The 55,877-nt window shown below is 70.7% G+C and carries 51 protein-coding genes, 9 tRNA genes and 1 other RNA gene (2 of these 61 cut by a window edge); 26 read left to right on the forward strand and 35 right to left on the reverse strand.

The genetic code is table 11. The features are described 5' to 3' along the window. On the reverse strand, positions 1-1,084 hold the 5' portion of the coding sequence (locus QOL88_RS18770) for a dihydrofolate reductase family protein (protein ID WP_097217561.1). Its footprint begins 47 nt before the window's first position; only the first 1,084 of its 1,131 coding nucleotides appear in the window; it begins with the start codon at positions 1,082-1,084; its stop codon lies beyond the left edge, outside the window. A 77-nt stretch (positions 1,085-1,161) separates the two neighbouring features. Between QOL88_RS18770 and QOL88_RS18775 the strand changes: the two genes are divergently transcribed. From QOL88_RS18775 to QOL88_RS18785, 3 genes are all read left to right on the forward strand, one after another. Further along, positions 1,162-1,677 carry a MarR family winged helix-turn-helix transcriptional regulator gene (locus QOL88_RS18775; protein ID WP_097217562.1) on the forward strand — a complete coding sequence of 172 codons (516 nt, stop codon included), beginning with the start codon at positions 1,162-1,164 and terminating at the stop codon, positions 1,675-1,677. Between the two features lie 133 nt (positions 1,678-1,810). Beyond that, complete coding sequence (locus tag QOL88_RS18780; protein ID WP_097217564.1) at positions 1,811-2,452, forward strand: GTP cyclohydrolase II; 642 nt, start codon at positions 1,811-1,813, stop codon at positions 2,450-2,452. Between the two features lie 118 nt (positions 2,453-2,570). Next, on the forward strand, positions 2,571-3,068 hold the full coding sequence (locus QOL88_RS18785; protein ID WP_097217566.1) for a MarR family winged helix-turn-helix transcriptional regulator: 498 nt from the start codon (positions 2,571-2,573) through the stop codon (positions 3,066-3,068). A 484-nt stretch (positions 3,069-3,552) separates the two neighbouring features. Here QOL88_RS18785 and QOL88_RS18790 read toward each other — a convergent pair whose 3' ends face one another. The 5 genes from QOL88_RS18790 to QOL88_RS18810 form a co-directional block, all read right to left on the reverse strand. Further along, positions 3,553-4,623, reverse strand: a complete 1,071-nt coding sequence (locus tag QOL88_RS18790; protein WP_097217568.1) for an ATP-binding SpoIIE family protein phosphatase — start codon at positions 4,621-4,623, stop codon at positions 3,553-3,555. Continuing rightward, on the reverse strand, positions 4,623-5,066 hold the full coding sequence (locus tag QOL88_RS18795) for an anti-sigma regulatory factor (RefSeq protein WP_097217570.1): 444 nt from the start codon (positions 5,064-5,066) through the stop codon (positions 4,623-4,625). Before QOL88_RS18795 ends, QOL88_RS18790 begins: the two co-directional genes overlap by 1 nt. Then, positions 5,066-5,479 (reverse strand): STAS domain-containing protein, encoded by a 414-nt coding sequence (locus tag QOL88_RS18800; RefSeq protein ID WP_097217572.1) that lies wholly within the window; start codon positions 5,477-5,479, stop codon positions 5,066-5,068. The genes QOL88_RS18795 and QOL88_RS18800 overlap by 1 nt, the downstream gene beginning before the upstream one ends. After that, positions 5,476-6,387: an STAS domain-containing protein gene (locus QOL88_RS18805; RefSeq protein ID WP_373559293.1), complete on the reverse strand. Its 912-nt coding sequence runs from the start codon at positions 6,385-6,387 to the stop codon at positions 5,476-5,478. Before QOL88_RS18805 ends, QOL88_RS18800 begins: the two co-directional genes overlap by 4 nt. A gap of 145 nt (positions 6,388-6,532) precedes the next feature. After that, positions 6,533-7,705 carry a PP2C family protein-serine/threonine phosphatase gene (locus QOL88_RS18810; RefSeq protein ID WP_373559294.1) on the reverse strand — a complete coding sequence of 391 codons (1,173 nt, stop codon included), beginning with the start codon at positions 7,703-7,705 and terminating at the stop codon, positions 6,533-6,535. A 136-nt stretch (positions 7,706-7,841) separates the two neighbouring features. Between QOL88_RS18810 and QOL88_RS18815 the strand changes: the two genes are divergently transcribed. Both QOL88_RS18815 and QOL88_RS18820 read left to right on the forward strand, forming a co-directional pair. Continuing rightward, positions 7,842-8,336 (forward strand): MarR family transcriptional regulator, encoded by a 495-nt coding sequence (locus tag QOL88_RS18815; protein ID WP_179878901.1) that lies wholly within the window; start codon positions 7,842-7,844, stop codon positions 8,334-8,336. A gap of 345 nt (positions 8,337-8,681) precedes the next feature. After that, complete coding sequence (locus QOL88_RS18820) at positions 8,682-9,530, forward strand: RNA polymerase sigma factor SigF (RefSeq protein WP_179879125.1); 849 nt, start codon at positions 8,682-8,684, stop codon at positions 9,528-9,530. Positions 9,531-9,590: 60 nt separating this feature from the next. On the opposite strand, the gene QOL88_RS18825 is transcribed toward QOL88_RS18820, so the two are convergent. The 4 genes from QOL88_RS18825 to QOL88_RS18840 form a co-directional block, all read right to left on the reverse strand. After that, a tRNA-Lys gene (locus tag QOL88_RS18825) sits at positions 9,591-9,663 on the reverse strand. Between the two features lie 214 nt (positions 9,664-9,877). Continuing rightward, a complete protein-coding gene (locus QOL88_RS18830; protein WP_097217580.1) occupies positions 9,878-11,959 on the reverse strand; it encodes a DEAD/DEAH box helicase in 2,082 nt (693 codons plus the stop codon). 447 nt (positions 11,960-12,406) lie between these two features. Beyond that, entirely contained in the window at positions 12,407-12,937 is a 531-nt protein-coding gene (locus tag QOL88_RS18835; RefSeq protein WP_097217581.1) for a hypothetical protein, read from the reverse strand. A gap of 87 nt (positions 12,938-13,024) precedes the next feature. Next, entirely contained in the window at positions 13,025-13,375 is a 351-nt protein-coding gene (locus tag QOL88_RS18840) for a metallopeptidase family protein (RefSeq protein WP_031108284.1), read from the reverse strand. A gap of 83 nt (positions 13,376-13,458) precedes the next feature. Here QOL88_RS18840 and QOL88_RS18845 point away from each other — a divergent pair, with 83 nt between their 5' ends. From QOL88_RS18845 to QOL88_RS18860, 4 genes are all read left to right on the forward strand, one after another. Beyond that, entirely contained in the window at positions 13,459-15,033 is a 1,575-nt protein-coding gene (locus tag QOL88_RS18845; RefSeq protein ID WP_179878902.1) for a metallophosphoesterase family protein, read from the forward strand. 80 nt (positions 15,034-15,113) lie between these two features. Further along, a tRNA-Glu gene (locus tag QOL88_RS18850) sits at positions 15,114-15,186 on the forward strand. 35 nt (positions 15,187-15,221) lie between these two features. Further along, positions 15,222-15,296 (forward strand) — tRNA-Asp (locus QOL88_RS18855). 24 nt (positions 15,297-15,320) lie between these two features. Beyond that, positions 15,321-15,394 (forward strand) — tRNA-Phe (locus QOL88_RS18860). A gap of 153 nt (positions 15,395-15,547) precedes the next feature. On the opposite strand, the gene QOL88_RS18865 is transcribed toward QOL88_RS18860, so the two are convergent. Further along, on the reverse strand, positions 15,548-16,720 hold the full coding sequence (locus QOL88_RS18865; protein WP_097217583.1) for an RNA-guided endonuclease InsQ/TnpB family protein: 1,173 nt from the start codon (positions 16,718-16,720) through the stop codon (positions 15,548-15,550). A gap of 161 nt (positions 16,721-16,881) precedes the next feature. Here QOL88_RS18865 and hrpA point away from each other — a divergent pair, with 161 nt between their 5' ends. From hrpA to QOL88_RS18880, 3 genes are all read left to right on the forward strand, one after another. Next, complete coding sequence (gene hrpA / locus QOL88_RS18870) at positions 16,882-20,850, forward strand: ATP-dependent RNA helicase HrpA (RefSeq protein WP_097217585.1); 3,969 nt, start codon at positions 16,882-16,884, stop codon at positions 20,848-20,850. A 93-nt stretch (positions 20,851-20,943) separates the two neighbouring features. After that, positions 20,944-21,018: transfer RNA gene (locus QOL88_RS18875), tRNA-Asp, on the forward strand. A gap of 379 nt (positions 21,019-21,397) precedes the next feature. Continuing rightward, positions 21,398-21,589: a DUF6274 family protein gene (locus tag QOL88_RS18880; protein WP_097217586.1), complete on the forward strand. Its 192-nt coding sequence runs from the start codon at positions 21,398-21,400 to the stop codon at positions 21,587-21,589. Positions 21,590-22,052: 463 nt separating this feature from the next. Here the strand turns inward: QOL88_RS18880 and bldC are convergent, their stop codons facing one another. Together bldC and QOL88_RS18890 are read right to left on the reverse strand one after the other, a co-directional pair. Continuing rightward, on the reverse strand, positions 22,053-22,259 hold the full coding sequence (bldC, locus tag QOL88_RS18885) for a developmental transcriptional regulator BldC (RefSeq protein WP_003949541.1): 207 nt from the start codon (positions 22,257-22,259) through the stop codon (positions 22,053-22,055). A 599-nt stretch (positions 22,260-22,858) separates the two neighbouring features. Continuing rightward, positions 22,859-23,704, reverse strand: coding sequence for a DUF8083 family protein (locus QOL88_RS18890; protein WP_097217588.1), 846 nt, complete (start codon positions 23,702-23,704; stop codon positions 22,859-22,861). 223 nt (positions 23,705-23,927) lie between these two features. Between QOL88_RS18890 and QOL88_RS18895 the strand changes: the two genes are divergently transcribed. Then, on the forward strand, positions 23,928-25,034 hold the full coding sequence (locus QOL88_RS18895; RefSeq protein ID WP_097217590.1) for a Leu/Phe/Val dehydrogenase: 1,107 nt from the start codon (positions 23,928-23,930) through the stop codon (positions 25,032-25,034). 320 nt (positions 25,035-25,354) lie between these two features. Next, entirely contained in the window at positions 25,355-25,603 is a 249-nt protein-coding gene (locus QOL88_RS18900) for a DUF3073 domain-containing protein (protein ID WP_097217592.1), read from the forward strand. An 83-nt stretch (positions 25,604-25,686) separates the two neighbouring features. Here the strand turns inward: QOL88_RS18900 and purM are convergent, their stop codons facing one another. From purM to purS, 9 genes are all read right to left on the reverse strand, one after another. After that, positions 25,687-26,766, reverse strand: a complete 1,080-nt coding sequence (purM, locus tag QOL88_RS18905; RefSeq protein WP_097217594.1) for a phosphoribosylformylglycinamidine cyclo-ligase — start codon at positions 26,764-26,766, stop codon at positions 25,687-25,689. A gap of 45 nt (positions 26,767-26,811) precedes the next feature. After that, entirely contained in the window at positions 26,812-28,341 is a 1,530-nt protein-coding gene (gene purF, locus QOL88_RS18910) for an amidophosphoribosyltransferase (RefSeq protein ID WP_097217596.1), read from the reverse strand. 63 nt (positions 28,342-28,404) lie between these two features. After that, positions 28,405-29,178 carry an META domain-containing protein gene (locus QOL88_RS18915; protein ID WP_097217598.1) on the reverse strand — a complete coding sequence of 258 codons (774 nt, stop codon included), beginning with the start codon at positions 29,176-29,178 and terminating at the stop codon, positions 28,405-28,407. Positions 29,179-29,272: 94 nt separating this feature from the next. Continuing rightward, positions 29,273-30,070, reverse strand: coding sequence for a maleylpyruvate isomerase family mycothiol-dependent enzyme (locus QOL88_RS18920; protein WP_097217599.1), 798 nt, complete (start codon positions 30,068-30,070; stop codon positions 29,273-29,275). A 10-nt stretch (positions 30,071-30,080) separates the two neighbouring features. Beyond that, entirely contained in the window at positions 30,081-30,914 is an 834-nt protein-coding gene (locus QOL88_RS18925; RefSeq protein ID WP_097217602.1) for a M23 family metallopeptidase, read from the reverse strand. Positions 30,915-30,941: 27 nt separating this feature from the next. After that, positions 30,942-31,442: an ArsR/SmtB family transcription factor gene (locus tag QOL88_RS18930; RefSeq protein WP_097217603.1), complete on the reverse strand. Its 501-nt coding sequence runs from the start codon at positions 31,440-31,442 to the stop codon at positions 30,942-30,944. Between the two features lie 115 nt (positions 31,443-31,557). Next, a complete protein-coding gene (purL, locus tag QOL88_RS18935; RefSeq protein ID WP_097217605.1) occupies positions 31,558-33,816 on the reverse strand; it encodes a phosphoribosylformylglycinamidine synthase subunit PurL in 2,259 nt (752 codons plus the stop codon). Continuing rightward, entirely contained in the window at positions 33,813-34,493 is a 681-nt protein-coding gene (purQ, locus tag QOL88_RS18940; RefSeq protein ID WP_097217607.1) for a phosphoribosylformylglycinamidine synthase subunit PurQ, read from the reverse strand. The genes purL and purQ overlap by 4 nt, the downstream gene beginning before the upstream one ends. Further along, positions 34,490-34,753 (reverse strand): phosphoribosylformylglycinamidine synthase subunit PurS, encoded by a 264-nt coding sequence (gene purS / locus QOL88_RS18945; RefSeq protein ID WP_097217609.1) that lies wholly within the window; start codon positions 34,751-34,753, stop codon positions 34,490-34,492. Before purS ends, purQ begins: the two co-directional genes overlap by 4 nt. A 323-nt stretch (positions 34,754-35,076) precedes the next feature. Between purS and QOL88_RS18950 the strand changes: the two genes are divergently transcribed. From QOL88_RS18950 to QOL88_RS18985, 8 genes are all read left to right on the forward strand, one after another. Further along, entirely contained in the window at positions 35,077-35,394 is a 318-nt protein-coding gene (locus QOL88_RS18950) for a histone-like nucleoid-structuring protein Lsr2 (RefSeq protein ID WP_097223075.1), read from the forward strand. 134 nt (positions 35,395-35,528) lie between these two features. After that, positions 35,529-35,600 (forward strand) — tRNA-Gly (locus tag QOL88_RS18955). 81 nt (positions 35,601-35,681) lie between these two features. Then, a tRNA-Gly gene (locus tag QOL88_RS18960) sits at positions 35,682-35,754 on the forward strand. Positions 35,755-35,883: 129 nt separating this feature from the next. Continuing rightward, on the forward strand, positions 35,884-36,855 hold the full coding sequence (locus tag QOL88_RS18965; protein WP_097217611.1) for an ABC transporter ATP-binding protein: 972 nt from the start codon (positions 35,884-35,886) through the stop codon (positions 36,853-36,855). Continuing rightward, the gene (locus QOL88_RS18970) at positions 36,852-37,649 is read left to right on the forward strand and encodes an ABC transporter permease (RefSeq protein WP_097217613.1); all 798 of its coding nucleotides are present in this window, start codon (positions 36,852-36,854) and stop codon (positions 37,647-37,649) included. Before QOL88_RS18965 ends, QOL88_RS18970 begins: the two co-directional genes overlap by 4 nt. 22 nt (positions 37,650-37,671) lie before the next feature. Next, positions 37,672-38,955 carry a sensor histidine kinase gene (locus tag QOL88_RS18975; protein ID WP_097217615.1) on the forward strand — a complete coding sequence of 428 codons (1,284 nt, stop codon included), beginning with the start codon at positions 37,672-37,674 and terminating at the stop codon, positions 38,953-38,955. Continuing rightward, positions 38,952-39,572 carry a response regulator transcription factor gene (locus QOL88_RS18980; RefSeq protein ID WP_097217617.1) on the forward strand — a complete coding sequence of 207 codons (621 nt, stop codon included), beginning with the start codon at positions 38,952-38,954 and terminating at the stop codon, positions 39,570-39,572. The genes QOL88_RS18975 and QOL88_RS18980 overlap by 4 nt, the downstream gene beginning before the upstream one ends. Positions 39,573-39,594: 22 nt before the next feature. Then, positions 39,595-39,670, forward strand: a tRNA-Gly gene (locus QOL88_RS18985). Positions 39,671-39,711: 41 nt separating this feature from the next. Here the strand turns inward: QOL88_RS18985 and QOL88_RS18990 are convergent. The 6 genes from QOL88_RS18990 to ffs form a co-directional block, all read right to left on the reverse strand. Next, the gene (locus QOL88_RS18990) at positions 39,712-40,611 is read right to left on the reverse strand and encodes a phosphoribosylaminoimidazolesuccinocarboxamide synthase (RefSeq protein ID WP_097217619.1); all 900 of its coding nucleotides are present in this window, start codon (positions 40,609-40,611) and stop codon (positions 39,712-39,714) included. Positions 40,612-40,733: 122 nt separating this feature from the next. Further along, positions 40,734-42,209: a N,N-dimethylformamidase beta subunit family domain-containing protein gene (locus QOL88_RS18995; RefSeq protein ID WP_097217621.1), complete on the reverse strand. Its 1,476-nt coding sequence runs from the start codon at positions 42,207-42,209 to the stop codon at positions 40,734-40,736. A gap of 252 nt (positions 42,210-42,461) precedes the next feature. Next, the gene (locus QOL88_RS19000; RefSeq protein WP_179879126.1) at positions 42,462-44,297 is read right to left on the reverse strand and encodes an amino acid adenylation domain-containing protein; all 1,836 of its coding nucleotides are present in this window, start codon (positions 44,295-44,297) and stop codon (positions 42,462-42,464) included. Positions 44,298-44,653: 356 nt separating this feature from the next. After that, entirely contained in the window at positions 44,654-45,904 is a 1,251-nt protein-coding gene (purD, locus tag QOL88_RS19005; protein WP_097217625.1) for a phosphoribosylamine--glycine ligase, read from the reverse strand. A 253-nt stretch (positions 45,905-46,157) separates the two neighbouring features. Then, positions 46,158-48,626, reverse strand: a complete 2,469-nt coding sequence (locus QOL88_RS19010; protein WP_097217626.1) for a DNA polymerase III subunit gamma and tau — start codon at positions 48,624-48,626, stop codon at positions 46,158-46,160. A 72-nt stretch (positions 48,627-48,698) separates the two neighbouring features. Beyond that, an RNA gene (gene ffs, locus QOL88_RS19015) (signal recognition particle sRNA small type) lies at positions 48,699-48,793 on the reverse strand. Positions 48,794-48,865: 72 nt separating this feature from the next. On the opposite strand from ffs, the gene QOL88_RS19020 reads away from it, so the two are divergent. Further along, positions 48,866-48,953 (forward strand) — tRNA-Ser (locus QOL88_RS19020). A gap of 660 nt (positions 48,954-49,613) precedes the next feature. Here the strand turns inward: QOL88_RS19020 and QOL88_RS19025 are convergent. The 4 genes from QOL88_RS19025 to QOL88_RS19040 all read right to left on the reverse strand — a co-directional run bounded on the left by QOL88_RS19025 (position 49,614) and on the right by QOL88_RS19040 (position 50,961). Continuing rightward, entirely contained in the window at positions 49,614-50,003 is a 390-nt protein-coding gene (locus QOL88_RS19025; RefSeq protein ID WP_097217630.1) for an amphi-Trp domain-containing protein, read from the reverse strand. A 110-nt stretch (positions 50,004-50,113) separates the two neighbouring features. Further along, complete coding sequence (locus tag QOL88_RS19030; protein WP_097217632.1) at positions 50,114-50,386, reverse strand: hypothetical protein; 273 nt, start codon at positions 50,384-50,386, stop codon at positions 50,114-50,116. Positions 50,387-50,458: 72 nt separating this feature from the next. After that, on the reverse strand, positions 50,459-50,683 hold the full coding sequence (locus tag QOL88_RS19035) for a hypothetical protein (RefSeq protein WP_097217634.1): 225 nt from the start codon (positions 50,681-50,683) through the stop codon (positions 50,459-50,461). A gap of 44 nt (positions 50,684-50,727) precedes the next feature. Next, entirely contained in the window at positions 50,728-50,961 is a 234-nt protein-coding gene (locus QOL88_RS19040; RefSeq protein WP_097217636.1) for a DUF8825 domain-containing protein, read from the reverse strand. A 146-nt stretch (positions 50,962-51,107) separates the two neighbouring features. On the opposite strand from QOL88_RS19040, the gene QOL88_RS19045 reads away from it, so the two are divergent. Together QOL88_RS19045 and QOL88_RS19050 are read left to right on the forward strand one after the other, a co-directional pair. Continuing rightward, a complete protein-coding gene (locus QOL88_RS19045) occupies positions 51,108-51,329 on the forward strand; it encodes a hypothetical protein (RefSeq protein WP_097217638.1) in 222 nt (73 codons plus the stop codon). A gap of 92 nt (positions 51,330-51,421) precedes the next feature. Further along, positions 51,422-51,580 carry a hypothetical protein gene (locus QOL88_RS19050; RefSeq protein WP_257027819.1) on the forward strand — a complete coding sequence of 53 codons (159 nt, stop codon included), beginning with the start codon at positions 51,422-51,424 and terminating at the stop codon, positions 51,578-51,580. A gap of 28 nt (positions 51,581-51,608) precedes the next feature. On the opposite strand, the gene QOL88_RS19055 is transcribed toward QOL88_RS19050, so the two are convergent. From QOL88_RS19055 to QOL88_RS19065, 3 genes are read right to left on the reverse strand one after another with little or no spacing between them, the layout of a single operon-like run. Then, entirely contained in the window at positions 51,609-52,094 is a 486-nt protein-coding gene (locus QOL88_RS19055) for an MSMEG_6728 family protein (protein WP_097217642.1), read from the reverse strand. A gap of 37 nt (positions 52,095-52,131) precedes the next feature. After that, positions 52,132-52,584, reverse strand: a complete 453-nt coding sequence (locus QOL88_RS19060) for a DUF4383 domain-containing protein (RefSeq protein ID WP_097217644.1) — start codon at positions 52,582-52,584, stop codon at positions 52,132-52,134. A 13-nt stretch (positions 52,585-52,597) separates the two neighbouring features. After that, positions 52,598-55,078 (reverse strand): SpoIIE family protein phosphatase, encoded by a 2,481-nt coding sequence (locus tag QOL88_RS19065; protein WP_097217645.1) that lies wholly within the window; start codon positions 55,076-55,078, stop codon positions 52,598-52,600. A gap of 149 nt (positions 55,079-55,227) precedes the next feature. Between QOL88_RS19065 and QOL88_RS19070 the strand changes: the two genes are divergently transcribed. Beyond that, on the forward strand, positions 55,228-55,877 hold the 5' portion of the coding sequence (locus tag QOL88_RS19070; protein WP_097217647.1) for a DUF72 domain-containing protein. 319 nt of this gene lie beyond the right edge of the window; only the first 650 of its 969 coding nucleotides appear in the window; its start codon is at positions 55,228-55,230; its stop codon lies off the right edge, out of view.

Genomic DNA, 55,877 nt, shown 5'->3' on the forward strand with positions numbered 1-55,877 from the left:
CCGGGAGGACGACGACCTCCACCCCCTCGGCCGCGAGGAGGCCGCTGCCGTCGGCGTCGGTCACGAAGGTGTCCGGCTCGCGCCAGGCCGTGACGACCCGCCGTACGCCCGCGTCGAGGATCAGCCGGGCGCAGGGAGCGGGGCGTGAGGCGCGGCGGGCGCACGGCTCCAGGCTGCTGTACACCGTCGCGCCGGGCAGGCGCGGGTCGGCCGGGTCGAGCTTGGCGAGGGCCGCCTCCTCGGCGTGCACGACCGGGTCGCCGGCCTCGCGGGAGTGACCGCGGGCCAGTTCCGTGCCGTCGGCGGCGACCACGAGCGCGCCCACGCTGAACGCCGTGTCCGACGGCGGGCAGCGCTCGGCCAGTTGGCAGGCTAGGGCCAGCCAGTGATGGTCGGCGGCGGTGGGGAGCCGGCCGGTGCCCGGGGCGGTCGGCTCGTAGCGCATCAGGACGACGTCCTCGATCTGCCGCGACTCCAGCAGCCGGAGCCGGCCGCCCTGGTAGCCGCCGGGGCCGAAGAGACGGGGGGCCCGGGGGTCGCCCACGAAGAGCGGGGCGAGGACCAGCTGGAGTTCGTCGGCGAGGCCCTGGGTGAGGAGCTGGGTGTGGATCAGGCCGCCGCCCTCGACCATGAGCCGCCCTACGCCCCGGACGTCGTGCAGGTGCGTGAGCAGCCGCCGCCAGTCGAGGTCGTCGCCGAGCGGGACGACGTCCGCCGCCAGGCCCAGGGCGCGGGCACGCTCGGCGCCCTGGTCGGTGGTGTAGAGGACCTTCTCCCCGCCGGTGTGCCAGAAGCGGGCGTCCGGGTCGAGGTCGCCGGAGCCGCTGACGGTGACCTTGAGGGGGTACTCGGGCTTGCCCGCGGCCGTGCGGGCGGCCCGGCGCTTCTCCGAGTTCACTAGCAGCCGCGGGTTGTCGGCGCGGATGGTGCCGGCGCCGATCAGGATCGCGTCGACGCAGGCCCGGACCTCGTCGACCCGGTCGAAGTCGGCCGGGCTGGACAGGAGCAGCCGGTCGGGTCCGGTGTCGTCCAGGTAGCCGTCGAGGGAGACGGCGGCGGACAGCAGGACGTACGGGTGAGGCATCGGTGCTCCGCGGCTGGTCGGGACGGCGGGACGGGACAGGGCTTGGTTCAAGTTTGAAACAAACCTACACTGGCGGCATGACGACTCGCTGGCTCAGCCCCGATGAGCAGCGCGCCTGGCGCGCTTACATCGCCGCCTCGCTGCTCCTGGAGGACGCGATCGACCGGCAGCTCCAGCAGGACGCCGGCATGCCGCACCTGTACTACTCCATCCTGTCGGTCCTGTCGGAGTCCCCGGAACGGCGGCTGCGCATGACCGATCTCGCCGAGCGGCTGAAGATCACGCGCAGCCGGCTGACGTACGCGGTCACGCGGCTGGAGAAGGACGGGATGCTGCGGCGCGAGGCCTGCCCCCACGACAAGCGGGGCAGCATCGCGGCGCTGACGGACGAGGGGTTCGCCGTGCTGGAGCGGGCGGCGCCCGGGCATGTCGAGACCGTGCGGGGCTTCCTGTTCGACCGGCTCAGCGAGGAGCAGGTGGGGCAGCTGGAGGACATCTCCGCGGCGATCGCACAGGGGCTCCAGGAGGACGGGACCCGGCCGGCGGCGGACGACGTGCCATGGCGGCGCAGGTCGTCGCCGGCCTGTTCGTGACGCGCGTCACACAGAGTCGGATCCTCATTGCTTCAAATTTAAAGCACGAGTAGGGTCATGATCGTGGATCTGCTTCAAATCTGAAGCAATACGGCTGTGCAGCCGAACAGGAAACGGAACCCGGAGGCCCCGCATGCCCGACACCCCTGCCGTCATCGCCACCCCGCGCTCCCGCGTCCGGGTCCCGCTGCGCTTCCACGACGGCTACGAGGCCGACGCCGAGCTCGTCACCTTCCACGGGCTGGCCGACGGCCAGGAGCACGTCGCCGTGGTCCTCGGCGAGCCCGGCCCGGTCCCGCTGGTGCGGCTGCACTCCGAGTGCCTGACCGGGGACGTGTTCGGCTCGGCCCGCTGCGACTGCGGCCCGCAGCTGCGCGAGGCGGTCGAGAGCATCGCCGAGCGCGGCGGCGTGCTCCTCTACCTCCGCCAAGAGGGCCGGGGCATCGGCCTCTACAACAAGCTCGACGCGTACGCCCTCCAGGACGAGGGGCTCGACACGTACGAGGCGAACGCGGCGCTCGGGCTGCCCGAGGACGCCCGCGACTACACGGCCGCGGCCCAGATGCTCAGGGCCCTGGGCATCGGCGAACTGAACCTGCTCTCCAACAACCCCGATAAAGCGGACCAGTTGCGGTCCCTGGGCGTCGACGTCCGCGACCGGATCCCCACGGGCGTCTTCACCACCGCCCACAACGTCCGCTACCTGCGCGCGAAGGTCCTCCAGACGCAGCACACGCTGCCGCTCGCCGCGCTGACGGAGCTCAGCGCCGGCTGAGCCGCCCCCGGTCCGACCGGGCTCCGAACCGGGCTGCTTGCCCCTCGGTTCATCGGGTACAGCCTTTGAGAGAGGGCGACCTCATCAGTACCCGGAGCTTTATGGAAGTGACCGTTTCGTGACCGATCTCGGCGGCCCCGGCAACCACCGGGCGAGGGGCCCGGGCGACGGCCCGGAGACCGTCGCATCGCAGATCACCGATGCCGTGGAGAGTCTGACGGCGCTGTGGTCGATCGCCGCGCAGGACGCGTCCCTGCGCCTGTCCCTGCACCAGTTGCGGGCGTTGCGCACCGTACAGGCGGCGCCCGGCCTGAACCTGACGGCGCTGGCGGACGGTCTGGACATCGGCCTCCCCACGGCCAGCCGCCTCTGCGACCGCCTCACGGCGGCCGGCCTGCTGGAACGGACCCCGCACCCGGACACCCGCCGGGAGGTCCAACTGTGGCTCACGACACACGGACAGCACGTCCTGGGTGACGTCGCCGGCCGCCGCGCCCAGGCCCTGACCGCGGCACTGGCCGCGATGGAACCGGCCGAACGGGCGGCACTGAGCAGGGGGATGCGGGGTTTTCTGGCGGCCCGGAACACGACGCCGGACGCCGGCGGGGCGCAGTGAGTTCCGGCGCGGGCGCTGCGGTGGCGTGAAGACGAACTCCTCGCGCGACGCCGGACGCCAGTGGGGCGCAGCGAGTTCCGGCGTGAGGGCTGCGCCGGCGTGAAGACGAACTCCTCGCGCGACGCCGACCGCCAGTGGGGCGCAGCGAGTTCCGGCGCGCGGGGCTGCGCCGGCGTAACGACGAACTCCTCGCGCGACGCCGGACGCCGGTAGGGCGCAGTGAATTCCGGCGTGAGGGCTGCGCCGGCGTGAAGACGAACTCTCGCGGCGCCGCCCGGCCGCGGGGGCGGTGACCGCTCGCCGTCATACCGACCGCACCGTGGTCGAGTCCGGGCGGCGAGACCGCGGCCCCGCCATGAGACGGCGCGGGCCTTCAACCCGCGCGCCCTACGCGACCCGCCGTGACCCCGCCGCTCGGGCGGACCGTGAACCCGGCCGACGCAGCCGCACCGCGCGACGCCGCCGCTCATCACCGCCCTCCCCCTCAAGCCCCCGAGCCGTGGCGGCTCACCCCGCCGGCGGTCAGGACCGCCACGCACGTGTCGTCCCGTACCGGCCGGGCCGCGCTGCCCGCGTCCCGGAGCACGACCGCGGCCGCCACCGCCGGGTCGCAGCCCGGCAGCACGCCGTCGTCGGGCGGTGTCCATCGGCTGGGCAGGCCGTCGCTGTGCAGGACCAGCAGGCTGTCCGCGTGCCAGGGAACGCGCTGCACGGGCACGGAAGCCGGGGCCTGCGCGCCCACGATGCCGGGGTGGGACAGCAGCGCCTTCCACGTGCCGTCGGTCCGCAGCCGGGCACCGACGTTGCCGATCCCCGCGAAACTCAACTGCCCCGCCGCGATGTCCAGTTGGGCCACGGAGACGGCCGCGCCCCGGGTGGGCCGCAGAGCCCGGCCCAGACTCCGCAGGATCTCGGCGGGCGGCAGCTCGGACAGGCCGCGCAGCTCCTTCACCGCCAGGCCCGAGGCCTCGGCGGCCTTCGCACCGTGCCCCAGCCCGTCGGCGAGCAGCAGGGTCAGACGGCCGCCGCCGCCCACCCGGCCCCAGGCGTCCCCGGAGTACTCGGCCCGGCCGAGGGGGACGTTGACACCCCCGGCGCGCGGACCCGGCGGGGGCGGCCCCTGGTTGCGGACGGCGGGCTCATGACCGATCCGGGCCATCACGACGGTGCCCCGGCCGGGCGCGCTGTGCAGATCGAAGTCGTTCGCTATGCGCCGGCACGTGCCGAGCCCGGCGCCGAGCGAGGCGGCGACGGTCGTCGTGTAGCCGTCGCGCATCGCCGCAGCGACGTCCGGGATGCCGGGGCCGTGGTCGAGCGAGACGAGTTGCACGGCCGCCCGGCGGTCGTCGTCGTGCCCCCGCTCGACGAGGTTGATCAGGATGCGCCCGCCGTCCGCGTGCCGCAGCAGGTTGGTGGCCAGCTCCGTCGCCACGAGCGCGGCGGTGTCGGTGCGGCTCGCGGGCAGGCCGGCGCAGGCACTGGCCTCCTCGGCCGCCACCCGCACATCCCGCACCCGGGTCGAGTCGTCCACCGGCACGTCCCAGACCCTGCTCATCACGGCACCGTCCGGGAAGACGGTACGACGGTGGCCCAGGCGGTGACGGTGACGGTGGTCCCCTCACCGGGCCTGCTGTCCACCTCGAACTCCTGCACCAGCCGCTTGGCACCGCTCAGGCCCAGCCCGAGCCCGCCGCCGCTGGTGTAGCCGTCGGTCAGCGCCAGGTCCAGGTCCCGGATGCCGGGCCCGGTGTCGACGAAGTCCAGCCGCAGCCCGTGCGACGACCCGGCGTCCAGCGGGGTGAGCCGCACATGGCCGCCCCCGCCGTGGACGAGGGTGTTGCGGGCCAGCTCGCTCGCCGCGGTGACGAGCTTGGTCTGCTGCACCAGCCCGAACCCCAGCTCGGCGGCTGCCTGCCGGACCTGCTGGCGCACCCAGGCCAGATCGGCGTCCGAGCCGATCGGCAGGCTGGCCGGACCGGCATGGCGGGAAGCCTGCATCACGGACTCCCCTCGCCCCGGCGCGTGGTCACGCCCAGCAGCTCCATGGCACGTTCGACGTCCAGGGCGGTCCGCAGGCCGGGCAGGGTGAGCCCCAGCTCGACCAGGGTGATCGCCACCGCCGGGCGCATCCCGGCCAGTACCGTACGGGCCGCCAGCAGCTTGGCCCCGGCGGCGATCTCGGCGAGGACCCTGCCGAGGAAGGAGTCGACGATCTCCACGCCGGAGATGTCGATCACGACCCCGCTCACCCGGCTGTCCGAGATCCGGGTCGTGATGTCCTGCTGGAGCTGCTCCGCCATCTCGTCGTGCAACTCCCCCTGGAGGGTGACCAGCAGGACATCGCCCAGCTGGAGGACCGGCACGGTGAAGCCGTGCCCGCCCGCGGGCCCGTGTCCCGCGAAGGCGGTCACCGCGTGCCCGCGTCCGCCGCCGCGCCGGCCGCCCGCAGCGGTGCGATCTCGACCCCCTGCTCGCTCAGCGCGTAGGCGAGCGCGTCCTCCAGGCTCGAGCGGGTGAGCACCGTACCGAGGTCGATGCCCAGGTGGACGATGGTCTGCGCGATCGCCGGCCGGATGCCGGACACGATGCACTCGGCGCCCATCAGCCGCGCCGCCGCCACCGTCTTCATCAGGTGCTGGGCGACCAGCGAGTCGACCGTGGGCACGCCGGTGATGTCGAGGATCGCGTACCGGGCACGCTCGGCGACGATCGCGTCCAGCAGGCTCTCCATGACCACCTGGCTGCGCGCGCTGTCCAGGGTGCCGATCAGCGGCACGGCGACGGTGCTCTCCCACAGCTTGATCACCGGGGTCGCCACCTCGTGCAGCTGCTCGCGCTGCCGGGCGATCAGCTCCTCGCCCGCGCTGACGGTCGTCTCCATCACGACCAGGCGCAGCGTGCCCATGAGCACGGTCAGCGCCACCACGGCCTCCTGGGCCTCAGGGGCGTAGGGCTCGGGGAACTCGGCGCGCAGCAGCTCGGTCACCGGCTCGCGCAGCGCGGCCACCTCGGTGGCGACCCCGTCCGGGTCGATGCCCGTACGGGCGCGGGAGGCCGCCATCCGGCCCAACTGGTCGCGCACGGACGCGAACCCGGACGCCCGGATGTCGTCCATTCGCCCAGAGGCCGCCACCGCCGCCAGCGCCGCCGTCACGGCCCTGCCCGCCTCCACCGCCTCGTCCCGGGAGACGGTGAAGACCGTGCGGAACAGCGCGGCGTCCGCCCACCGTTGGGCGATCTGCTCCCGACGCCGCTCCAGAAAGGCGCTCACCTGGTATGCGGCCGGCTCCTGTTCCGCGTTCTCTTCCGACACCGACACTTGCATCGCTCCCTTGCACGGACCGGACCGAGGTCGCGCGACGACGCCTCAGCCATTACTTGCCGTATGACAAACATTAGTGCCGGCGTCCGGCACCATCAAACAACTGCTCACGGGCACCCCCGACCTGCGCCTTCCCCGTCCCTCACCGACCACGCCAGTCCAGACACACCACGAGGGCGTCGTCGTCCGGGGTCGACCGGCCGCGGTGGCCCGTCAGTTCGCGCAGGACCGCCCGGGGCACCTCGGCCGCCGGCAGCAGCCGGGTCGACTGGATCGCCCTGGCCAGAGCGGCATCCCCGTAGGCCTCGCCGCCCGGGGAAGCGACGTCGTAGACCCCGTCGCTGACGAAGACCAACCGGTCGCCCGGCTCCACGTCGAACTCCTGGACCACATAGTCGGTCTCCTCGAACATGCCGAGCGGCAGCTGGGCGTCGAAGGGCACCCGCTCCACCCCGCCCCGGCGCAGCCGCAGCATCCGCGGCGACCCGGCGTCCACCGCCCGCACCCGCCCGGTGGCCAGGTCGAAGTCGAGCATCAGCACCGAGAGGTAGCAGCGGCCCCGGTAGTGCGCGTACACCGCCTGGTCGGCCAGGGCCGCCTGGTCGTCGATGGACAGCCCGGCCCGGCGCGCGTTGCGCAGGGCGTTGATCGCCAGGTTCGTCAGCAGGGAGGCCTCTATGCCCTCGCCCATGCCGTTGGTGACGTAGAGGCTGAGCCGGTCGGCCGAGGCGGACCAGTCGAAGTTGTCACCGAAGATCCCGTACGCCGGTTCCAGCTGCGCGCCCAGCTCGTACTCGGGGCGGGCGCAGGAGCGGCCCGGCAGCAGCTGCCACTGCATCTCGGCGGCGAGCGTGAGCCGGTCCCGGCGGCGCGCCTGGAGATACAGGTCGGTGTCCCGCTCGGCCACGACCACCTCGTGCCCGAGCACCTCGGCGATCTCGGCCAGCTCGCCCAGGCAGCCCCCGGCGTGCTCGCCGCCGGGCAGGGTCACGGTCAGCACCCCGAGCCGGTCGCCCCGCACGGTGACGGGCAGGTGGGCCCGCACGAGACCGCCCGAGAGGGCCTCCACATACGGCTCCTGCGCGCCGAACGCTCGACCCGCCGGGCTGTTGTGCACGGACACCGGCTGGAGGGTGTGCGGCAGCACGGACACCGGCTGAAGCACCGTCAGTCCGTAGTCGGCCAGGAAGAGCTCGACGGAGTCCGCCGTGTACTGATCGGTCAGTACACGACGGACCGCGTCCAGCAGCTGATGGGGGGCCGCCGTGCGCAGGGCGCGCTCGGCGGCCACGAATCTGTTCGTGATCGTGGTCACAGTGGTCTGTTCACCATCCTCGGTGGGACGCCGACGCGCCCTCGAAACGGGTTCTTGTCCACGGGCCGGGAAGCGGGACCCGGGCGGTTCAACTCACGCCTAGTACGCTGACGGCCATCCCGGCGCCTGCGAGAGTGTGACTGTGACTTCCCTCCGACCCCGCCCAGAGCCAGCAGAGGTCGCCCATGTGACCTCCACGGCCGCGGAGTTGCTGGAAGTCCTGTGGGGCCGAGCCTCCACCGCGCCGGCCTCCGCGTCCCAGCTGCGGGTGCTGCTCATCCTCGAACACCACGAGGACATCAACCTGCGCACGCTCGCCGACTCCCTCGCCTCCACACCGCCCTCGACCAGCCGGCTGTGCGACCGGCTCCAGGCGGCCGGGTTCGTCGAGCGCGAGGTGAGCGCGTCCGACCGGCGCGAGGTCCGCCTCCACCTCAGCGGCCGGGGCCGCGCCTTCCTGGCCGACCTGCGGATGCGCCGGGAGCAGGCGCTGCGCGCGGTGCTCGACCAGATGCCCGCGGCGAAGCGGGTCGCACTGCTGCAGGGGCTGGAGGCGTTCTGCGACGCGGCGGCGGCCCAGATACACGACGACTCCGAAGACTCCCGCCCGTCCGGTACCCGGACTGCCTGACATACGCGCCGCCCCGCACGGAATCGTCCCTTCCGCTCTCTTCCCCGAGCACGTTCGGCACGCTTAGGCTGTTGCCCTCCACCTATAGTTGTCAAACGACAACTGTCCGTTCCACGAGCCCCCAGGCCTTCTCTCCCGCACCCCACCGCCCGCCCTCCCCGCTCGTACCGTCGCAGTACCGGTCCAGGTACCCCGACACCGCCTCGACCTGCGCCGACTGTGGTCTACATCTCGCCGGGGCATATGCGGGGCATGACCGGAGCGAGCGCGGGTAACGGCGCGGAAGGTGGCCTGTCGGGGGATCGGAGCGGGCCGGAACGAGAGGGAGGGCCCGTGACGGCGACCATGCGCATCGACACGACGACGGATTCCGCCACCTGCACCGGTGACGAACTGCCGCAGATCGCCGAGCCCCAGAAGCTCGCCCCGCAGGACGCCCGCGGGCTGACCGGACAGTTCCTCGACCGGCTCGCCGTGCTCGAAGAGGGCACACCCGAATACCAGTACGCCCGCAACACGCTCATCGAGATGAACATGTCGCTGGTGCGCTTCGCGGCCCGCCGGTTCCGCACCAGCGGCCAGTCGATGGAGGACATCGTCCAGGTCGGCGTCATCGGACTGATCAAGGCCATCGACCGGTTCGAGGTCTCCCGCGAGGTGCAGTTCACCAGCTTCGCGGTGCCGTACATCATCGGCGAGATCAAGCGCTTCTTCCGTGACACGTCCTGGGCCGTACACGTGCCGCGCCGCCTCCAGGAAGCCCGCACGGAACTCGCCAAGGCCACCGAGGAACTGGCCTCCCGCCTCGGCCGCGCGCCGAAGGTCGCCGAACTGGCGGCACTGATGAACCTGTCCGAGGAAGAGGTCGTCGAGGCCCAGATCGCCGCCAACGGCTACCTGTCCTCCTCCCTCGACGCGACGGTCACCGGCGACCCGGACGAGAGCGAGACGACACTGTCGGCGTTCATCGGCGAAGAAGACCCGGCCCTCGAACTCGTCGAGGACTTCCACGCCCTGGCCCCACTGGTCGCCGAACTCGACGAACGCCAACGCCTCATCCTGCACCTGCGCTTCGTGGAGGAACTGACCCAGGCGGAGATCGGCGCCCGGCTCGGCATCTCGCAGATGCACGTCTCCCGGCTCATCTCCCGCACGGTGGCCCGCCTGCGGTCGGGAATGCTGACCACCGGCTGACCCGCCCCCGACCACGACAAGAGCCCCGGTCCGGAGACGATCCGAACCGGGGCTTCCTTGTAGGCCCTGTGGGACTCGAACCCACAACCAATGGATTAAAAGTCCACTGCTCTGCCAATTGAGCTAAGGGCCCAGGCGATGTTGCCCCCACGAGCATAGCCGGACGACGCCGCGTCTCCGATCGGGTATCGGTGTCCCGGCCCCGCCAAAGGGACGAACAGGGTCGATGAGGGGCACGAACCGACCGGTTCAGGCGGGTCCACGCTGACCCCGGAGCACCCACCGCAACGACGGAGCGCCGTGGCCCGCCCATTGGGGCGAAGCCACGGCGCTCTCATGCGCTGATGTCAGCCGTTGCGCTTCCAGCGCGGCTTGTCGTCGCGACGCTGGAACGAACCGCCGCCGCGGTGCTCGTCACGACGACCGGAGGGACGGTCGTGACCGGAGGAGCGGAAGCCGGGGCGGTCGCCCTGACGGTCGCGGTTGAAGGGGCGGTCACTGCCACGGTGCCCACCGCGCTCGTCACGACGCTCGAAGGAACGGCCCGGACGGTCATCGCGACGGAAACCGCCACCACGGTTGTCATCACGACGCTCGAACCCACGACCACCACGGTCATCACGACGCTCGAAAGAACGGCCACCACGGTCATCACGACGCTCGTCACGACGGAAACCGCCACCACGGTTGTCATCACGACGCTCGAACCCACGACCACCACGGTCATCACGACGCTCGAAAGAACGGCCACCACGGTCATCACGACGCTCGTCACGACGGAAACCGCCACCACGGTTGTCATCACGACGCTCGAACCCACGACCACCACGGTCATCACGACGCTCGAAAGAACGGCCACCACGGTCATCACGACGCTCGTCACGACGGAAACCGCCACCACGGTTGTCATCACGACGCTCGAACCCACGACCACCACGGTCGTCCCGGTCGACGTCCTGCGCCACCGGCTGCTCGGGCACGGACACCTCGGCCGCCGCGGCCGCCACCGCGGCCTGGGCCTCGGCCACCGCGGCCTCAGGGTCCTCACCCTGCTCGCGAGCGATCCGGGCGACCAGACGGTCGGCCTCCTCACGCAGCTCGTTCGCACGCCGCTGCGCCCGCTCCAGCTCCTTGGTGAGCGAGGCGACCTCACGCTCGGCCTGCTGCGCGGCGTTACCCACGGACTCCGCCTGGACCTCGGTCATCGACCGGGCACCGGTGATCTCGGCGACCTCCGGGTCGAAGGCGCCGGCACCCTGGATGATGTGACGCGTGGCGTCGACGCCCGCGTCCTCCATCAGCCGGAAGATCTGACGCCGCTGGTGCGGCAGCGACAGCGACACGACGGTGCCGGAGCGACCCGCACGCGCCGTACGGCCGGACCGGTGCAGGTAGTCCTTGTGGTCCCCGGCCGGGTCCACGTTCAGCACCAGGTCAATGCCGTCGACATGGATACCGCGCGCGGCGACGTCGGTCGCGACGAGCGCGTTGACGTAGCCCTTCTTGAAGTCCTCCAGCACGCGGGTGCGCGCACCCTGCGTCATACCGCCGTGCAACGCGTCGGCCTTCACACCCGAATCGCACAGCTGCTCGGCGATCCGGTCCGCACCCAGCTGGGTGCGGACGAAGATGATCGTGCGGCCCTTGCGGGAGGCGATCGCGGCAGTGACCGGCGCCTTGTCCTTGGGCTTCACGATGAGAATGTGGTGCGACATGGTCGTGACATTGCCCTGGGCGCTGTCGACCTCGTGCGTGACCGGGTTGCTCAGGTAACGCTTGACCAGAGTGGAGATCTCGTTCTCCATCGTGGCCGAGAACAGCATGCGCTGACCGCCGGCCGGCACCTGGTCGAGCAGCTCCGTGACCTCGGGCAGGAAGCCCAGGTCGGACATCTGGTCGGCCTCGTCGATGACGGCGACCTCGATGTCCTGCAGGGAGCAGGCGCCACGGTTGATGAGGTCACGCAGCCGGCCCGGAGTGGCGACGAGCACGTCGACACCGCGCTCCAGGGCGTAGATCTGGTTGCCCATCGACGTACCGCCGCAGACGACCTTCATCTTCAGGCCGAGGACGTCGCCGTACGGCTGGAGCGCGTCCGCGACCTGCATCGCGAGCTCACGGGTCGGGGTGAGGATGACCGCGCGCGGCTTGTGCTTCTCGGTGCGGCCACCGGCGAGACGCGCCAGCGTCGGCAGACCGAACGACAGGGTCTTGCCGGAGCCGGTGCGGCCACGGCCGAGGATGTCCTTGCCGGCCAGGGCGTCCGGAATGGTCGCGGCCTGGATCGGGAAGGGGGTGGTCACGCCGTTCTGCGCGAGCTTGCGCACAACGCCTTCAGGGAGACCGAGGTCCGCGAACGTGACCTCGGGGGCGTCCTCGGCTGCCTCGTTCTCGGGCACGACGACGTGATCAGTACTGGCAATGGACATGCGAATGCGAAACCTTCCGGAGTCTCAGTCGGCACGCGCCCGTCAACTCCGTGATTCGCGATTCGCAATACGACCGCCTCAATGCGGTCCACCACGGCAAGGGAGAGTACGCGCCACACGGCGCGCTCTGCAGTGGCGCCGGGCAAGATGGGATCAAACGATCTGCCACCATACGCACTCCGGGCCCCTCAAGGCAAACCGGACTGTCCAGGCGACAGCAGGCCACCGTCCGACGACCGGACAGCAACCCAAGAGCGCCAACCACCCTCCGGCCACGATTGTTCCCACCCCCGAAGAAAAACTTCCCGCCCCTCCGGCGCATCCCCACAGCCCGCCACCCCACCTGCGCATCCCCACGGCCCCACGCCCTGCCTGCGCATCCCCACGACCCGCCGCCCCGCCGACGCATGCCCACGACCCACCCCCCGCCAGCGCATCCCCACGGCCCTACGCCGGCGACCCCGCCTCCGGCGCCGGCTCCCGCTGCGCGAGCTGAGGCCCAGGCGGCTCATGCGCCGACGACGACGGCTCCGGCGTCGGCTCAGGCGACGCCGACGGCTCCGGCGGCGTCGGCGTCGGCTCCGGTTCAACCGTTCGGGTAGGCGTCGGCGGGACCGGCGGCTTCGGCGTGGGACGACCCGGCTTCCCCGGCCTGTCACGCCCCGGCACGGTCGGACTCACGTGAGCGCTCGGCGACACCTCCGGGGACGCCGACTCCCCCGCCCGGCCACCCTTGCCCTTCTTGCCCTTCCCGCCCTTGCCGCGCCCCCGCTCACCACCGGCCCCGGCCGCACCGAACCCGGCACCACCGCCCGACACCGCAGGCCCGCCATCAGGCGCCTCACCACCCCGCTGCCCGGCGGAGTGCGACGGCTTGACGCTCCCACCCGTGTCGTCACCGACACTCATGCAGCCCGCGGCAGCGGCGACCGCCACGACCGAGGCGGCCAGTCGGACGGGTACGTACAAGGGGCGCACGAGGCCACCTCCGGAAAGAGTGAAGGAGTCAACACCTCCAACTCCCGCCGCCCACAAGAGGACACGCGCCCCGCATTCACAACCCGGTCAGCCGTAACCCAAGGCGTGAAGGCGCGCATCATCGATACCGAAATGGTGGGCGATCTCGTGCACCACAGTGATCTCCGTCTCCGCGACGACATCCTCCCGCGACTCACACATCCGCAGCGTCGGATTCCGGTAGACCGTGATCCGATCGGGCAGCACACCGGCATACCACTCACCCCGGTCAGTCAGCGGAGTCCCCTCATACAGCCCGAGCAGCTCAGGATCATCCGACGGCGGCTCGTCCTCCACGAACACCGCCACGTTGTCCATCAGCCGCGTCAACTCCGGCGGAATCCGATCGAGAGCCTCGGCGACCAGCTCCTCGAACTCCTCACGCGTCATCTCCAGCACAGGCCCATTGTCAGCCACGACCCCGCCGTACGAGAGGCATACGGCGCCGCATATCCAACCCCGGACTTGGGCATACGGGACCAATGGCCCGCGTCCCCGCCGCAGTCCTGAATGTCCTGAACCCGATCCGCAAAGCCCCACACGCCCTGGCCCGCCGCTACCGCTCCCGCCAGGCACCCACCACCATCGAACTCGTGGCACAGCCACACCCATGGACCCGCGCGGTAGGACTCGTAGCCGTCGTCGTCCTCGGCGCCTGGCTGGGACTGCTGGTCGTCGGCAACGTCCGGGTCCCAGTCGGCCCCATGAACACCACCATGACCCTGCGCCCCTCCTTCACCGGCGGCACCAAAATCAACATCTCACCACTGGGCGCCCTCCAGCTGGACAGCCACATCGCACCCGTCCGCCTGGACGTCAACGTCGACCAACTCGACCCCGACCGCTCCCAAGCCCTCGTGAACCACCCCGAACGACTCTCAGGACTCCAAGACGAGGTCACCGACGACGTCAGCCGCGGCACCCTCGACCTCGCCATCCGCTCCAGCGTCGCCGTCGTCGCCGGCGCCACCACACTCGGCCTCGCCGTCTACCGCCGCCCCCGCCGCGCCCTGGCCGCCGGCAGCCTCGCCCTCACCCTCCTCGCCGCCTCCGGCGGCACCGCATACGCCACCTGGCGCCCCGACTCCGTCCTGGAACCCAAGTTCTCCGGCCTGCTCACCTCAGCACCCTCCCTCGTCGGCAACGCCCGCAACATCGTCACCGAATTCGACGTCTACCAAAAAGAGTTGGCCCGCCTGGTCACCAACGTGACCAAGCTCTACGACGCCACCTCCACACTCCCCGCCTACGCGCCCGACCCCTCCACGATCCGCGTCCTGCACGTCTCCGACATCCACCTCAACCCCGCGAGCTGGAAGATCATCGCCTCACTCGTAGAGCAGTACAAGGTCGACGTCATCGTCGACTCCGGCGACACGATGGACCACGGCGCCGCCGCCGAGAACAGCTTCCTGGACCCCATCGAGGACCTCGGAGCCCCCTACATCTGGGTCCGCGGCAACCACGACTCGATGATCACCCAGCGCTACATGAACGACCTGAAGAACGTCCACGTCCTGGACGACGGAAAAGCGCAGACGATCAAGGGCCTGCGCTTCGCGGGCATCGGCGACCCCCAGTTCACCCCCGACCGCTCACAGCAGACCGGCGCCGAGCGGTCCCAGGAACTCGCCGGCGCACGCCTGGCCACCGCCCTGCGCGACCAGAGCACCGCAGGCACCCCGGTGGACATCGCCGTCACCCACGAGCCCTCCGCCGCCCGCGAGGTCGACGGCGAAGTCCCCCTCGTCCTGGCCGGCCACCTCCACCACGACGAAATGGAGGACCTCCCGTACGGCACCCGGCTCCGCATCGAGGGCTCCACCGGCGGCAGCGGCCTGCGCGCCATCGAAGGCAAGCACCCCGACCCCATCGAGGCGTCGATCCTCTACTTCGACCGCGACACCCGCCACCTCCAGGCCTGGGACGAGATCGAACTGGGCGGCCTCGGCCTCACGACGGCAGAGGTCAGCCGCCACCTCCCGAAGGAGAACCAGCCCGGCGCGAGCCAGTCCCCCAGCACCCCGTCCGAGGCCACTTCCTCACCCTCCCCCTAAACCGTTTTGGCGATAGCTCCCGCCATCCCATATGCTTCTCACGTCCCCGACGCGCTGCGAAGCGCACAGGCGGGCCGATAGCCCTCATCGTCTAGCGGCCTAGGACGCCGCCCTTTCAAGGCGGTAGCACGGGTTCGAATCCCGTTGGGGGCACGCACCACCCTGTGCGACACTGTCGTACGAAGCTTGGTCCTGTGGAGCAGTTTGGAGTGCTCGCCACCCTGTCAAGGTGGAGGCCGCGGGTTCAAATCCCGTCAGGACCGCTGAGGTTTCACGTGAAACCTCGTGGCTGGGTAGCTCAGTTGGTACGAGCGATCGCCTGAAAAGCGATAGGTCGCCGGTTCGACCCCGGCCCCAGCCACAATCAAGGCCCCGATCTTCGGATCGGGGCCTTGTTGTATGCCCCTGATCACGCCCGGATGTACGAGCGTCCGAGTCCGCTACCGGAGAGGTGAACCTCTCCAGCTCGCAGCTCGCCCCGTCGATGGCTTCGACGGCAGCGGCGCATCCAGCCCTACGCGATCAGCGTGAGAGCAGGGACCTGTGACTCGGCCCCGCAGACCCACGTCCACCAGCCGCGATCGGCGATGACGTGGGACGCATTCAGGTCCGCGTGCTCAACGAAGCCGCAGTTCCTGCATGAGAACACGGCCTGTGTCGGCCGGTTCCTCTTGTCGATGTGATGGCAGCGGGAGCACTCCTGGCTGGTGTACGCCGGGTGGACGTGTACCACCGGTACTCCGGCCCTGCGGGCCTTGTAGGCGATGAAGGCGCCGAGCTGGGCGAAGGCCCAGGAGTGGATCGTGACGCGTTGGGGCTTCTTCAGCCGTGCCCGTTCGCGGATGCCGCCCAGGTCTTCCAGGGCGATGCCGCGACCGGTGCGTTGGGCCTCCGTCACGATGTGCTTGCTGATCTTGTGGTTGATGTCGCGGGTGCGCCGGGCTTCTCGTCCGGCGCGGCGTTTGGCTCGCCGTGTGGCGGATCGGGTCTGCTTTTTGGCGAGGTTGTCTCGGTTGCGGCGGTCGTTCTGTCTGCTGCGGTTGAGGCGTCGGCCGCTGTGGCGGTGGCCGGTCGAGGTGGTGGCGATGTTGGTGATGCCGAGGTCGATGCCGATGAAGCCCCGGGGGTCGGGGGTGGTGGGGTTTTCTGGGAGGTCGACTGTGGCGAGGAGGTACCAGTGGCCGTTGTGGTTGATCAGGTCGGACTCGCCTTGGCGGTGGTGGGCGAGGAGGAGGAGCTGGGTTTCCTGGCCGGTGAAGGCGAGTCGTTTCATGCGTCCGGCCACGGTCCAGATGGAGACGGTGCGTTGCGGCATCTGCCAGGACAGCATGCGGTCGTCGTAGGGCTGGGCGCCTTCGGGCCGGAAGGTGATGGGCTTTTCGGTGGCTCTGCGGAAGCGTTTGGAGCCGGGTTTGCCGAGGTTGCCGGCGTTGAGGTTGCCGGTGAGGGCTGTGTAGGCGTCGGCGGTCTTCTTGATGACGTGCTGGGCGGCCTGGGCGCCGAGGGACCATCGGGTTTTGAGTTGGGTGTAGGTGAGGGCGCGTAGTTCGCGGTTGCGTTTGGTGCCGGTGGTGAAGGCGGTGTGGGAGACGTGGTTGGCTGCCGCGTTGCAGGCGTGGAGGGTCGCCTGTAGTGCCGATGCCTGTTCGGGGGTCGGCAGTAGTTTGACGCGGATCACGAGCTTCACGTCGAGGAATCTAGGGCGCGGTTGGAGTTGTGGTCAGGTGGTCGGGCCTCGGACGCTCGATCGATTGATTATTCGATCAGGTGCTCGAATGGCGGTGTCTGTGTGGTCTGGTCGAAATCCATTCGCCTCTGTTTTGCGCGGGATGAGATCCTGGATCGCGTATGTCTACGCACCCTGCTCCCGCCCTCGGCGCCCTCGCCTCCCGCCTGACCGAGCTGTCGCTGCGCGACGCGCACCGGCTCGGGCGCAGGCTCGAAGGTGCGCGCAAGATCCGTAAGCCGGAGGCGCGGGCTGCCGTGCTCGCTGAGATCGAGGCGGAGGTCGGCAAGGCTGAGGAACGGATGGCGGGCCGGCGTGCCCTTGTGCCGGAGGTCACGTATCCCGAGCAGTTGCCGGTCAGCCAGAAGAAGGACGAGATCGCCGATGCCATCCGCGATCACCAGGTGGTGATCGTCGCCGGTGAGACGGGTTCCGGTAAGACGACGCAGATCCCGAAGATCTGTCTGGAGCTGGGGCGCGGGGTGCGCGGCATGATCGGGCATACCCAGCCCCGTAGGATCGCCGCCCGTACGGTCGCTGAGCGTGTCGCTGAGGAGCTGGACACTCCGCTCGGCGAGGCCGTCGGGTGGAAGGTGCGGTTCACCGATCAGGTGAACCAGGACGGCACCTTCGTCAAGCTGATGACGGACGGGATCCTGCTCGCCGAGATCCAGACCGATCGTGAGCTGCGGGCTTACGACACGATCATCATCGATGAGGCGCACGAGCGGTCCCTCAACATCGACTTCTTGCTGGGTTATCTTGCCCGGCTGCTGCCGAAGCGTCCGGATCTCAAGGTCGTCATCACCTCGGCCACGATCGACCCCGAGCGTTTCTCGCGGCATTTCGGCGATGCCCCGATCGTCGAGGTCAGCGGTCGTACGTACCCCGTGGAGGTCCGTTATCGGCCGCTGCTGGAGGAGGACGGTGACGACGCCGACCGCGATCAGATCACCGCGATCACCGATGCCGTGGAGGAGCTCCAGAAAGAGGGGAAGGGCGACATTCTCGTCTTCCTTTCCGGTGAGCGGGAGATCAGGGACACGGCGGACGCGCTCACCAAGAAGAACTACCGCTTCACGGAGGTCCTGCCGCTCTACGCCCGGCTGTCCCATGCGGAGCAGCATCGCGTTTTCCAGCCGCACACCGGCCGCAGGATCGTTCTGGCCACGAATGTCGCGGAGACCTCCCTGACGGTGCCGGGCATCAAGTACGTCATCGATCCGGGTTTCGCGCGGATCTCGCGTTACAGCCATCGCACGAAGGTCCAGCGGCTGCCCATCGAACCGGTGTCGCAGGCCAGTGCGAACCAGCGCAAGGGCCGTTGTGGTCGTACGTCGGACGGTGTCTGTATCCGGCTGTACAGCGAGGACGACTTCGAGGCGCGGCCGGAGTTCACGGATGCGGAGATCCTCCGGACGAACCTGGCCTCGGTCATTCTGCAGATGACGGCGGCCGGTCTCGGCGACATCGAGAAGTTCCCCTTCATCGATCCGCCGGATCACCGCAACATCCGCGACGGTGTGCAGTTGCTCCAGGAGCTGAACGCCCTCGATCCGGCGCAGAAGGATCCTCGCAAGCGGCTCACGGACACCGGCCGCAAGCTGGCCCAGCTGCCCGTCGACCCCCGGTTGGCCCGGATGGTCCTGGAGGCGGACAAGAACGGTTGTGTGCGCGAGGTCATGGTCATAGCGGCCGCGCTGTCGATCCAGGATCCGCGTGAGCGCCCCGCCGACAAGCAGGCGCAGGCCGACCAGCAGCATGCCCGTTTCAAGGATGAGACGAGCGACTTCCTGGCCTATCTCAATCTCTGGCGCTATCTCCGCGAGCAGCAGAAGGAGCGGGGCTCGTCCTCGTTCCGTCGGATGTGCAAGCAGGAGTATCTCAACTTCCTTCGCATCCGCGAATGGCAGGACATTTATACGCAGTTGCGTACGGTCGCGAAGCAGATGGGCATTCACCTCAACGAGGAGGACGCCCCGGACGACCGCATTCATCTCTCCCTTCTGGCCGGTCTGTTGTCGCACGTGGGCATGAAGGACGTGAAGGACGCGGGAGGGGAGGGCGGGAGGAGCACGGCGAAGAACGAGTACTTGGGCGCGCGGAACGCGAAGTTCGCGATCTTCCCCGGTTCGGCCTTGTTCAAGAAGCCGCCGCGTTTCGTGATGTCGGCTGAGCTGGTCGAGACGTCCCGTCTCTGGGCCCGGGTCAATGCGAAGATCGAGCCCGAGTGGGTCGAGCCCCTTGCCGCGCATCTCCTCAAGCGCACGTACAGCGAGCCGCACTGGGAGAAGGACCAGGCCGCGGTGATGGCGTACGAGAAGGTGACGCTCTACGGCGTGCCGATCGTGGCGCAGCGGAAGGTCAACTACGGGCGGATCGATCCGGAGGTCAGCCGTGAGCTGTTCATCCGGAACGCGCTGGTCGAGGGTGACTGGCGTACGCATCACAAGTTCTTCTCGGACAACCGTCGCCTCCTGACCGAGGTGGAGGAGTTGGAGCACCGGGCTCGGCGCCGGGACATCCTGGTCGATGACGAGACGCTGTTCGACTTCTACGACCAGCGGATCCCTGACCATGTGGTCTCGGGTGCCCACTTCGACTCCTGGTGGAAGCACAAGCGGCATGAGCAGCCCGACTTCCTCGATTTCGAGCGCGAGATGCTCATCAACGAGAGGGCGGGTGAGGTCAGCAAGGCCGACTACCCGGACTCGTGGCGGCAGGGGGATCTGAAGTTCCGGGTGACGTATCAGTTCGAGCCGGGTGCGGATGCCGACGGTGTGACTGTGCACGTTCCGTTGCAGGTCCTCAACCAGGTGAGGGACGAGGGCTTCGACTGGCAGATTCCGGGGCTGCGGGAGGAGCTGGTGACGGAGCTGATCCGGTCGCTGCCCAAGCCGATCCGGCGGAATTATGTCCCCGCGCCGAACTTCGCCAAGCGGTTCCTGGACCGGGCCGTCCCTCTCCAGGAGCCTCTGACCGCGACGATGACGCGTGAGCTGAGGCTGATGGTCGGGGTGCCCTTCGAGGCGGACGATTTCGACCTGTCGAAGGTTCCCGACCATTTGAAGGTCACGTTCCGGATCGTGGACGAACGGCGCCGCAAGCTGGCCGAGGACAAGGACTTGGAGGCGCTGAGGCTCAGGCTGCGTCCGAAGGCCCGTAAGGCCCTCTCTCAGGCGGCCGCGGCGACGGCCGAGCGTTCCGGCGGTGAGTCTCTGGAGCGCTCGGGTCTGAGCGACTGGACGGTCGGCACGCTCAGCCGTGTCTTCGAGACTCGTCGGGCGGGTCAGCCGGTGAAGGCGTATCCCGCGCTGGTCGACGACGGTGACACGGTCTCCGTGCGTCTCTTCGACACGGAGGCGGAGCAGGCGCGGGCCATGTGGAGGGGCACGAGGCGGCTGATTCTGCGCAACATTCCGGTGAATCCGGCGAAGTTCGCCTCGCAGAAGCTGACGAACGCGCAGAAGCTGGCGTTGTCCGCGAATCCGCACGGCTCGATCCAGGGCCTGTTCGACGACTGTGCGATGGCTGCCGCGGACAGGCTGATCGGCGACTTCGGCGGGCCGGCGTGGGACGAGGAGTCGTACCGGAAGCTGTACGACAAGGTGCGCGCGGAGATCGTCGACACGACCGTTCGTACGGTGGGGCAGGTGGAGCAGGTGCTGGCCGCCTGGCAGGCCTGTGAGCGCCGTCTGAAGGCCGTGCGCAGTCCGGCGCTGTTGCCGAACCTCCAGGACGTGCGGGCGCAGCTGGACGCCTTGGTGAAGCCGGGCTTCGTGACGGAGGCGGGGTTGCGGCGGATGCCGGACCTGATGCGTTATCTGGTGGCGGCCGACCGGCGTCTGCAGCAGATGCCGACGAACGTCCAGCGGGACACGACGCGGATGGAGAAGGTGCACGAGATGCAGGACGAGTACGCGTGGCTCCTGGAGCAGCTGCCGCAGGGCCGGCCGGTGCCGTCGTCGGTCCTGGACATCCGTTGGATGATCGAGGAGCTGCGGGTCAGCTATTTCGCCCACGCGCTGGGCACGGCGTATCCCGTCTCCGACAAGCGGATCGTGAAGGCGATCGACGCTGCGGCGCCGTAACGGCGTCCGCACGCAGGGTGAGTTCGACCAGGGCCGCACCCTCCTGTACAGTCTCTTCTCGCAGCGCAACGCACGAATGGCGCCGCGAAACCTGGTCCTGTGGAGCAGTTTGGAGTGCTCGCCACCCTGTCAAGGTGGAGGCCGCGGGTTCAAATCCCGTCAGGACCGCATATCGAGAGCCCGGGTCTTCGGATCCGGGCTCTTCGCCGTCTGCACCGCACGGAGGCCGCGCCCGCGGCGGAGCCGCAATCAGACGCAGCACATCCCGTCAGGACCGCATCGAACGAGCCGGGTCTTTGGATCCGGGCTCTCTGCCGTCCGCACCGCAATCAGACGGAGGCCGCGCCCGCGGCGGAGCCGCAATCAGACGCAGCACATCCCGTCAGGACCGCATCGAACGAGCCCGGGTCTTCAAATCCGGGCTCTTTTGCGTGCCGTGACCTCGCGGTAAGCCCTTCGGGGCCTCACACGCCGTCTTGACGGCCCCTCATTCCGTCGGTACCCCAGAACCAGGGCCGTTCCCTGTGCGGCCTTCAGGAGGTGGCGTATGGCGGCAGCGACCAGGCACGAGACGCGGGCCCTGCTCCGTGCGCACCTGTCGGCCGCGTCGTCGTACCGGCACCTCACGCGTCACTGCCCGATCTGCTATCGCCTGTTGAGGCTGGCGATGGAGTCGGGGTCGGGTGCGCCTCAGGGCGTGGCGCCGGTCCGGGAGGGCGAGAGCGCGGCGCCGGCATGATCCACGAGCGGCCTCAACGCCCGTCGGGGCAGGGGCTGCTGGAGCGGGAGGCTTCTCTACCGCACCCGTGGCGGAGCTAACAAGCCGCTCGGTATGTGACGGGTGTCACCGCATGAGTTTTGGAAAGTGCGGTACTTACGCCCCGCCTACAAAGGGTCAATTTAATATGTGCAATTGCACCCTGTCGGGGGTGCCGCACGCGGGTGATCCGAGACCCCTCCCCAGGCTCCTACAAGGCCGCTCACAGCAGGTGCTACAGACCCACCCCGGGCGCACAAAAAAGATCGCGCTGGACCCGGCGGAGTCCAGCGCGATCTACGACGCACCCTGTTGTATGCCTGGAAAGCTCTGACTGGCTTGGGCGTGGGGCCTGTTGGGGCAGGATCCCGCGTCGCTTGGAGCTGTGGTCCGGACGGCGCGGCTGGTTGGGGGAACCAGCCGGTTTGCCCGGTTATTCAGTTGTTCAGGCCTCGCTGCGCTGCTGCGGGATGCCCGCGAGCAGAGCGCGGACCTCGGCCTCGCGGTAGCGCCGATGCCCGCCGAGCGTGCGGATCGACGTGAGCTTGCCGGCCTTCGCCCACCGCGTGACCGTCTTGGGGTCGACACGGAACATGGTGGCGACCTCAGCCGGGGTCAGCAGCGGCTCGGCATCAGGGGTGCGAGCGGTCATGAGCGGCCTCCTCGGGAGAACCGAACCTTCTCGGTTCTTTCCTCTAAATTCTGCACCTTGACCCGCGTTGCCCGAAATGGCGGACGCGAGTCGAGTCGGTTATAGGACGAACGGCTTGTCCTCGGCACTACAACTACACCATCTGTCCAGCCGCGTCGGCCAAACCGATGGAATTGCCCCTCCAGGTGTTCATCAGCCACGGAAGCCGATGGACCATGCCATAGCGGACAGTCACACCGCTGTGACGATCAGTCACAGGGTGATCAGGAAGTCACCAGGCCCCCCAAAGCGTGCAATGCTGAGATTCCGCCCATAGTGCAGCACTACAGGACGGAAGGAGTCCTCCCCGGACTCCTTGTCCTATTTTGGCATGAGGAGGGGCAAGGGACGCAAGAGCCTCGTACGTGTAGTCCGTCACGCTTGGTCTACTTGCGAGGTCTGCCCGGATCGGGCCCTACGTCCCTTGTTGACGAAGTCTCAGGAGACGCTCAGCCCGCTTCAGGAACTCGGTGCGAGGACGAAACCCCAAATCGGGCGGTTCGTCAAACGTCAGTTCGTGACCGAATGCGAGCGGTCTGTACGGACATCAAGGTCAGGCGTCAGTTGGCCGACCGCAGATTCCGTACCGAACGCCACCGCTCCACGAGCCGGGCGTACGCCTCCCCCGCACCGGCCCCGTCACCCCGGCGCAGCGCGGCGATGCCCTCGGCCACGTCCGCCGCGGAGTGGTCGTCCTCCAGCGTCCCGGCCGGCACCACGTGCACCAGGCCGCCGTAGTCCAGCTCCACGAGCGAGCGCGGGTGGAACTCCTCCAGCCAGCGGCCGACGTCCATCAGGCCGTCGATCAGGGGCCCTTCGTTCATGGCCTCCCGCAGGGCGCGCAGGCTCCGGGCCACCCGCCGCCGGGCCTGGACCATGGGGGTGCGGTAGCGCAGCACGCGGGGGCTGTCGTCGGACGCGCCGTTGTCGTACTCGCGCTCCTCGTCGGAGACCAGCACGAACCAGTTGATCGGCACCTGCCAGGTTGCGGTACGGATCCACGGCCGGGCGTCCGGGTTGATCGTCAGCCAGCGCTCGTAGTCCTGGGCCGCCTGACGCCGCAGCACGGGCGGCAGGACCGCGTCCATGACCGGCGGGGGGAGCTCCTCGGAGAGCTCGTGCAGGGCCAGCCAGCCGCGCAGCCGGGTGCGCCAGGGGCAGACGCAGACGACGCCGTCCACGTCGAGGACGAAGGCGTCGTCGCTCTCGTGCACCGGCACCGGGACCGGCGGGGTGGGGGCCAAGTCGGCCAGGGCCCGGCGGAGTTCGTCCTGGTACGAGGGGCGGTCCGTGCGGCGGGCGTAGCGGGCCCACTGGCTGCGCTCCGGCTCGGGGAAGGCGGCCAGCGGTTCGTACACGCGCAGGTAGGTCGCGTAGGGGACGATCACCGAGGTCACCTTGGGCACGCATGCTCCCTCCCCCGCGCACCGCCGCGAAAACCTGCGGAACCCACTCACGATCGCGCGGGAAATCTATGCAAATCGTCGCACGGGTGTACTCCGGTCGGAGGTGATCCTGTGCTCTGTGCGGTCGGCGGGCCCGCCAGGCTCTAATCTCATGCCCAACAGTCCCCGCCACCCGCACGGAGGCTGGTCTCCACCCGCCGCAACTTACTCAGGAGTCACCACAGTGACCGACGTAACCGGCGCACCTGCTGATGTACTGCACACCCTGTTCCACTCGGACCAGGGCGGTCATGAGCAAGTCGTGCTCTGCCAGGACCGTGCGAGCGGCCTCAAGGCCGTCATCGCCCTCCACTCCACCGCCCTGGGCCCCGCGCTCGGCGGTACGCGCTTCTACCCGTACGCGAACGAGGCCGAGGCCGTCGCCGACGCGCTGAATCTCGCCCGCGGGATGTCGTACAAGAACGCCATGGCCGGTCTCGACCACGGCGGCGGCAAAGCCGTGATCATCGGCGACCCGGACGAGATCAAGAGCGAGGAGCTGCTCCTCGCCTACGGCCGCTTCGTCGCCTCCCTCGGCGGCCGTTATGTCACCGCCTGCGATGTCGGCACGTATGTCGCCGACATGGACGTCGTGGCTCGCGAGTGCCGCTGGACGACCGGCCGCTCGCCGGAGAGCGGCGGCGCCGGGGACTCCTCGGTCCTCACCGCCTACGGCGTCTACCAGGGCATGCGGGCCTCCGCGCAGCACCTGTGGGGCGACCCCTCGCTGCGTGGGAAGCGGGTCGGCATCGCCGGCGTCGGCAAGGTCGGCCACCACCTGGTGGAGCACCTGCGGGCCGAGGGCGCCGAGGTCGTCATCACCGACGTGCGCGAGGAGGCCGTGGGGCGGATCCTCGCGGCGCACCCGACGGGCGTGACGGCCGTCGCCGACACCGCGACCCTGATCCGCGCCGAGGGCCTCGACATCTACGCCCCGTGCGCGCTCGGCGGGGCCCTGAACGACGACACGGTGCCCGCGCTCACCGCCAAGGTGGTCTGCGGCGCCGCCAACAACCAGCTCGCCCACCCGGGCGTGGAGAAGGACCTCGCCGACCGCGGGATCCTCTACGCGCCGGACTACGTGGTGAACGCCGGCGGTGTCATCCAGGTCGCGGACGAGCTGCACGGCTTCGACTTCGACCGGTGCAAGGCGAAGGCGTCGAAGATCTTCGACACCACGCTGGCCATATTCGCACGTGCGAAGGAGGACGGTATTCCGCCGGCCGCCGCGGCCGACCGGATCGCCGAGCAGCGGATGCACGACGCGACCCTGGCCCGCCGGGGGCGCTGACCCCCGGGTCGGTGCGGGACTGATCCGCGCGGTCTCGTACGTTTGGCCGGTACCCGCCGGTGGGCAGTTAGAGAGAACTCTCACTTCTACCGGCGGGTCGACCGTCGATAAGTGGTTAAAATCGCGGTTGACCAGCGAGGACGGGGCGCCTCGAAGGTCCTGGGCGCGGGCACGTCATGCGGGCGACGTACCGTATGGGCGCGGGCTCAGGTACCGTGGAAGCCCTACGGACCGGTCTCTCCGCGGAGAGTCCGTGCCGGACCATGAACGCGTGTCAAGACTCTGGGGCCGTCGAGCCCCGTCGTTGAGGGGGTCGAGCCATGGGGCGCGGCCGGGCCAAGGCCAAGCAGACGAAGGTCGCCCGCCAGCTGAAGTACAACAGCGGTGGGACTGACCTCTCACGCCTGGCCGAGGAGCTGGGTGCATCGCCTTCGAATCCGCAGCCGCCTAACGGCGAGCCGCGCGAAGATGATGATCAGGATGAGGACCTGTACGCACGGTACGCCGACCTCTATGAGGACGACGACGACGAGGACGGCCAGTCCTCGCAGCATCGTCGCGGCGCTTGACCCTGCACTGAGCACTTGCCCGGTCGGTGACCGAAGGTCACCGACCGGGTTCTGTGCTGCCTGCAGGGGCATGACCCCGTGTCTCAGCTCGCGTAGTCACCGATCAGGGCGGCACCGGTGGGGTGCTCGCCCCGGTCCGTGATCTCTCCGGCCACCCAGGCGTCCACGCCGCGGTCGGCCAGGGTCGCCAGGGCCACGTCCACGGACTCCTGCGGCACGATCGCGATCATGCCGACGCCCATGTTCAGGGTCTTCTCGAGCTCCAGGCGCTCGACGCTGCCCGTGCGGCCGACAAGGTCGAAGATCGGGGCCGGGGTCCAGGTGGAGCGGTCCACGATCGCGTGCAGCTCGTCCGGGACGACCCGGGCGAGGTTGGCCGCGAGGCCGCCGCCGGTGATGTGGCTGAAGGCGTGCACCTCGGTGGTGCGCATCAGGGCCAGGCAGTCCAGCGAGTAGATCTTCGTCGGCTCCAGGAGCTCCTCGCCGAGGGTGCGGCCGAGCTCCTCGATGTGCGCGTCCAGCGCCAGGCCCGCCTGGTTCAGCAGGACGTGACGGACGAGGGAGTACCCGTTCGAGTGAAGACCGGAGGACGCCATGGCGATCACCGCGTCACCCGTCCGGATGCGATCCGCGCCGAGCAGCCGGTCGGCCTCCACGACGCCCGTACCGGCGCCGGCGACGTCGAAGTCGTCCTCGCCCAGCAGGCCCGGGTGCTCGGCCGTCTCGCCGCCGACCAGGGCGCAGCCGGCGAGCACACAGCCCTCGGCGATGCCCTTGACGATGGCGGCGACCCGCTCGGGGTGCACCTTGCCGACGCAGATGTAGTCGGTCATGAACAGCGGCTCGGCGCCGCAGACCACGATGTCGTCCATGACCATGGCGACCAGGTCGTGGCCGATGCTGTCGTAGACGCCCAGCTGGCGGGCGATGTCGACCTTGGTGCCGACGCCGTCCGTGGCGGAGGCGAGCAGGGGCCGCTCGTAGTTCTTCAGGGCGGAGGCGTCGAAGAGGCCGGCGAAGCCGCCGAGGCCGCCGAGGACCTCGGGGCGCTGGGCCTTCTTCACCCACTCCTTCATCAGTTCGACGGCGCGGTCGCCGGCTTCGATGTCGACGCCCGCGGCTGCGTAGCTGGCGCCGCCCTCGGCAATGGGTTTCTCAGACATGGCTAAGCAGAACCTTCGTGTCGTACGGCAGGTGTTACGGGCCGTCTACGGGCGGCGGATCGCGTCGGCGGCGGCCGTGGCGGCCGGGCCGGCGGCCAGCTCCGTCTCCAGCAGCTGCTTGCCGAGCAGCTCGGGGTCCGGGAGCTCCATCGGGTACTCGCCGTCGAAGCAGGCGCGGCACAGGTTCGGCTTGGCGATGGTGGTCGCCTCGATCATGCCGTCGATGGAGATGTAGGCCAGGGAGTCGGCGCCCAGGGAGGTGCCGATCTCGTCGATCGTCATGCCGTTGGCGATGAGCTCGGCGCGGGTGGCGAAGTCGATGCCGAAGAAGCAGGGCCACTTCACGGGCGGCGAGGAGATCCGGATGTGGACCTCGGCCGCGCCCGCCTCGCGGAGCATGCGGACCAGGGCCCGCTGGGTGTTGCCGCGCACGATCGAGTCGTCGACGACGACCAGGCGCTTGCCCTTGATGACTTCCTTCAGCGGGTTCAGCTTCAGGCGGATGCCCAGCTGGCGGATGGTCTGCGAGGGCTGGATGAACGTCCGGCCGACGTACGCGTTCTTGACGAGGCCGGCGCCGAACGGGATGCCGGAGGCCTCCGCGTAGCCGATCGCCGCGGGCGTGCCCGATTCCGGGGTCGCTATCACCAGGTCGGCCTCGACGGGCGCTTCCTTGGCGAGCTTGCGGCCCATCTCCACGCGGGAGAGGTACACGTTCCGGCCGGCGATGTCGGTGTCCGGGCGGGCCAGGTACACGTACTCGAAGACACAGCCCTTGGGCTTCGCGTCCGCGAATCGGGAGGTTCGCAGGCCGTTCTCGTCGATGGCGACGAACTCGCCCGGCTCGATCTCCCGGACGTAAGCGGCGCCGCAGATGTCGAGGGCTGCGGACTCGGAGGCGACGACCCAGCCGCGCTCCAGCCGGCCGAGGACCAGCGGGCGGATGCCCTGCGGGTCCCGGGCCGCGTACAGGGTGTGCTCGTCCATGAAGACGAGCGAGAAGGCGCCCTGGACCTTCGGGAGGACCGTGTGAGCGGCCTCCTCGATGGTCAGCGGGTTGCCGTCCTCGTCGACCTGGGCCGCGAGGAGCGCGGTGAGCAGGTCGGTGTCGTTGGTCGCCGCGACGCGCGGGGTGCGTCCGCCTTCCTGCTTGGGCAGGTCGGCGACCATATCGGCGAGCTGGGCGGTGTTGACGAGATTGCCGTTGTGGCCGAGCGCGATGGATCCGTGTCCGGTCGCGCGGAAGGTCGGCTGGGCGTTCTCCCAGACGGAGGCACCGGTGGTCGAATAGCGGGCGTGACCGACCGCGATGTGACCCTGGAGCGAACCGAGGGAGGTCTCGTCGAAGACCTGGGAAACCAGGCCCATGTCCTTGAAAACGAGGATCTGTGAGCCGTTGCTGACCGCGATTCCCGCGGATTCCTGGCCTCGATGCTGGAGGGCGTAGAGCCCGAAGTACGTGAGCTTGGCGACCTCTTCGCCCGGAGCCCAGACACCGAAGACGCCGCAAGCGTCCTGGGGGCCCTTCTCACCGGGGAGCAGGTCGTGGTTGAGTCGTCCGTCACCACGTGGCACGCCACCGAGTGTAGGCGAGGTCGACCACTGGTCCGAATTGGGGATACCGGACTTTCCGGTGGATCACCGCTCGGCGACGGCTCGCACACTCGTACCGTTTTCGCTGGTCAGCGTGAGGGTTTGGTGATCGACTCCGTACGTCAGCTTCCCGTCGAAAAGACGCAGCAGCGTCTTCTCGCTGTCCATGAGTGAGTCTTCGCACATCATTCGGGTCGTGGCCGGGGGGCCGACGGTGATATGTCCGTCGCGGACCGTGGCCTTTGCGTTCACCTTGTTGCAGCCGAGGCTGCCGGAGACCGTGCCCTTCTTCTCGTCGAAGGTGAGGTGGGCCCGGCCGTCGGCGTTCGGGGTCGTGACGGTCCACTCGGTGCCGGCCAGTGGGGCGTCCTTGGCCTTGGTCAGGTGGACGGTGTCGCCCCCGTCGGTGGTGAGGGTGAGGCGGTCGTCGTCCACCTTCGCCTTCAGCTCCTGGTCGGAGAAGGCCCGCGCGAGGGTCGTCTCGAACTCCATGGGCTTGTTCTCGCAGGCCATCTCGGTGGACCTGGTCTTGCCCAGCCGGACGCGGTCGCCGTCGACGGTGGCCTCGGCGCTGAAGTTGTTGCAGCCGAGGCTGCCCTCGGCCCGGCCCTTGTCGATGGTCACGTGGGCGCCGGTGGGGGCCTTCTGCGTCCTGCCGTCCGCGGTGACGCTGTCCACGCTCCACCGCACGCCGGTGACCGGTTTGTCGGCACCGACGGAGCCGCTGCCGCTGTCCGCCTTCTCGCTGCCGCAGGCCGCCATGAGCGGGACGAGCATGGCGGCGGCCGTCAGGGTCATGCGCTGCTTCTGCCTGTCCATGCCACTTCGACGGAGGACCCGGGGGGATCGGTTCCCCTTATGGCGGGGATTCCTTCTTGTGCCATGAGCAATCAGGCGGACGGGCGGCGGAGGCTCAGGTCATCAGCGGCAGGAGGGCCGACAGGTCCGCGCGCTCCCCGCTCGCGCTGACCTTGGCGTCCTGGAGGGCCTCGGCCCAGGTCAGCCGCCCGGTCGCCAGCCGGATCCAGGTCAGCGGATCCGTCTCGACGACGTTGGGCGGGGTGCCCCGGGTGTGCCTCGGCCCCTGGACGCACTGCACCACCGCGTACGGCGGCACCCTCACCTCCGTCGAACCGCCGGGTGCCTTCGCGGCGAGCGCGTCGGCCAGCAGCCGGGTGCAGGCGGCCAGGGCCTGGCGGTCGCAGGGGATGTCCAGGCCGGGGACGGCGGCGTTGAGGTCGTCGGTGTGGACGACGAGTTCGACGGTGCGGGTGACGAGGTAGTCGGCGAGCGGCAGGGCGCCGGCGCTGGTGGCGAGCAGCCGGGTGCCGGGGTGGGCGGCGAGGTCGGCGGTGAAGCGCTCCTCGACGGCCGCGAGGTGGGCGGCCGGGTCGGGGTGGCTCTCGGCCGGCTCGCGGGCGTGGGCGGCGATGTCCGGGGCGTCGGCCGCGATCGCGGCGGGCCAGTCGAGCAGCGTGCCGTCCTGCTGGGCCGGCTCCGGCAGGCCGGTCAGCCGGGAGACCGCTGCGAGGCTCATCCCGACGTGGGCCACCAGGTCCCGGACGGTCCAGTCGCCCAGCCGGGTGGGCAGGGCGAGCTGCTCGGGGGTGAGTCCGGCGGCAGCGGCCCGTACGTTCCCGAACTGGGCGAGCACCGCCGTGCGGATCTTGGCGGGGTCGTAGCTGCGGGTGCGTTTCTTGGCCGGTGGCATGCGGGTCAGCCTAAGCGGGGGCTGTGACAGACGGGGGTGCCTCGAAGGTCTCCCCGTTCCTGGGCACGCCGATGCCCCGCCAGGTGAAGGGGACGCCCCGGGCCGCGTCCGGGTCCGGGCCGTCCATCAGCTGGAAGTGCAGGTGCGGCTCGGAGGAGTTGCCGGAGTTGCCGCAGCGGGCCAGCACCTGTCCGGCCCGCACCCGGTCGCCCTCGCGGACGGTGAGGGAGCCGCGCTGGAGGTGGGCGTAGGCGGCGTGGGTGCCGTCGCCGAGGTCGAGGACGAGGTGGTTGCCGAGGATGCGGCTGACGCCCGCGACCTCCCGCACCATGCTCTCGGGAAGCATCAGGTACAGCAGCCCCGGCAGGGAGGTCCGGCTGAGGTGGTCGCGCTGGCGGTCTTCCGCTCGTACGACCGTGGCGTCGGCGACCGCCAGGAGGGGGGCGCCGTAGGCCGGGAAGGCCTGGGGGCGGCGGGCGAGGGGCCAGAGCCAGCCGAAGGCCGGACGGGCTCCCGGCTCGGGCTCGGCGAGGATGTCGATGGCGAAGGTCTGGCCGTAGCTGTGCACCCCGTGGCTGGGGGTGCGGTCGGCCGGGCTGTTCAGCGCGGACCAGCGGCCGGTGACGGGAGGAGCGACCTCGACGGGCTCGCGGGCCGCGCCCGGGCGGTCCGGGGCACCGCCCCAGCGGTTCACCAGAATGATGACGGCGTAGGCCAGGACCGCCGGCGCGAAGTTCCCCCACCAGGGAAGCGTGGACAGGCCGAGGAGATCGGCGGCGATCAGGCCGAGGAAGACCAGCCACAGGACGCGGTAGGTCACCATGCCGAGCTTGCGTGCGGACATCCTGTCCCCTCCGAGTTCCTTGTTCCGTTACGGGCGGGTGGTCGTCAGCGCTGTCAGCAGCGGTACGACCCGCCCCGGCGGCACCTCGTGACGGCCCCGGCCGGTCGTGTGCAGCCAGCCCGTGGCGGTGAGCTGGCGCAGGTGGTGGTAGATCTGGCCGGTTGTGCCGACCTCGTCCAGCTCGGCGAGTTCGGCGGCGGTGCGCCGGCCGCCGAGGATCTCGCGCAGCAGGCGGATCCGGACCGGGTGGCCGAGCGCGGCGAACGACTCCGCGGCCGTCGTCCAGTCGTCCTCGAGCAGGTCCTGGGTGAGGGCGGCCATCTGCCAGGCGTACTCCTCGCCCGTCGGCAGGCGCACGGAGCCGGTGTACAGGACACCGCCGTCGGCCTCGCCTGCCTCGGTCAGCTGTTCCCGCAGTCCGTTCAGGGCCCAGAAGTCGCTCCCGTCGATGCGGGGGGCGGTGTGCTGGGCGCCTTCCAGGGCGGCGAGGCGGCGCTCCAGGTCGGCGACGCGTTGTTCGAGTTCCACGATTCCGAGATTACGGAACTACGTAATCTCGTGCAAGAGTGAATTCCGGCCTGTCCGCCCCGGGCACGGCGAAGCCCCCGCCCGGCGGACCGGGCGGGGGCTTCGGAGCGGTTGCCTACTTCAGCAGCGCCGGGATCGTGCCCTCGTGCGTCTCGCGCAGCTCGGCCAGGGTGAGCGCGAACTCGCCCTGGACGTCCACGACGTCACCGTCGACGACACCGATGCGGGTGACCGGCAGGCCCCGCGCACCGCACATGTCGTTGAAGCGGACCTCTTCGGAGCGCGGTACGGCCACGACGGCCCGGCCCGCCGACTCGGAGAAGAGGAAGGTGAAGGCGTCCAGACCGTCCGGGACGATCAGGCGGGCGCCCTTCTCCCCCAGCAGCGCCGACTCGACGACCGCCTGGATCAGACCGCCGTCGGACAGGTCGTGTGCGGAGTCGATCATGCCGTCGCGGGACGCGGAGATCAGGATCTCGGCGAGCAGCCGCTCCCGCTCCAGGTCGACCTTGGGCGGCAGACCGCCGAGGTGGTCGTGGACGACCTGCGACCAGGCCGAGCCGCCGAACTCCTCACGCGTGTCGCCGAGGAGGTAGAGCAGCTGACCCTCCTCCTGGAAGGCGACGGGCGTGCGGCGGGCCACGTCGTCGATCACGCCGAGGACCGCGACGACCGGCGTCGGGTGGATGGCGGCCTCGCCCGTCTGGTTGTAGAGGGAGACGTTGCCGCCGGTCACCGGGGTGCCCAGCTGCTGGCAGGCGTCCGCCAGACCGCGCACGGCCTCCGCGAACTGCCACATCACGGCCGGGTCCTCGGGCGAGCCGAAGTTCAGGCAGTCGGAGACGGCCAGCGGCTTGGCGCCGGTGGTGGCGACGTTGCGGTACGCCTCCGCCAGGGCCAGCTGGGCGCCGTGGTACGGGTCGAGCTTGGCGTACCGGCCGTTGCCGTCCGTGGCGATGGCGACACCGAGGCCGGTCTCCTCGTCGATCCGGATCATGCCGGAGTCCTCGGGCTGGGCGAGGACGGTGTTGCCCTGCACGAAGTGGTCGTACTGGCTGGTGATCCAGGACTTGGAGGCCTGGTTCGGGGAGCCGACCAGCTTCAGGACCTGGTCCTTCAGCTCCTCGGAGGTCGCCGGCCGGGGCAGCTTGTTCGCGTCGTCGGCCTGGAGCTCGTCCTGCCAGGACGGGCGGGCGTAGGGGCGCTCGTAGACCGGGCCCTCGTGCGCGACCGTGCGCGGGTCGACGTCGACGATCTTGCCGCCGTGCCAGTAGATCTCCAGGCGGTCGCCGTCGGTCACCTCACCGATGACGGTGGCGATGACGTCCCACTTCTCGCAGATCTCCAGGAAGCGGTCGACCTTCTCCGGCTCGACGACCGCGCACATGCGTTCCTGCGACTCGCTCATGAGGATTTCCTCGGGCGAGAGCGTGGAGTCGCGCAGGGGGACGTCGTCCAGGGTGACGCGCATGCCGCCGGAGCCGTTGGAGGCGAGCTCGGAGGTGGCGCAGGACAGGCCCGCGGCGCCGAGGTCCTGGATGCCGACGACCAGCTTCTCCTGGAACGCCTCCAGGGTGCACTCGATGAGGAGCTTCTCCTGGAAGGGGTCGCCGACCTGGACGGCCGGGCGCTTGCTCGGCTTGGCGTCGTCGAAGGTCTCGGAGGCCAGGATCGAGGCGCCGCCGATGCCGTCGCCGCCGGTCCGGGCCCCGTACAGGATGACCTTGTTGCCCGCGCCGGACGCCTTCGCGAGGTGGATGTCCTCGTGCCGCATGACGCCGATGGCACCGGCGTTGACCAGCGGGTTGCCCTGGTAGCAGGCGTCGAAGACGACCTCGCCGCCGATGTTGGGCAGGCCCAGGCAGTTGCCGTAGCCGCCGATGCCCGCGACGACACCCGGCAGGACGCGCTTGGTGTCGGGGTGGTCGGCGGCGCCGAAGCGCAGCGGGTCGACGACCGCGACCGGGCGGGCGCCCATGGCGATGATGTCGCGCACGATGCCGCCGACACCGGTGGCCGCGCCCTGGTAGGGCTCCACGTACGACGGGTGGTTGTGCGACTCGACCTTGAAGGTGACCGCGTAGCCCTGGCCGACGTCCACGACACCGGCGTTCTCGCCGATGCCGACGAGCATCGCGTCGGACTCGGGGGCCTTCTCGCCGAACTGGCGCAGGTGGACCTTGCTGCTCTTGTACGAGCAGTGCTCCGACCACATCACCGAGTACATGGCGAGCTCGGCCCCGGTGGGCCGGCGGCCGAGGATCTCCACGACCCGCTCGTACTCGTCCTTCTTCAGGCCCAGTTCGGCCCAGGGCAGCTCGACGTCGGGGGTCGCGGCCGCGTGCTCGACCGTGTCCAGAGGCGTCCGGCTCATGCGTTGACCAGCTTCTTGAGGATCGAGGTGAAGAACGGGAGGCCGTCGGTGCGGCCGGTGCCGATCAGCGGCTCGACGGCGTGCTCGGGGTGCGGCATGAGGCCGACCACGTTTCCGGCCTCGTTGCTGACGCCGGCGATGTCCCGCTGCGAGCCGTTGGGGTTGACGTCCAGGTACCGGAAGGCGACACGGCCCTCGGCCTCCAGCTGGTCGAGCGTGTACGCGTCGGCGACGTACTGCCCGTCGTTGTTCTTCAGCGGGATGTGGATCTCCTGGCCGGCCGTGTAGTCGGCGGTCCAGGCGGTCCCGGCGTTCTCCACGCGCAGCTTCTGGTCACGGCAGATGAAGTGCAGGTGGTCGTTGCGCAGCATCGTGCCGGGCAGCAGGTGGGCCTCGGTGAGGATCTGGAAGCCGTTGCAGATGCCGAGCACCGGCAGACCGGCCTTCGCCTGCTCCAGCAGGGGCTCCATCACCGGCGAGAAGCGGGCGATGGCCCCGGCGCGCAGATAGTCGCCGTAGGAGAAGCCGCCGCACAGCACCACGGCGTCGACCTGCTTGAGGTCCTTGTCCTTGTGCCACAGGGCGACCGGCTCGGCGCCCGCGACGCGGATCGCGCGCCGGGTGTCACGGTCGTCCAGGCTGCCGGGAAAAGTGACGACGCCAATACGAGCGGTCACTTCGCGGCCTCCGCGACTTCCTCGACCCGGATCGAGAAGTCCTCGATCACGGTGTTCGCGAGGAAGGACTCCGCAAGATCATGAATGCGGGCGAGGGCGGCCTCGTCGGCCGGCCCGTCAACTTCCAGTTCGAAACGCTTTCCCTGGCGGACGTCCGAGATCCCCTCGAAACCCAGCCGCGGCAGTGCGCGCTGCACCGCCTGGCCCTGGGGGTCGAGGATCTCCGGCTTGAGCATGACGTCGACTACGACGCGTGCCACTGGCACTCCCGGTGTGTGGTGCTGAGCAGGTTCCTTCAGACTACCCGCACAAAATTTCTACGCGCGTTGACTTGTAGGAAACTACGTGACCGTCATCACGATCCGGCATCGACGGACCCACACACGAAATTTTCGGGAAGGATTCCGGATCGACACCCGGGATCTATTGCGCCCGCACGTCTCCCGCCGCCACCCTTCCAACGAAGTCGCTCCGGGCCCTTCTTGCTTTTGGACACGCAGAAGGATTTAGTCGGGCTTCACAATTTATTGCCGGGCACTGTACAAATGAATTGGCATAGTGCCGCATGAAGGGACCGATATTCGTGGCGCAGAAGGTCGTGGTCACTCTCTTTGACGACATCGACGGCTCGGAAGCGACGGAAACGATCGCCTTCGGACTGGACGGCACGTCGTACGAGATCGACCTGAGCGAAGTCAACGCCGGAGAACTGCGGAAGGCGCTCGCGCCCTACGTGGAAGCCGGCCGCAAGCGGTCCCGCTCGGGCAAGGCCTACCGGCAGACGGAGGTCGCCCCCGACCCGTCGGCCGTGCGCGCCTGGGCCCAGGCCAACAAGATGGAGGTCCCCGCGCGCGGGCGCATCCCCAAGAGGGTCTACGAGGCGTTCACCGCCGCGCAGTGACGGCCCGTCGGGCCCGGACCGGCGCCCGTCCACCCGCCCCTCGCGGCAACCGACTTGCGCAGCACCCCGGCTGATCAGCTAGAGTCTGGAGCACGCCGAGGGGCGAGGCCGAAAGGCCCAGCTCACGGAAACATGCGGGTGTAGTTCAGTAGTAGAACATCCCCCTTCCAGGGGGAAGGCGCAGTGTGCGATTCCTGTCACCCGCTCTGCATCGCCGTACCGGCCACTGTTGTGGATCAGGTAGGCTGGTGCCCGCACCGGTCAGTGAAAGCTGATCGGGAGCAAATGCGGACGTAGCTCAGTTGGTAGAGCGCAACCTTGCCAAGGTTGAGGTCGCGAGTTCGAACCTCGTCGTCCGCTCGGGAAAGAAGCCCCGGTCCTCCAGGACCGGGGCTTCTTCGTGTGGTGCTCCCCGCTTCTGACATTTGTCATGCCGAGTGATGACAGCGCGCACTGCTTGCGGGCCCGTACGGCCGGGACGCTTGGAGCATGGAAACCAACGGACACGAACACGTGATTGAGGTCACTGACCTGCGACGTGTGTACGGGGGCGGGTTCGAGGCGGTACGCGGAATCAGCTTTTCCGTCCGGCGCGGGGAGATCTTCGCGCTGCTCGGCACCAACGGCGCGGGCAAGACCTCGACCGTCGAACTCCTGGAGGGACTCGCGCAGCCGGCCGGCGGACGGGTGAGGGTCCTCGGGCACGACCCCTACGCCGACCGGGCCGCCGTACGGCCCCGCACCGGCGTGATGCTCCAGGAGGGCGGCTTCCCCTCCGAGCTCACCGTCGCCGAGACCGCGCGGATGTGGGCGGGATGCGTGAGCGGGGCCCGGCCGCCGGCGGAGGTACTGGCGCTGGTCGGCCTGGAGGCGAAGGCCGGCACCCGGGTCAAGCAGCTGTCCGGCGGCCAGCGGCGCCGCCTCGACCTGGCCCTCGCGCTGCTCGGCGATCCCGAGGTGCTCTTCCTGGACGAGCCGTCCACCGGACTGGACGCCGAAGGCCGCCGGGCCACCTGGGAGTTGGTGAGCGCGCTGCGCGAGGGCGGGACGACCGTGCTGCTGACCACGCACTACCTGGAAGAGGCCGAGAACCTCGCCGACCGGCTCGCGATCATGCACGAGGGCCGGATCGCCACCACCGGCACCCCGGCCGAGGTGACCGCCGCGGAGCCGTCGCGGATCTCCTTCGAACTGCCCGACGGCTACTTCGTCGGAGACCTCCCGCCGCTCGGCGAACTGGGCGTGACCGGCCACGAGACCGACGGCCGGATCATCCGGCTGCGCACCCATGAACTCCAGCGGTCCGCCACCGGCCTGCTGATGTGGGCCGCGCAGGCCCGGGTCGAGCTGCGCCGCCTGGACGTGCGCTCGGCCTCCCTGGAGGAGGCGTTCCTCGGGATCGCCAAGGACGCCTCCGCGCAGCAGGCCATGGGCATGACGACGAAGGAGTACGCGGCATGAGCGCCACGCACACGACGCCCCGCCCGGCGACGACGACCCCACTGAGCCGGATGACCGCTCTGGCCCGCGCCGAGCTGACCCTGCTCGGGCGGACCCGGGGCGCGCTCTTCGCGGCGCTGTTCGTGCCGCTGGTGATGCCGGTCAGCGTGCGGGCGGCGTCCGAGGACATGGACCTCGCAGGGGCGGGGCTGAGCACCGGCACCCTGGTGCTGCCCGCCGCGGTCGGCTTCTCCCTGCTGTTCGCCGTCTACTCCGTGCTCGTCGGCGCGTTCGTCGTGCGGCGTGAGGAACTCGTGCTCAAGCGGCTGCGCACCGGCGAGCCGCGGGACGTCGAGATCCTGGCCGGCACGTCGCTGCCGGCGGTCCTCACCGGGCTCGCGCAGTGCCTGCTGCTGGTGGTGGGGTGTGCCGTGCTGATGGACCTGTCCGCGCCGTCGGCGCCGCATCTGGTCGTCCTGGGGCTGCTGTTGGGGCTCGTGATGAGCGCCGCCCTCGCCGCGGCCACCGCGAGTTTCACCCGGACCGGCGAGAGCGCCCAGGTCACGCCCATGCCGCTGCTGATGGTCTCGATGATCGGCTCCGGCATGTTCGCACCGCTGGAACTGTTCCCGGACCGGGTGGCCTCCGTCCTCGAACTGCTGCCGCTGACGCCCGTCATCACGCTGGTGCGCGGCGGCTGGACCGGTGACCTCTCCGCCCACGAGGCGCTGGGCGCTCTCGCGACCGCCATGGCCTGGATCCTCATCGCGGTGTTTGCTGTACGGCGGTGGTTCCGCTGGGAACCGCGGCGTTGACCGAAGGGGAGTGACGGGGCGCATGCGCACGCCGGGCAGGTGGTGGCGGCACAAGACCACGCCGGAGAAGGTCGAGTCGTACACGCGGTGGTCGTTCCACTTCTTCGCGGTGATGGAGTTCTTCTCCGTCGGACTCACGTCCGTGGCTCCGCTCGGGATACGGCTGGGCAGTGCCGCGATGCTGGTGGTGGCCGTGCACGCCGGCCTCTGCTTCGTGACCGTCTCCCGGGCGATCGACTGGACCCGTGGCCGCAGGCCCCAGCCCACCGGACTGATGTGGACGCTGGCCGCCGTCACCGCCGCGATCGCCGCCGCCGCGCTCGGACTCGCCGAGCTCGGACCGGACCGCGAGGGCGTCGACAGCGCCGCCGGTGGCGTCTTCGGAGTGATCCTGATCTTCGGTCCCGGCATCATCGCCCTCGGCGTCCGCTCCCGGCGGCGCGCGTTCGGCATCGCGGGCGGCTTCGCGGCGGGCACCGCGGTCATGGCGATCACGCTCGGCGCCCCCGTGCTCACGGCGCTCTTCACGGCCCTGATCGTGCTGCTCGGCGGCATGTTCATCGCCTTCACGGCCGTCTTCTCGGTGTGGCTGCTCAATTCCGTCTTCGAGCTCGACGAGGCCCGCGAGACCCGGGCCCGGCTCGCCGTCGCCGAGGAGCGGCTGAGGTTCGGACGGGATCTGCACGACGTCATGGGGCGCAACCTCGCCGTGATCGCCCTCAAGAGCGAGCTGGCCGTGCAGCTGGCCCAGCGGGGGCGGCCCGAGGCCGTGACGCAGATGGTCGAGGTGCAGCGGCTCGCGCACGAGTCGCAGCGGGAGGTACGGGAGGTCGTGCGCGGCTACCGGGAGGCCGACCTCGGCTCGGAACTCGCCGGGGCGCAAGGGGTGCTGGCGGCCGCCGGCATCGACTGCACGGTCGGCGGGGCGACGGCGGCCGGACTGCCCGCTGCGGTGCAGTCCGCCCTGGGGTGGGTGGTGCGGGAGGCCGCGACGAACGTCCTGCGGCACGGGGACGCGCGGCGGTGTGCGGTGCGATTGCAGATGCTGGAGGGGCGGGTGGTGTTGTCCGTGGAGAACGACGGGGTGAGCGAGGCGGGGACCGCGTCCGGGAACGGACCGTCCGGCTCGGGGCTCGCCGGGCTGCGGGAACGGCTGGCGGAGATCGACGGGACCCTGGAGGCGGGGCCCGCGGGACAAGGACTGTTCCGGCTGACGGCGGAGATTCCGCTGCCGTCACAACCCGGCCTCACAGGCGCCGTCCCGGCCGCAGTCGCCGCGCCTTCGGTGAGTGAGGTCACGCCATGACGGCCGTGGAACCCGTGCGCCTGCTGCTCGCCGACGACGAGCACCTCATCCGGGGGGCGCTCGCCGCGCTGCTGTCGCTGGAGGACGACCTCGTCGTCGTCGCCGAGGCGGCCACCGGGCCCGAGGCGCTGGCGATGGCCCGGGCGCACCGACCCGATGTCGCCGTGCTGGATCTCCAGATGCCCGGAGCCGACGGTGTGAAGGTCGCCACATCCCTGCGGACCGAGCTGCCCGGCTGCAAGGTGCTCATCGTGACCAGCCACGGACGGCCCGGGCATCTGAAGCGGGCGCTGGCGGCCGGGGTGCGCGGATTCGTGCCGAAGACCGTGAGCGCACAGCGGCTCGCGGAGCTCATCCGGACGGTGTACGCCGGGAACCGTTACGTCGACCCGGAGTTGGCCGCCGACGCGATCGCCGCCGGGGACTCTCCGCTGACCGCGCGGGAGGCCGAGGTCCTGGAACTCGCCGCCGACGGTGCGCCCGTCGCGGAGATCGCCGAGCGGGCCGCGCTGTCGCAGGGGACCGTGCGGAACTATCTGTCGTCGGCCGTCTCGAAGCTCGGTGCGGAGAACCGGCATGCGGCGGTACGGCTCGCGCGGGAGCGAGGTTGGGTATAGTGGTTCTCGCGCCACGGCGCATGCGAACGTAGCTCAGTTGGTAGAGCGCAACCTTGCCAAGGTTGAGGTCGCGAGTTCGAACCTCGTCGTTCGCTCCATCGAGAAGCCCCCCGGTTCCGCCGGGGGGCTTCTTCGTGTCCTACGACCAGCTCGTGCCGGTCAGGCGCTCGTACGCCTCCACGTACTTGGCGCGGGTGGCGTCGACGACCTGCTGCGGCAGCGGGGGCGGCGGCTGCTCGCTCTTGCGGTCCCAGCCGGACTCCGCCGAGGTCAGCCAGTCCCGGACGAACTGCTTGTCGTACGACGGCTGCGCACGGCCCGGCTGCCACTGGTCGGCCGGCCAGAAGCGGGAGGAGTCCGCGGTGAGGACCTCGTCGGCGAGGACCAGGTCGTCACCGTCGAAGCCGAACTCGAACTTCGTGTCGGCGAGGATGATGCCCCGCTCCCGGGCGATGTCCCGGCCCCGGGAGTAGACGGCGAGGGTCGCCTGGCGCAGCCGGGCCGCGGTGTCCGCGCCGACCTGGCGGGCGACCTCCTCGTAGGAGACGTTCTCGTCGTGCTCGCCGACGGCGGCCTTGGTGGCCGGGGTGAAGATCGGGCCGGGCAGTTCACTGCCGTCGGTCAGGCCCTCCGGCAGGGCGAGACCGCAGACCGTGCGGCTCTCGTTGTACTCGGCGAGGCCCGAGCCGGTGAGGTAGCCGCGGGCCACGCACTCGACCGGGACCATCTGCAGGGACTTGCAGATCAGCGTGCGCCCCGCCCAGTCGGCGGGGGCTCCGTCGGGCAGTTCCGTGCTCAGCACGTGGTTCGGGGCCAGGTCGGCGAGCCGGTCGAACCACCACAGGGACAGCTGCGTGAGGATCCGGCCCTTGTCGGGGATCTCGGTCGGCAGCACCCAGTCGTAGGCGGAGATGCGGTCGCTGGCGACCATCACGAGGTCGCCCGCCTCGTTCCGGTACAGCTCGCGCACCTTGCCGGTGTGCAGATGTACCAGGCCCGGAACCTGGATCGGCTCGGGCTTTTCGACGAATCCGGACACGGTTCCTCCCCGTGGTTGAAAACAAAGGGGCGCCCGTAGGGCCCGGATAGGGCGGCGGTGGGTGACGGGCGGGCCCAAGTGGCTCGATTCTCCCGTATCCGAGCCTGATCACGGACAGGGGGTCAGTCGCGTTTGCAGATGCGGTCCAGGAGATTGGCCGTGGCCCGCTGGACACGGCTGTCGACGTGGCCGGGGCGGTCCAGGGCCGGGGACCAGGCGAACGTTCCGGATGCGAAGACCCAGGCACCGGACGGAGCGCGGTACAAGGACGTCTCCTGGTGGCGCGCGACGCCCTCCTTGTCGGTGTACGGGGAGTGGGCGAGCAGCGTGCGTTCCTCGTGCTCGGGCAGCGGGGTGCGCGGGAAATAGCGGTCGGCCTCGCCCGCCACCAGGTTCTCGACCTCGTCGCCCTCGTGCGCCCCGGTCGCCTCCCACAGCCAGTGTCCGGCGTTGCGCACGATCAGCGGCTGCGGCTCGGGGACGGGCCCGGCGTACTGGATGCCCATGAGCTGCTGCTCCGCTCGGTCGATCTCCCGCCACAGCACCGGCTTGCCCGGGCCCCGGCGCTTGCGGCAGGTCAGCAGCCGGTCGGGCACGCCGGACGGAGAGGGGCCCAGCTCCACCTGCCAGTACATGGAGTTGGCGGAGAGGAAGACCAGCGAGGTGCCGGCGTCACGGCCGCGCTCCACGGTGGCGCGCATGGCGGCCGACCAGTACTCGTCGTGGCCCGGGAAGACCAGGCCGCGGTAGCGCGTGGGGTCGACGCGGCCCGCGTGCAGATCACTGGCGTCGGCGTAGGCGACGTCGTAGCCGTAGCGCTCGGCCCAGCGGATGAAGTCGTAGGCATGGCCGACGTGCAGGGGCAGGCCCGCGCCCGCGTACGGACGGTCGAAGGAGACCGTCGTGGCGGCCCCGGACTCGCCGAGCAGCCGGCCCTTCTCGTCCCAGGCGTGGTAGAGGCTGGCGCCGGTGCGGCCGTCCTCCGGGTAGAGGTTGTACGCCTGCCAGGTGACGTCGGGCAGCACGAGCAGCAGGTCGGCGGGCTGGTCGTGGCGGACGGTGAAGGGAACGTGGGAGCGGTAGCCGTCGGCGGTGGTGAGGACGGCGACGTACGCGCCGATGTTCCAGTACGAGGGGACCTGGAGGCGCCAGGACAGCCACCAGTGGTGGCAGGAGACCGTACGGTCCGCGGTGAGCGGCGCGGGCTGGACGATGCCGGACAGCCGCGGGCTGGTGGTGATCTTCGCGGCGCCGTCACCGCCGTAGTGGCCGATGCGGTAGACGTCGACGGCGAACTGCTGCGGCGGGTCGACGGTGATGTGGAAGTCGATGGCCTCGCCGGGCGCGACCGCACCGGTGGAGGTGAAGCCCTTGATCTGGCGGTTGACGTCGTCGGCCGCGCGGGGGCCGCCGGAGCGGCTGCCCTTCTTCGACGGGTTCGACGCGTCCTGGTCCACGTACCAGGGGACGACCTGGCCCGAGTCGTCGAAGTACGTCACGTTGCCCCGCAGCCACGGAACGGGGCCCTGCCCGAAGGGATCCGTCACGGCGTGCGCCAGCGCTCCCGACTCCCAGCGGCGGATCTGCTCCGAGCCCATGGTTGCTTCCCCTCCCCTGTGCCCCCGTGGTGGTGCCTGCCCGTGTGGTGTGTGCCTGCCCGTGTGGTGTGGCCGGTGCTCTGCGGTGCGTGCGGCGGTTCGCGGTCCGTGCGACGCCGTCGTGCCTATGTGCCTGTCGTATGTCGCAAGCCCTTGCCCTGCACGCGAACGGTCCAAGCACATCACATAAAGCGCGCACTTCGTCACTGTTCGTTTTGAATTGGCCAGAACCGGAAGCTTGTGCTCCGGTGTTCAGCCGAGACGGACCGGCTTCTCCGGGCGTATGCCGAGCTGAGACAGCCAGACCCGCAGGGGCGTGGCGTCGCCGTCCTCGATGAGGGTGAGGACTTTGGGCGCCAGGTCGGCGGTGCGCTCACCGTCGATCAGGAGGGTCGGGCCGTCCAGCCAGTCCAGGCCCGGGGTCGCACCGGCGGTGTCCATCGCGGCGCAGCAGACCATCGCGGTGAGGTGGTCGGCGAGCAGCTCCCTGGCCGTGCGCGGGGGCTGGAGGGGGAAGAGGGGGAGGGCCCGGTCGTCCCAGAGGGCCGCGGGGTCGGGGGTCGGGGACGGGGAGGCGGGGGAGGGAGCCGCGGGGGAGGGCGCGGCCTCCTCGCGGGCCACTTCGGCGCTGAGACGGGCGGCGAGGGTGGCGCTTGGGGCCGTCGTACCTGCGAGGTCCTCGTCGTCGAGGGGGTCCGGTCTGCCGGGGGGCGGCGGACCGGTGGCTCCGGACGGCGCGGTGTCCGGGCCGGGCGCGGTGGAGCCCGCTGCGGGACCACTCGCTCCGGTGTTCCCGGCCGCCCACGCCGGACCCGGGTCCGTGAGGTGGTCGAGGACGCGGGACAGGGTCGGGGCGACGGTCGCGGGAGCCGTGGGGCCGGTGGCGGGGCGGACTCCCATCGCGTCCAGGACGCGGTGCAGGCGGGCCGCGTCGAGGCGCCACTTGCGGTCCACGACCTCGTCCGGGTACGCGCCCCAGTCCACCGGCGACCAGTCGGGTCCGGGCCCGGCGGGGCCGCCGTGGAACAGGCGCGCGGCGAGGAGGGAAGCGGCCTCGTCGACCGTGCCCGGCTCCTCCAGGAGATCGCAGGCGGGCCGCTCGCCGAGCCGGGACGCGAATCCCTCGGCCAGGCGGTCGCGCCGGGACAGCTCCGTGAGCGCCGCGACCACACCGGCGTCCAGCCGGGACGGCCAGCGGCCCATCCGCCAGGCGGGCAGTGCGACCCGGGTCAGCAGCCGGTCCCAGCCCGCGTACGCCAGGCCCACCTGCTCCTGGGCGACGATCCGCAGCCCGTAATCCACAGCCTGTGCGCGCTCCGCCGCCGCGGCCGCCACGCCCCGCTCCAGCTCGGCGGCATGGACCCGGCAGCTGCGCAGCAGAAGCCTGGCGACCCACCCGACCCCGGCGAGCACAACCCGCGACACCGGGTCGCGCCGGGGCTCCGAGGCCACGGCCACCGCGGCGTCCAGACCCCGGACGAAACGGCGGGCCGCGGCTATGTCCGGGTGGGCCGAGGGGCCCGTACCGGCGATGACCGGGGCGAGGACCGCGCGCAGCTCGCCGACCCGCATCCACCACAGGAACGGGGAGCCGATGACCAGGACGGGTGCCACGGGATGCCGGCGGTGCGCCCGCTCGCCCGCTCCCGCGATGTCGCGGTGCTCCTCGGCCGGGGGCGGTGCGTGGGCCGGGTGGGTGCGGTCCTCCAGCCAGCTGTCGCAGTCCGGGGTGAGTGCTATCGCGGAGGGCGCGGGGACGTCGAGGCGATCGGCGAGGTCGCGGACCATCCGGTACAGGTCGGGGGCCGCATCCTCGGAGACCGGGACGGTCGGGCTCATGGCGGGCCGGGCCCGGGCGACGACCAGGGCGACCCCTGCGGCGGCCAGCAGCACGAGGACCGCGAACGGCGTCAGCACCCAGCGGGCCGCGTCCCAGACGGGGCCCTCGAGGCGGTCGCCGACGGTACCCGCGAGCAGGATCACGGCGACGGCGGCCGGCAGCAGGGCGACGGCCAGGGCACGGCTGCGGATGCGCAGCACGGCCAGTGCCCGTGCTCGCGCGGCCTGCGCGCCTGCCTCCACACCCATTCCGGTCACGACCGACCTCACCCCCTCCCCGTTGACCCGACGCTGCCCTTGCTCACTCCCCCACTGTGGCACCCGTCACTGACATCGCAATGCCGGTGGGCCAAGTGCCGGAACGCTTGCGCCGCACCCTAGTTGGGGCTCCGCCCCCCGTCAGCAGGAAAGGGCATCGGTCACTCGATGGAATGGCTTTGGGGAGAGGTGGGTGACAGAAACGTGCGTCGGGCTCCGGCTCTCGCATACGGGCCCCGCCCCCCTTCGCATGGTTCAGGCCCCGGATCCTGAGACGGATCCGGGGCCTGGGGGGTTCATCGGCGGCGGGGTGGTTCCCCGCTCCGGCCGCAACGAGAGAGGGGGCTTTACGCTCCCGCCGCCTTCGCGGCGATGTCCGTGCGGTGCTGGGAGCCGTCGAGGCGGATGCGGCCGACGGCCGTATAGGCGCGGTCGCGGGCCTCGGTGAGGTCCTTGCCGGTGGCCGTCACGGACAGGACGCGGCCGCCCGCGCTGACCACGGCGTCGCCTTCCTGCCTGGTGCCGGCGTGCAGCACGTACGCGTGCGGGGCGTCCTGGGCGGCGACCTCGTCGAGTCCGGTGATCGGGTCGCCGGTGCGCGGGGTGCCGGGGTAGTTGTGCGAGGCGACGACCACGGTCACGGCCGCGTCGTCGCTCCAGCGCAGCGGCTCCAGGTGGGCGAGGTTGCCGGTGGCGGCGGCCATCAGCAGACCGGCCAGCGGCGTCTTCAGCCGGGCCAGCACGACCTGGGTCTCGGGGTCGCCGAACCGGGCGTTGAACTCGATCACGCGGACACCGCGCGAAGTGATCGCGAGGCCGGCGTACAGCAGGCCGGAGAACGGCGTGCCGCGCCGCTGCATCTCGTCCACGGTCGGCTGCAGCACGGTCTGCAGCACCTCGTCGACCAGCTTCGGGTCGGCCCACGGCAGCGGGGAGTACGCGCCCATGCCGCCGGTGTTGGGGCCCTCGTCGCCGTCCAGGGCGCGCTTGAAGTCCTGCGCGGGCTGGAGGGGTACGACCGTCTCGCCGTCGGTGACGGCGAACAGCGAGACCTCGGGGCCGTCGAGGTACTCCTCGATGACCACGCGCTCGCAGGCCGCCGCGTGGGCCCGGGCCGCTTCGAGGTCGTCGGTGACGACGACGCCCTTGCCGGCGGCGAGCCCGTCGTCCTTGACGACGTACGGAGCGCCGAAGGCGTCGAGGGCCGCGTCGGCCTCCTCCGGTGTCGTGCAGACGTACGAGCGGGCCGTGGGCACCTCGGCCGCCGCCATGACGTCCTTCGCGAAGGCCTTGGAGCCCTCGAGCTGCGCCGCCTGCCCGGACGGGCCGAAGACGGGGATGCCCGCGTCGCGCACGGCGTCGGCGACACCGGCGACCAGCGGGGCCTCCGGGCCGACGACCACGAGCTCCGCGCCGAGGCGGGTGGCCAGCTCGGTGACCGCGGCGCCGTCCGAGGCGTCGACCTGGTGCAGCTCGGCGACCTCGGCGATGCCGGCGTTGCCGGGGGCGCAGTACAGCGCGGTGACATCGGGGTCGTGGGACAGGGAGTGGCACAGGGCGTGTTCGCGGGCGCCGCTGCCGATGACGAGGACCTTCACGGGGTCAGCCTAACGGGAGACGCCGGGTTCCCTTTGTGCGGGCTTCCGAAGGGAGGGAGGATCTTGAGCTGGATGTTCCTCCAAGACGGGCCCGGTGTTCCTCGGGGAGCGTGTCCCTACGGGGCTCGTGTTCCTCGGGCGCGTGTTCCTCGGGTGCGTGTCCCTACGGGGCTCGTGTTCCTCGGGGCGCGTCTTCCTCGGGGCGCGTCTTCCTCGGGCGCGTGTTCCTACGGGCCGCGCAGGCGAGACCCGGCTATTCGTTCGTGAACTCCTCGACCACCGTCGCCCCCAGCTCCCGGACGATCAGCTCCTGACCGGAGAGGGCCGACTCGTCGAGGTCGGGGTCGTCGTCCTCGGGGATGTCCTCCTCGGCCGAGACGTGGCGCGGCGGTGGGGCGGAGGGCTGGGGGACGGAAGCGGTCGGCGCCGGGGCCGGGGTGGAGGCCGGGGCAGGGCTGCTCGACTGCTGCGTGGGGGCCGCCGGGGGTGCCGACTGGGGCGGGGCGGGGCGCTGGGCCGTGGCCGTACCGCCGCCGGCGTTGTAGCCGCCGCCACCGCCGGCGCTGTAGCCGCCACCGCCGCCTCCGAACCCGGAGGGGCCGCCCGGCGCCGGGGGCGCGGAGCCGCCCGAGGGGTCGACGATCGCCTCGATCTTCCACTGCACGTTGAACTGCTCGCCCAGCGCCTGCCGCAGCACGTCCTCGCTGCCGCTGCTCAGGAAGTTGTCCCGCGCGCCCGCGTTGACGAAGCCGAGCTGGAGGGTCGTGCCGTCGAAGCCGGCCACCTGGGCGTTCTGGCTGAGCAGGATCCAGGTGAAGCGCCGGCGGTTCTTGACCGCGTCCAGGATGTTCGGCCAGAGCATGCGGGGGTCGAGGCCACCGCCACCGCCGCCCGAGGCGGTGGGGGCGGGGGCCGGGGCGGCCGGCGCCGGAGCCGGAGGCTGGGCCGTCGCTGGGGTGCTGGGGGTGGGGGCGCTCGTCGGCGGGTTGTTCGCCGGTGGGGTGTTCGAGGTCGGCGCCCCCGGGGCGGCCGTGGGCCAGCCGCCGGGGCGACGGCCACCGCTGCCGGCGGAGGCGGCGGTGGGCCAGGCCCCAGGCGCGGAGGCGGCCGGGGCGGACTGGGGCTGGCCGCCCGGGGCCGGGGTGGAGGCAGCCGGGGCCTCGGCGGGGGCGCCGGGACCTCCCGGGGCACCAGGACCGGCCTGGGAGCCGGGGGCAGGGGCATGAGCCGGGGGCGCGGCCGGTGTCGTCGGCGCCGCACCCTGACCCGGTGCGGGCTGCGACGCACCCTGGCCCGTCGCCGGAGGGGCCGAGTCGGCCGCGGCCGGCGCAGGGCCGGCGCCACCGGCGCCGGGCGCGGCACCGCCGTTGCCCGGTGCGCCTGCTCCTGCTCCTGCTCCTGCTCCGGACGCACGGACGGCAGCGCGGGCCGCGGCCGGACCGCCGCCCGGTGCCACCGCACCGCCGCCGCCCGCCTGGACGGGAGCGGCAGCCGCTCCCCCATGGCCTTCCGGCCCGGGTACGTATCCCGCGGCGGGCATGCCGACGGGACCCGCGGAGTAGTTCACGCCGCGCTCGATCCGGTCGAGGCGGGCCATCACGGACCGCTCGTCGCCGTAGGCCGCGGGGAGCAGCACGCGGGCGCAGATCAGCTCGAGCTGGAGACGGGGCGAGTTGGCGCCGCGCATCTCGGTCAGACCCTCGTTGACGAGGTCGGCGGCGCGGCTCAGCTCGGCGGGTCCGAAGGTGCCGGCCTGGGCCAGCATGCGCTCGATCACATCGGCGGGGGCGTCGATGAGCCCCTTCTCCGCCGCGTCCGGGACGGCGGCGAGGATCACCAGGTCGCGCAGCCGCTCCAGGAGGTCGGCGACGAAACGCCGGGGGTCGTTCCCACCCTCGATCACGCGGTCGACCACCTCGAAGGCCGCGGCTCCGTCGCCGGTGGCGAAGGCCTCGACGACGGAGTCGAGCAGGGAGCCGTCGGTGTACCCGAGCAGGGCGGTGGCCATGGCGTACGTCACACCGTCGGCCGCGGCGCCGGCGAGGAGCTGGTCCATGACGGACATGGAGTCACGCACGGACCCGCCGCCGGCGCGCACGACGAGCGGGAGCACGCCCTCCGCGACGGGAATGGTCTCCTTCTGGCAGACCTGCCCGAGGTACTCCCGGAGGGTGCCGGGGGGCACGAGCCGGAAGGGGTAGTGGTGGGTCCGGGACCGGATCGTCCCGATGACCTTCTCGGGCTCGGTGGTCGCGAAGATGAACTTGAGATGCTCCGGCGGCTCCTCGACGACCTTCAGCAGCGCGTTGAAGCCGGCCGACGTGACCATGTGGGCCTCGTCGATGATGTAGATCTTGTACCGGCTGCCGGCGGGCCCGAAGAAGGCCTTCTCGCGCAGGTCACGGGCGTCGTCCACGCCTCCGTGCGAAGCGGCGTCGATCTCGATGACGTCGATGGAACCGGGGCCGTTGCGCGCGAGGTCCTGGCAGGACTGGCACTCCCCGCAGGGTGTCGGCGTGGGCCCCTGCTCGCAGTTCAGGCAGCGCGCGAGGATGCGGGCGCTGGTCGTCTTGCCGCAGCCGCGCGGCCCGCTGAACAGGTACGCGTGGTTGACCCGGTTGTTCCGCAGCGCCTGCTGCAACGGGTCGGTGACATGCTCCTGCCCGATGACCTCGGCGAAGGTCTCCGGGCGGTAGCGGCGGTACAGAGCGAGAGACGACACGCATACGAGGTTATAGGCGCCCACTGACATCGGGCCCTGCCCGGGCCCGGCCGGGAGATCCCGCCCCGGAACGCAGACGCCCCCCACGCACCCGCCAGAGCCGACCTACCCTTGCTGCCTTCCGGCCCTGGGGGAGTTCAGTCAGATAGCGCCGCGTGAGGGGCTGCGCCAAGGCTACCTGATGTCGGAGGCGGGAACGAGTTCGCGAGCACTCCTCAACGTCTTGTATTGTTTGCGGCGGAGGATTCGCCTAGAGGCCTAGGGCGCACGCTTGGAAAGCGTGTTGGGGGCAACCCCTCACGAGTTCGAATCTCGTATCCTCCGCCAGTGCCTCACCGGGCACGATGTCGAAGGGCCCCACCGCTTGCGGTGGGGCCCTTCGACGTTGTCCGTCTCACTTACCGTCTCAGTCGGGCTCAAGTGCCGTGCTGAGCTCCCATGGGAGGCGCTCCCTCAGCTAGACCGGTGATCGCACCTGCGCGCGGTGGCTGAAGGCTGAGCAACCTCCCCCTCAGCTCTTGGACGACTGGCAATCGCCGGCACCAGCTGTAGCCGGTACGCCCGCCCGCAGATGTGTGCGGCGACGACCCAGCGCGCACTGCTACGGAGCTTGGCCGCCTCGACGAGCAGGCTCTGAACGTCGATCGTGTACGGCTCGATGTCCTCCTCTTCGAGACGGCGGGGAGGCGCCCCGGACTCTGTCTTCGTACGGCATCCGCGGATCATGGAACTGAGCCATCCTTGACCTTGGCGCCGAAGCGGCCTCGGCCCGCCTGTGACGTTCCCTGCCTGTCGAGGTGCACCCTCATGAAGTCCCGATCGACGCTTGCGACCTGGCTGAGCAGTCCTGGTTGCATTCACCTGCGTACAGCACCGTTCAGGAGCCCCACCAGCCACAGCCGCACCACAGGTCAGAACGCCTCGTATCCTCCGCCAGCCCAGAGGGCCGGACCGCGAAAGCGGTCCGGCCCTCTGGCGCTTCCCGGTTCAGGAGGATTTCGCAGCCGCCCGCTTGGCGCTCCCGGTCTTGCCGGAGCCCGTGCTGCCTGTCTTGCCGGACCTCGTGGCGCGTCGGGACGCGGCAGCGGGGGTGCCCTTCCCCTTGGGCTTCTCCGCCGGTGCCTCGGTCCGAGCACGTGCCGACCGCGTCGGCGCGGTCGTCCACTTCAGTTCGATCTCCAGCTCGATCTCCCCATCGCCGATCTCGACCTCCAGCTCGCTGTGCAGGTCGTCGGGGATGCGCAGGCCCAGGGTTCCCGGACCCAGTTCCAGCTCGGCCTCCCCACCCTCCCTCAGCGCGTCTGCGAGTGCCGTGAGCTGGTCGGCGGCCTCCTGGCGTGTCAGCGAACGCTTCTGCTCGAACGTGAGGTCCTTCATGGGTGCCCTCCGATGCCTCCGATGCGGCAATGGCACAAGAGAAATTGGACGAAAGTCGGATGAAAGGGTGGGTAAGGCCATTTTGGCGCGAGGTGACGGCTTGGACATCCTCATGCGCCCCGCTGGGCTAGGCGCACCTGCACGCCCTCGTCCGCCGACTCCCACGGCGCACCGCGTTCCAGGCTCCGGCGCCCCTCGTCGAGCATCACCTCACGCACCCGCAGCGCCGAGTCCATGAGCCGCTCCCACTGCCACTCGGCGTCGAAGGCGCGCCTGGAGCGCTCCGTCGATTCGACCAGCCACTTGGCGGCCTCTTCCACGCCCTCCACGGACTGCGAAGCCGTTCCGACCCCTTCCAGGGCCCACGTCATCCACCAGGCCACGGGACCAATGTCCCGTTCACCGGCCGCGAGCGCACTCCGAGGCGCCGCCCGTGGAACCGGGCCCGCGGCGGGTCAGCCGCTCGCCTGCGGACCCCAGTGCTCGGGCCCCACGCCACGCCAGTCGATCCACGGAACCTCCGCCACGTCCGCGGGGTCGATCTCCAGCCCCGCGCGGCGGAGGAACTCCGCGACATCGGACACGTCGTGGGCGAGACCGAGGATCTCGCCGTCCACGCGCACGCGGCGGCCACCCGAGGGCGACGGCGGGTGCACGATCACGCGAATCGGTCCGGCCATACCTTCAGGATCATCCGGGACGTACGGTCCCGCAGGCCGGCGCGTCACCGGTGCAGCCGCTCACGCACGTGCCCGGCCTCCCGCCCCAGCTCACGCAGCTCCCACCACGCCGCCGGGCTGGGCCGTCGCCGCTGCCAGTAGGGGTGGAAGAACGCCTGAGCCGACAGCCGCAACAGACGCCGGCGCAGCTCGGTGCGGCCGGGCCGGTCGGCGAGCTGCCGGTAGGTGGCACTCCACTCCTGTTGCGCCCGGACGAGGTCGTCGGGAAACGTTCGCATGGCCGAATTCAATCATGTGTTCGATTTTTCGGGCCAGCGCAAGAGTCGGCGCTAGGCCCCGGCAACGCTTCTCTTACATCTCGGTTCGGGCACTGGACGTGGACAGCCGCAGCGCGAGGGGCGTCGGTAGGCGCATACTGAGGCCAATGACAAAGCCTGCTGCTTCCAAGCGTCATTTGCCTACCAGCCCCTTCAAGGCTCCGGTCGCCCCCGCTCCCAAGCACTTCGCCGTGGGTGACCAGGTCACGCACGACATGTATGGGCTCGGCCGGGTCATCGGCATCGAGGACGGGATCGCCGCGCTCGTGGACTTCGGTTCAGCGCAGATGCGGATCCTGAGCCCGTACGCCAAGATGACCAAGCTGTAGGACCTCCGTGCCCGGTCAGGGCACGCCTGGCCCTGACCGGGGCCAGTAACGAAAAGAGACCTCTCATCGAACCGACTTCGCTGTTCTCCGCCGTGGAAGGGCAGACCGACCGTTCCCGTGCGGGGTCGCCGGCTCCGGCGACCAACCCCTTCCAGGCCCCGGACTTCGGGGAGGACGAAACCTTCCCGCTCGACGACGTGATGGAGCAGCCCGCCCCGTCCGGACGTCCGGCGCGCCGCAGGGCCGCCTAGTCCCCCGGGGCCTCGAAACGGGGGCCCGTCAGTTCCGGGACGGCTGCCCGCCCGTGCGGTCCGACGTCGGCCAGACGTACGGCAGATCGTCGGGGGCGTCCGGGAAGAGCGTCGCGTAGGTCTCGGGGTCCTTGCGGACCAGGGCCGAGCGGTGGCTCTCGTGGAACGGGTCGTCGCCGAGCCAGGGCGGGAGTTCGCCCTCGGCGGCCAGCATGTGCTGGTCGCGGACGGGGGCGTGGGGGCGGGTCGCCGCCAGATCGGCCACCAGCGTCGCCGCGCAGGTGTCCTGGTGGCCCTGTTCGCGCCAGACACGGCAGATCTCCAGGCCGTAGCGGACGAGCGCCTCCTCGTAGCCGAGCCACATCTTCACGGCCGGGTGGCTTCGCCACCCGTAGCCGGGGACGACCAGGCCGCGCAGGACCTGAAGCGCCTCGACGCGTTGTTTGCCGAGCCGGCGGCGGTCGAGGACCAGGGCCGTGGTGCGGAAGTCGGGGTAGGGCAGGAAGGTCTGCATGCCGTCCTCGGTGATCCTTACCGGGCGTCGGTGATCCTTACCCTGCGTCGGTGGGCGTCTCGCGTCGGCTGAGAGCCAGGGCCAGACTGATCATGGCGACGCCCAGGACGCAGTGGAGCCAGTCGTCCGCGGTGTTCAGCGGCACGAAGTTGGCGTCGCTGTCATGGCCGACGGACAGGCCGTACACCCACAGCACCAGGTAGACGGCGCCGCCGACCAGCAAGTACGAGTACGCCCCGGCGGCCGTGCCCGCGAGGATCAGACCCGCGAGGCCGTAGCCCAGGTGCACGAGGTTGTGCAGGATCGACACCTGGAACAGGCCGAACAGTTCGGCGCCCGACTCGTGCGAGGCGAACTCCAGCGAGCCGTAGTCGGTGGTGACGCCGGGGAGGAAACCCAGCACGCCGACCACGAGGAAGACCAGGCCGAGCAGCACGGCGGCCTGCTGGACGGGGGCGCGGGCGGCCCGCCGGGACGCGGGTGTGGTCATGGCCGGTGGCTCCTCACGCGGGGGTCAGGGTCTGTTCCGCCCAGATGGTCTTGCCCACCGCGCTCTGGCGGGTGCCCCAGCGCTCGGTCAGCTGGGCGACGAGGAGCAGACCGCGGCCGCCCTCGTCGTAGGTGCGGGCGCGCCGCAGGTGAGGAGCGGTGTTGCCGCCGTCGGAGACCTCGCAGATCAGGGTCGAGTCGTGGATCAGCCGGAGCTGGACCGGTGGCTCGGCGTGCCGGATGGCGTTGGTGACGAGCTCGCTGACGACCAGCTCCGTGACGAACACGGCGTCGGAGAGCCCCCACCGCTCCAGTTGCGCCACCACGTCCTTGCGGGCCTGCGCGACCGCGGCCGGGTCGGCCGGCACCGCCCAGGTGGCGACCTGCCGCGCGTCGAGCGCCCGGGTGCGGGCGATGAGCAGGGCCACGTCGTCGGCCGGGCGCTGCGGCAGCAGGTCGGTGAGGACGGTGTCGCACAGGGCGTCCAGCGAGGCCGCCGGGCGGGCCAGGGCCTCCCGCAGCCGGCGGACGCCGGTGTCGAGGTCCCGGTCGGGCGTCTCGACCAGGCCGTTGGTGTAGAGGGCGAGCAGGCTGCCCTCGGGGAGGACCACCTCGGTGGCCTCGTACGGCAGGCCGCTCACTCCCAGCGGGGACGCGGCCGGGAGGCTCACGAGGTCGACGGTGCCGTCGGGGCTCACCACCGCCGGTACGGGATGCCCGGCCGCGGCGAAGCAGCAGCGCCGCGTCACGGGGTCGTAGACGGCGTACAGGCAGGTGGCCCCGACATTGCTCGAGGTCTCGGCGGAGCCTGTGTGCCTGCTCTCGGTGTCGCTCTCCTCCTCGGTGTTCAGACGGGCGACCAGGTCGTCGAGGTGGGTGAGCAGTTCGTCACAGGGCAGGTCGATGTCGGCCAGTGTGCGGACCGCCGTGCGCAGCCGCCCCATGGTCGCCGACGCGACCAGACCGTGGCCGACCACGTCTCCGACGACCAGGGCCACCCGCGCGCCCGAGAGGGGGATGACGTCGAACCAGTCCCCGCCGACGCCCGCGTGGGGGCCCGCCGGGAGGTAACGGGAGGCGACCTCGACGGCGGCCTGCCGGGGCAGCCGCTGCGGCAGCAGGCTGCGCTGGAGTGTGACCGCGGTGGCCCGCTCGCGGGTGTAGCGGCGGGCGTTGTCGATGCTGACCGCGGCCCGGGTGGCGAGCTCCCCGGCCAGGACCAGGTCGTCGTGCTGGAAGGCCTCCTGGTTGCGGTGCCGGACGAAGAAGGCGACGCCCAGGGTGGTGCCGCGGGCGGCCAGCGGCACGGCCATCACGGAGTGGATGCCGAACCCCCGGACCCGGGCGGCGCGGGCCGGGTCCTGGGCGAGCCAGGCGGTGAACGCCGGGTCGGTCACCTCGTGCAGGGCGGGGCGTTCGGTGCGCAGGCTCTCGAAAGGCATCGAGCCCGGGGGGTAGGAGTCCACCGCGCCGGCCGCCACGACCGACTCCGGGGCGCCCGGGGTGACCGACCGCAGCGCGGCCCGGCGCAGCAGCAGCGGCCCCTCCGCCGGAACCGCCGGCGCGGGCGGCTCGGGTGCGTCGTCCAGCGCGGCCAGCAGATCGACGCTGACGAAGTCGGCCAGGACCGGGACGGTCACGTCCGCGAGCTCCTGGGCCGTGCGCGTCACGTCGAGCGTGCTGCCGATGCGCCGGCCGGCCTCGGCGATCAGCTGGAGGCGCTTGCGGGCCCAGAACTGCTCGGTCATGTCGTGCGCCGAGAGGCAGACGCCCCGGATGGTGTCCTCGTGATCGCGCAGGGCGGAGATGAAGACCGACCAGGCGTGCTCATGGTTCTCGCCGGGCGCGCGCAGGTAGTTCTCCTGGTACTCCGGCTCACCGGTGCGCAGGACCCGGGCCATGCTGCGTTCCGCCCGCAGGCCGGCGTCCTGGTCGCTGATCTCGGACACGCGCAGGCCCCGCATCTCCTCCTCGGTGAGTGCCGTGGACCGTTCCATGTCGGCGTTGGCCCGGCGCAGCCGCAGCCGGGTGTCGTAGATCGCCTGGGCGCAGCACGGGGACTGGGCGAAGCTCCAGCTCACGAGGGACTCGTCGAGATCGGCCGGTGGCTGCCGGTCGGTCAGGGCGGAGACGATGAGCCAGGCGGGGGCGTCGGCGCCGGGCGGCCTGTGGTGGGCGAGGATCCCGACCGTCAGTTTCCGGCCGTCGCGGTGCCGGAGCGCCACCTCGCCGTTCCAGCGGGGCAGCCCGGCGAGCGTGGGCAGACCGCCCCGCGCCGGGATCGGCTCGGCCAGCAGATCCGCGGCGCGGCGGCCGGTCAGTTCTCCGGCCGAGTACCCGAGGAGCCGCTCGGCGCCCGCGTTCCAGCCGGTCACGGTGCCGTGTTCGTCGAGGGTGACACGGGCCGTGAGGGATGCGTCGACGAGGGCTTCGAGGACCTCGGGTTCTTCGCCGAACGACCGGCCGGCCCGGCCGACGGTGACGGGCTGCTCCATGATCGGTCATCTCACTCTCGGGGAGAATCAGCCGTAGCACCGGATTTGCACAGATAACACCCGGTTACCCCGATTACGGAGGGTCTCACCGGGACGCCCCGGCCGAGAAGCGGAGTCTGCCGCCGCCGGGCCCGGGTAACCGCTCCCCCATGGGTCAGATCCTCGTGGGCACGTGTTCCTGGACCGACCGGGCACTGGTCGGCAGCGGCTGGTACCCGCCCGGGCGGCGGGACGCCGAGGGGCGGTTACGGCACTACGCCGAGCGGTTCGGTGTCGTCGAGGTCGACGCCTCGTACTACGCGCTGCCGAGCGAGCGGAACAGCCGGTTGTGGGCCGAGCGCACACCGGACGGGTTCGTGTTCGACGTGAAGGCGTTCTCGCTGCTCACCGGGCATCCCACCCGGGCGGCGGTGATGCCGGACGGGTTGCCGGCCGAGCCGTGGGACCCGGCGGTGCAGGACGAGGTGTGGGCGCGGTTCGCGGCCGGGATCGAGCCGCTGCGGGAGGCCGGGCGGCTCGGGAGCGTGCTGTTCCAGTTCCCGCCCTGGTTCCGGCCCGGGCAGCGGGCGGAGGCGTTCCTCGGGGAGTGCGCGGAGCGGACCGAGGGCTGGCCCGTCGCCGTCGAGTTCCGGCATCCCTCCTGGTGGGAGCCGGGGCAGGACGAGGCGACCGGCGCGCTGCTGACCCGGCACGGCATGGCCGCGGTCGCCGTCGACATGACGCAGACGCTGCCCTCCTCCGTCCCGCCCGTCACGCCCGTGACCTCGCCCCGGCTCTCGGTGGTCCGGTTCCACGGCCG

It is taken from the genome of Streptomyces sp. Ag82_O1-12, from assembly GCF_900182715.1.
Classification (GTDB): domain Bacteria; phylum Actinomycetota; class Actinomycetes; order Streptomycetales; family Streptomycetaceae; genus Streptomyces; species Streptomyces massasporeus.

What these genes read in the sequence shown, in the direction of transcription:
- QOL88_RS19045 (WP_097217638.1), top strand. Translation starts at nt 51,108, where the DNA reads ATGACAAAGCCTGCTGCTTCCAAGCGTCATTTGCCTACCAGCCCCTTC.
- QOL88_RS18880 (WP_097217586.1), top strand. Translation starts at nt 21,398, where the DNA reads ATGGCGGCAGCGACCAGGCACGAGACGCGGGCCCTGCTCCGTGCGCAC.
- QOL88_RS18795 (WP_097217570.1), bottom strand. Translation starts at nt 5,066, where the DNA reads ATGCAGGCTTCCCGCCATGCCGGTCCGGCCAGCCTGCCGATCGGCTCG.
- QOL88_RS18915 (WP_097217598.1), bottom strand. Translation starts at nt 29,178, where the DNA reads ATGGACAGGCAGAAGCAGCGCATGACCCTGACGGCCGCCGCCATGCTC.
- QOL88_RS18995 (WP_097217621.1), bottom strand. Translation starts at nt 42,209, where the DNA reads ATGGGCTCGGAGCAGATCCGCCGCTGGGAGTCGGGAGCGCTGGCGCAC.
- QOL88_RS19000 (WP_179879126.1), bottom strand. Translation starts at nt 44,297, where the DNA reads ATGGGTGTGGAGGCAGGCGCGCAGGCCGCGCGAGCACGGGCACTGGCC.
- QOL88_RS18790 (WP_097217568.1), bottom strand. Translation starts at nt 4,623, where the DNA reads ATGAGCAGGGTCTGGGACGTGCCGGTGGACGACTCGACCCGGGTGCGG.
- purM (WP_097217594.1), bottom strand. Translation starts at nt 26,766, where the DNA reads ATGTCTGAGAAACCCATTGCCGAGGGCGGCGCCAGCTACGCAGCCGCG.
- QOL88_RS18900 (WP_097217592.1), top strand. Translation starts at nt 25,355, where the DNA reads ATGGGGCGCGGCCGGGCCAAGGCCAAGCAGACGAAGGTCGCCCGCCAG.
- QOL88_RS19065 (WP_097217645.1), bottom strand. Translation starts at nt 55,078, where the DNA reads ATGGAGCAGCCCGTCACCGTCGGCCGGGCCGGCCGGTCGTTCGGCGAA.
- QOL88_RS18820 (WP_179879125.1), top strand. Translation starts at nt 8,682, where the DNA reads ATGCGCATCGACACGACGACGGATTCCGCCACCTGCACCGGTGACGAA.
- QOL88_RS18980 (WP_097217617.1), top strand. Translation starts at nt 38,952, where the DNA reads ATGACGGCCGTGGAACCCGTGCGCCTGCTGCTCGCCGACGACGAGCAC.
- QOL88_RS19025 (WP_097217630.1), bottom strand. Translation starts at nt 50,003, where the DNA reads ATGAAGGACCTCACGTTCGAGCAGAAGCGTTCGCTGACACGCCAGGAG.
- bldC (WP_003949541.1), bottom strand. Translation starts at nt 22,259, where the DNA reads ATGACCGCTCGCACCCCTGATGCCGAGCCGCTGCTGACCCCGGCTGAG.
- QOL88_RS19060 (WP_097217644.1), bottom strand. Translation starts at nt 52,584, where the DNA reads ATGACCACACCCGCGTCCCGGCGGGCCGCCCGCGCCCCCGTCCAGCAG.
- QOL88_RS19055 (WP_097217642.1), bottom strand. Translation starts at nt 52,094, where the DNA reads ATGCAGACCTTCCTGCCCTACCCCGACTTCCGCACCACGGCCCTGGTC.
- hrpA (WP_097217585.1), top strand. Translation starts at nt 16,882, where the DNA reads ATGTCTACGCACCCTGCTCCCGCCCTCGGCGCCCTCGCCTCCCGCCTG.
- QOL88_RS18920 (WP_097217599.1), bottom strand. Translation starts at nt 30,070, where the DNA reads ATGCCACCGGCCAAGAAACGCACCCGCAGCTACGACCCCGCCAAGATC.
- QOL88_RS18775 (WP_097217562.1), top strand. Translation starts at nt 1,162, where the DNA reads ATGACGACTCGCTGGCTCAGCCCCGATGAGCAGCGCGCCTGGCGCGCT.
- QOL88_RS19035 (WP_097217634.1), bottom strand. Translation starts at nt 50,683, where the DNA reads ATGGCCGGACCGATTCGCGTGATCGTGCACCCGCCGTCGCCCTCGGGT.
- QOL88_RS18965 (WP_097217611.1), top strand. Translation starts at nt 35,884, where the DNA reads ATGGAAACCAACGGACACGAACACGTGATTGAGGTCACTGACCTGCGA.
- QOL88_RS19040 (WP_097217636.1), bottom strand. Translation starts at nt 50,961, where the DNA reads ATGCGAACGTTTCCCGACGACCTCGTCCGGGCGCAACAGGAGTGGAGT.
- purL (WP_097217605.1), bottom strand. Translation starts at nt 33,816, where the DNA reads ATGAGCCGGACGCCTCTGGACACGGTCGAGCACGCGGCCGCGACCCCC.
- QOL88_RS18925 (WP_097217602.1), bottom strand. Translation starts at nt 30,914, where the DNA reads ATGTCCGCACGCAAGCTCGGCATGGTGACCTACCGCGTCCTGTGGCTG.
- QOL88_RS18975 (WP_097217615.1), top strand. Translation starts at nt 37,672, where the DNA reads ATGCGCACGCCGGGCAGGTGGTGGCGGCACAAGACCACGCCGGAGAAG.
- QOL88_RS18830 (WP_097217580.1), bottom strand. Translation starts at nt 11,959, where the DNA reads ATGTCCATTGCCAGTACTGATCACGTCGTCGTGCCCGAGAACGAGGCA.
- QOL88_RS18845 (WP_179878902.1), top strand. Translation starts at nt 13,459, where the DNA reads ATGGCCCGCGTCCCCGCCGCAGTCCTGAATGTCCTGAACCCGATCCGC.
- QOL88_RS18970 (WP_097217613.1), top strand. Translation starts at nt 36,852, where the DNA reads ATGAGCGCCACGCACACGACGCCCCGCCCGGCGACGACGACCCCACTG.
- QOL88_RS18780 (WP_097217564.1), top strand. Translation starts at nt 1,811, where the DNA reads ATGCCCGACACCCCTGCCGTCATCGCCACCCCGCGCTCCCGCGTCCGG.